We start from the raw sequence: 57,671 nt of genomic DNA, 5'->3' as shown, positions 1-57,671 counted from the left end.
CGACATTGCATTAGCCTCGTTCAGCACCCCACCGTTAACCACGATATCGCAGCCTAAACACGCAATTGGTCAGCTCACTGCGCAAATTTTGGTCGACCGTATTGCACGTCCTGATGCACCAATGCGTCGTGAAATGCTGCGTTCACAATTGATCGTACGACAATCCACTGCTGCACCAGAAAAACTGCGTCTTAGCTAAAAAAAACTACCTTGCTCAGTACTTCGTCCTGCAGGGACGCCATGACACGATTCATTACCTGGAGCAAAATCAACGCTACCATAGGCGAAAAATCCAAGCCGCCAAATGGAGGCAGAATTTTTCGTAAAGGAAGCAAGACTGGCTCATTCAAAGCGCGGATAAATGGTGCAAATGGCGCATGTGGATTCACCCAGCTAAAAATCGCCTCAAGAATCAGCAGCGCCATCAAACCATAGACTATCCATTGAATCACTCGAAATAACGACATGACGGCGATAGCAACAAATGGCAGGCGTGAAAATAGCCAAAAATCCAGCGCCATTGATAAAAAAGCAGCCAGGAACACGGCGATCAAACTCGCCCAATCGTACCCTCGGAACCCAGGCACAATCCGACGTATAGGATGCACAATCCAATCAGTCAATTGAAAAATAGCTTGTGCTAAGGCGACAGGCGGCCTAACCCGCTGTACCTGCATCCAAAACCGCAACAGCAAAAACCCCGCCAGCAGCCCAGTCACCGTATTGATGACAAAAGATAGAATTTCGTGCAACACAAGTTATCCTTAAAAAAAACCCACCGGGTGACGAGTCACGCAGTGGGTATTGTGCCTGAATTAAACCAGGCATCCAAGCATATCAACGATTATGCTGGACGATTGCCAGTTGGGAAAGGCCATGCTGCGTTTGCGCTAACAACTGTTTTTGCGTCAGGAGCTGCTGCTTTTGCGGGCGCTTTTTTCGCTGCTGGTTTTTTAGCGGCTGCTTTTGCTGCTGGCTTAGCTGCTGGCTTAGCTGCTGCTTTTGCTGCTGGCTTAGCTGCTGCTTTTTTTGCTGCTGGCTTTGCTGCTGCTTTTGCTGCTGGCTTGGCGGCGGCTTTTGCTGCTGGTTTTGCTGCTGGTTTTGCTGCTGCTTTTGCTGCTGGTTTAGCTGCTGCTTTTTTTGCCGCTGGCTTCGCTGCTGCTTTTGCTGGCTTCGCTGCTACTTTTGCTGCTTTTACTGGCTTAGCTGCCACTTTTGCTGCCGGCTTGGCCGCTGCTTTTTTTGCTGCTGGCTTCGCTGCTGCTTTTACTGGCTTCGCTGCTGCTTTTACTGGCTTCGCTGCTTTTGCTGGCTTAGCTGCTGCTTTTGCTGCTGGCTTAGCTGCCGGTTTTGCTGCAGCTTTTTTAGCTGCTGGCTTCGCTGCTGCTTTTTTAGCTGCTGGCTTCGCTGCTACTTTTGCTGCTGGCTTCGCTGCTGCTTTTTTAGCTGCTGGCTTAGCTGCTTTTGCGGCTGGCTTAGCTGCTTTTGCGGCTGGCTTCGCTGCTGCTTTTGCTGCTGCTTTTGCTGCTGGCTTAGCTGCTTTTGCTGCTGGCTTAGCGGCTTTTGCTGCTGGCTTAGCTGCTGCTTTTGCTGCTGGCTTAGCTGCTGCTTTTGCTGCTGGCTTAGCGGCTTTTGCTGCTGGCTTAGCTGCTGCTTTTGCGACTGGCTTAGCTGCTTTTGCTGCTGGCTTAGCTGCTGCTTTTGCGGCTGGCTTAGCGGCTGCTTTTGCTGTTGGTTTAGCTGCCTTTTTTGCTACTGCTTTTTTCGCAGGCTTTTTTGCTGCTTCGTCTGGTGACGGTTGTGGTGCTGTTGCCATTTTGTTTCTCCTTCGATCGAGATGGAAAAAATCAGGTGAAAATTAAAATCCGCTCTATCCTTTCAAGCGGATTATTCAAAGGCACAAACAAGTAAGCTGTTTGCGCTAATGAATACGGCACCGGCTGAACTGCTGCATTGCCTCTGTAAATGCAGCACTTCAGCCATATGATTTACTCTTCTATTTATCAGTGGAAGTGGTAAACCAAAAAAAACGCCCGCATTACATGCCGGCGTCGGTATCTTTTTGTAGAACACGCAGAGCACGACCAAAAGCCGCAAGTCCCAGCCTTGCCAGGAATTGCGGCACTAACAGTTCAAAGCAATGTAGTCTTAGACTGTCCATTCAGTTTGGTGAGGCCTCTCGAGTTTTACATCTCGTGCAAACCGTGAGCATTCCATTTCAGGAATCGGGGCGCTTATTTCAGCTATTTATTCCCAATTCAAAGCTCCACCGGTTTGATACTCAATCACGCGCGTTTCAAAAAAGTTGCGTTCTTTTTTCAGGTCTATCATTTCGCTCATCCATGGAAAAGGATTTTCTTCCTGCGGAAACAAAGCATCAAGACCAATTTGCTGTGCACGGCGATTTGCGATAAAGCGTAAATATCCTTTAAACATCGGCGCATTTAATCCGAGCACTCCACGCGGCATTGTATCCTCTGCGTAGCGATATTCCAACTCCACCGCACGCAAAAACAACGATTTAATTTCATCACGAAACGCTGCAGTCCATAAATGTGGATTTTCCATCTTAATCGTATTGATTAAATCGATCCCAAAATTGCAATGCATCGATTCATCGCGCAAGATATATTGATATTGTTCCGCTGCTCCCATCATTTTATTCTGACGACCCAAAGCCAGAATTTGCGTAAAGCCAACATAGAAAAATAAACCTTCCATCAAGCATGCAAAGACGATGAGTGAACGCAGCAAAGTCTGATCTGCTTCCGTCGTGCCAGTCTTAAATTCAGGATTCGTCAACACTTCAATGAATGGAATCAGGAACTGATCTTTATCACGAATTGACTCAACTTCATTATAGGCATTAAAAATTTCAGCTTCATCCAAACCCAGCGATTCAACAATGTACTGATACGCATGTGTATGAATAGCTTCTTCAAACGCCTGACGCAATAGGTACTGACGGCATTCTGGCGCCGTAATATGTCGGTAAGTTCCTAAGACAATGTTATTCGCAGCCAACGAATCAGCAGTCACAAAAAAACCCAGGTTACGCTTAACCAGGCGGCGCTCATCGTCGGTCAGACCGTTTGGATTTTTCCACAATTCAATATCACGTTGCATATTGATCTCTTGGGGCATCCAGTGATTTGCGCAGCCAGCCAGATATTTATCCCACGCCCACTTGTACTTAAATGGTACCAATTGGTTCACATCCGTCTGACCATTGATGATACGTTTATCGGCAGCATTGACGCGGCGCGCAATATCATCATCACTCACTGTTTCCGCTTTTACAGCCTGCACTGGCGCGATCTCTTGTTGTTGCAGAGTAGCTTGTGGCTGCGGCGCAGGTTTGAACACTGGAGCGGCGGGGGCGACTTCATCATCCCAAGATAACATTTATTTATTCCTTACAAAATTTGACTTGGCATCACAAAAGACAAGTGATGCAAACAAGTCCTTGAAAGAGCGAAGGTGGTTCTTACAAATCGTCGGATTCACCTTCGCTCACTCTTTATAGCAATGATCACGTTTTAAGAGTGACTACCTTCTTTATTGGCAGGCTTCGCATTCTTCGAAACCAGGATCACCTGGACGCAAATAGCAAGCGGCACCCTCTGCTTCTGGCGCTGCCGTTGAGGCCGGCGCTGCAACTACTGGCGATGCATTAAAACCAGTATTGCCACCATCAACCGCCACAGCGTTCAATGCACCTGTTTTCGAGGTGGATTTTTCTGTATGCGTTGCACCAATAGTACGCAGGTAATAAGTTGTTTTCAGGCCACGCAACCAAGCTAATTTATAGGTCTCGTCCAGTTTTTTACCGGAAGCACCTGCCATATATATATTCAATGATTGCGCCTGATCAATCCATTTCTGACGGCGGGATGCCGCTTCGACCAACCAGGATGGACTAATTTCAAATGCGGTTGCATACAATTCACGCAAATCTTCTGGGATGCGATCGATACGCGCCAGACTGCCGTCGAAATATTTCAAATCAGCGATCATGACTTCATCCCATAGCCCGCGCAATTTCAGGTCACGAACCAAGTGTTCATTAATTTCCGTAAATTCGCCGGACAAATTCGATTTCACATACAGATTTTGATATGTTGGTTCGATACATGCGGAAACGCCAATAATGTTAGAAATTGTTGCCGTCGGTGCAATCGCCACACAATTGGAGTTACGCATACCATGTTGTTTGACGCGATCACGAACCACAGTCCAATCCATTGTTTCCGAGAAATCAGCTTCCAGATAACCGCCGCGCTCGTCTGCCAACATTTTAAGCGAGTCTTGCGGCAAGATGCCTCGATCCCACAACGAACCTTTGTATGAACTATAGGTGCCACGTTCTTCCGCTAACTCAGTTGATGCCAGGTAAGCGTAATAGCAAACGGCTTCCATCGATGTATCGGCGAACTGTACAGCTTCGTTCGATGCATAAGGAACACGCATCATGTGCAAGCAATCCTGGAATCCCATGATACCCATACCAACCGGACGATGACGCAAGTTCGACTCACGTGCTTTCTGTACTGCATAGTAGTTAATGTCGATAACGTTATCAAGCATACGCATCGCTGTACGGATTGTTTTTTGCAATTTCGCGTGATCAAGTTTGCCGTTTTTCATGTGGGCTGGCATATTGACCGAACCCAAATTACATACAGCGATCTCTGATTCGTTCGTGTTCAGGGTAATTTCTGTACACAGATTGGAAGAGTGAACCACGCCCACATGTTGTTGTGGCGAACGGATATTGCAAGGATCTTTGAACGTAATCCATGGATGCCCTGTTTCAAACAACATAGACAACATTTTGCGCCACAGATCAAGTGCCGGCACTTTTTTAGACAACTCCAATTCACCCGTAGCTGCCTTGGCTTCGTAGCCGAGGTAGGCTTGCTCAAAGGCTTTACCAAATTTATCGTGCAGATCAGGCACATCCGATGGCGAGAATAACGTCCAGTCGCCTTTTTCCATGACGCGCTTCATGAACAGATCAGGAATCCAGTTGGCGGTATTCATGTCATGCGTACGACGACGGTCATCACCGGTATTTTTGCGCAAATCGAGGAACTCTTCGATATCCATGTGCCATGTTTCCAGGTACGCACAAACTGCACCTTTACGTTTACCGCCCTGATTCACCGCGACTGCCGTATCGTTAACAACTTTCAGGAACGGTACTACCCCCTGAGATTTACCGTTTGTTCCCTTAATATGCGCACCAAGTGAACGTACTGGCGTCCAGTCATTACCCAGTCCACCGGCATATTTCGCCAACAAAGCATTTTCTTTGAGGGCGTCATAAATACCAGCCAGATCATCAGCAACGGTGGTCAAATAGCAAGACGACAGTTGTGAACGTAACGTGCCAGAATTAAACAGCGTTGGTGTTGAGCTCATGAAATCAAAGCTGGACAACAAGTTGTAAAATTCGATAGCGCGACCATTGCGATCTTTTTCTTCCAGCGCCAGTCCCATCGCAACGCGCATGTAGAAGGCTTGTGGCATTTCGATACGAGTACCGCGGACGTGCAAGAAATAGCGATCATACAAAGTTTGCAGACCAATATAACTAAATTGCAGATCACGATCCGACACCAAAGCTTTCGCCAGACGCTCAAGATCAAATTCGCCTAATTTAGTATCGAGCAACTCAGCTGCGATACCTTTTTGGATAAACTGTGGGAAGTAAGTCACATACTCGGCGGCGGCATCCTGCTGCGCAACTTCTTTTGCAAAGACTTCTTTACGGATCGTGTGCAACAGCAAGCGTGCCGTCACCAGACTGTATGCTGGTTCTTTTTCCATCAATGCACGTGCTGCCAAAATGGCGGACTTATGCAGTTCTTCCACTGGCACGCCGTCGTATAAGTTTTTCAGCGTTTCAGTCAAGATCGCTTCAGCATCGGCTAATTTATCCAGGCCAACGCAAGCCGCGGTAATCAATGCCCGGACTTTTTCGATTTCCAGAACGACGCGTTCGCCATCAATCATGACATGAATTTTCGGCAATTGCGCCTGCGAAGCCTGTTGCGCTTCGCGTTGCAAGCGACGTTCTTCCTGGTGTTTGGCACGATACAACACATACGCGCGCGCGACATCATGCTCACCTGAACGCATCAACGCCAATTCAACCTGATCCTGAATATCTTCAATATGAAACGTACCACCGGTCGGTTGGCGGCGCAGCAAAGCCGCGACCACGGTCGCGGTCAGTTGTTCAACCAATTCACGGATGCGTGCTGACGCGGCTCCTTGGCCACCATTGACGGCCAAGAATGCCTTGGTCATTGCGATGGCGATTTTGGATGGCTCAAATCCTACGACAGCACCATTACGACGAATGATACGGTATTCGCCATAATTGACGGTCGTCGGCACGGAAGGTGAACCAGTAGCGCTCAGCAGAGAGCCTGTTTCAATAATAGAAGTCGTTGATGTTTCAGTTGAAGAGTGCATTGAGCCTCCAGTGTCAGTTATATCTTGATACACGGCGAATCGGTCAGACAAACCTTCGCCGCGCACGGTTACGATCAGGTGTTGCGCATCACTACAAATAGCTAAACTCCGCTAAAAACCGCTAAAAGTTATGCTATTTCTTATTTTTTAAATCAATTGCAATTGCGAAAAGGGGAAAAAGAAGCAAGAAAGGTAAAACAAGAAAAAACCACTACATATAGTGCACAAATTTTGATTAGCCCTAATTCTAGTACCCAGCCTCGCGAGATGCAACCGCTATTTAGGGTCAAAAATGATTTATTTTTTATGTAAATTTCGGTTTTAGGAATTGACTTTCAAGAAGCCACAGAAATTCGTATCAAAATGGGTAAGTGGGCACTAACGAAAAGTCAGAAAAGGGATGATCAGCTGAGTCTTTACAGCCGAAGATTTCTACTCGGCGCTAAAAACAGGCTATTGGGTGAAGGGGCAGAAGGCGTGCTCAACGCGCACAGAACAACCAGATCCACCGGAGCAACCATGAAATATCAGGACAAGGCTCATCCGGAAATACAACATCCGCCGAACAAGAATCCATAAACAACAACGGAGCAAGGAAGAGTGAATCGCTATTCTTGAATTTTCAATTTCTGAATTTGATAGCGTAGTTGACGGAAGCTGACCCCTAATAATTCGGCAGCCTGTGTCCGGTTATTTCCTGTTTGCTGTAAGGCTCGGCGGATCATTTCGGCTTCGATAGAGTCAAGAAATTCAGGTAATGAACATGGAAATGGAGGACAAAAAAATCCTTCCTCGCCAATTTTTGCCCTTAGATTTATCGATTTACCAGAATCGACCACCGCTTCATTCTGTGGAGGTCTCTCTGGTAATTTCTGACTTCCATGCAACACCAGATCGTCGACTTCGATACAGAAATCGTCGGCAAAAGCGACCGCTCTTTCAAGAATATTTTCCAACTCACGGACATTGCCCGGAAATGAATAGGTGGCTAAAGCGTGCAAGGCATCAGGCGAAATTGCAATATCTTTGCAATTAAGCTTACTTAATATCGCAGTCGATAAGTCTTCAATATCCTCAAGGCGTTCACGCAAAGGCGGCAAACGTAATTCAATGACGTTCAAACGATAATATAAATCTTGTCGAAAACGACCTTCAGCCACACATTGTGACAAGTTTTGATGCGTTGCACTAACAATCCGGACATCAACTAATTCTTCCGTCGTTGCGCCAACTTTTCGAATGCTGCGTTCCTGAATAGCACGTAATAACTTTACTTGCATCGCCAGCGGCAAGTCAGCAACCTCGTCGAGCATCAGAGTGCCGCCATTGGCTGCTTGAAAAAAACCTTCGCGATCATCCACAGCGCCAGTAAAAGCGCCCTTGCGATAACCGAAGAATTCGGCTTCCATCAGGGTTTCGGGAATTGCGCCGCAGTTAACCGCAATAAATGGCTGCTTGGCACGTGCGCTACGAGAATGGATTTCTCGTGCAGCCAATTCTTTGCCGCTACCCGATTCGCCAGTAATAATCACGGGCGCCATACTACGGGCGAGACGCGCAATTTGTGCCCGTACCGCTTGCATACGTTCGGAACGACCAATCAAAAATGATGCGGATGCAGCCTGCGCGGTCTCTTCTGCTACAGGTACACCTTTTATTGCAACCTCATTCATTTCCAGAGCTGATCGCACTAATTTGCGCAATTGATCAAGTGCTACCGGCTTGGAAACATAGTCGAACGCCCCCGCCTTCAGTGCTACCACCGCATTATTTGCGCTACCAAATGCCGTGATCACAGCAATCGGTATACTTTTATAGTTAGAATTGACCTCGGCAACTAAATCCATACCGGAGCCGTCAGGCAGGCGCATGTCCGTCAGCACTAAGGAATACGATTTCTTGGTGAGATAAGAACGTGCCTGAGCAATACTTTCAGCGCTATCGACGTCCAACCCCATTTTAATCAGCGTAATTTCTAATAGCTCGCGCAGATGGGCTTCATCGTCAACGACAAGTATCCTGGGGCAAGGTGTTACAGCGCTCTGGGTCATGAGTTAATTTCAGAAAAATTGATGACAAACCGGCCGCTTGGCTCGGCGTTGTCATGATCTACACGATATTCGTAATCCAGCAAAGAACGATTATTCAAACACAATTCACGTGCCATATACAATCCTAAGCCCGTTCCCATTCTGGATGTTGTATAAAAAGGCTCAAACAAGTGTGCACGAACATCATAGCTGATGGGTGACCCATCATCCTGAATATGGAGTTCCTGACGCCCAGCACTGTTCACTATTGCATACAAGCGAACACTATGAGACTTACCACTCGCGTAGCGAACGGCATTCGACATCAGGTTGGTGATAATTTCAATCAGATGCCCAGGGTCAAAACGAATCTGAAAATCAACCTCATCGCTCACAGATATTAAGTCAGGTGGCAGCTTTTTTGTTTCGACAAAGTCTTGCACACATGTTTTTATGATCCCCATCAAGAAGTAAGGTTCGACATCATTGCGCGCCTTCCGTGACAATTTGAGAATATCCTCAATCAATTGATTGAGGCGAGTCACATTGTCATCAACGATCTTTAACAGGCGCTTGGCTTGAACTTTATTGTCTTCAATGTGCGCAATATCTTCGTTGAGTAACGACGCGGCATATGAAATGGACGATAAGGGATTGCGAACTTCATGTGCAATACTTGCGGTTAAGCGCCCCATCGACGCTAATTTCAGTTGCTGCGCTTGATTTTCAATATCTGATACATCCTGCATGAAAATGATCACATAGTCAGTGGTAGGTTCATCTAACTGCAATTCATTGACATCTTTCACCGCCATGAACCGCAATTTAAGATGGGTCACAAACTGTTGACGTTCGGCACGCCCACCAACATGACCACTTTCGGTGGGCGATTTGGGCATCGTTTTCGTGTCATCCATATAAAAAGGGATAGACACATACGCCGGCGCATCGTACATAACACCGATGGTATTTTGTGCGCTGCGCAACCGCATTTCCGTCAGCGTTTCGGTCAATGGACGAAGAGCAACAATATTAGACAGTTTGATGCCACCCATTTCTTTGGTTAGATTTCCCCCCAGCATACGCTCCGCCGCTGGGTTGATCTCAAACATACGTCCGGAATGATCTAACACCAAAATCCCATCACCCATGTCGGCAATAACCAATCGATTGATTGCCTGTTGCATGGCCAGTTCATTACCGCGTTGGGTCGCCAGTTTTTCCTGGCTAATCAAATTGCTCGCCAGCCGATTGACCATATAGACGACGGCGAAAAAGGCTGCCCCAAATAATCCTGCCTGTGAAATCAAATTGCCATCGTTATGCGCAAATGACTGATAGGCCCCTTCGAGTAATAACAGCAAACTAACAATCGAACAAAAGAAAAATGCCCATAGCAAGGGCGTCAAAATAGCAACACCAGCCAACGGGAATAAAAATAGAATACTCAAGCCACCTTTACCACCACCAGAACCCAGATAGATCAGCGAAATAATGAAAATATCCCAGGCAATTTGCGACAACAATTGCAATGCAAAATGTTTCTTACTCAGGATTTTCAGCAGGGTAAAACAAACGCTGGTCACCAGATAAACAAGACAAATATCCTGCGACAAAACGTGGGTGTAAGTCCAAATATCTCTGAGGCTGCGCAAATTGAGCAAAAACAATAAACAGAGCGCGACAATAATCCGCGACACATTCAAGGTTTGCAAAGACCGCCAAAATGAGGGAGCTGGATTGGAGAAATTAGCAAAGATCAGCGACATATTCATGTCATATCTTCCGTGCTAATGTAAGTCGGCATGCGCAGTCGAACAATAGGATTGACCAGCACGAACCACTGCTTCAGAAGCAGGGAGATAAAGCTGACAGTGAGCGCAACACACCATACTTTCTGTTGCCGGTTCTTGGAACGACCGGGCAGAAGCACCCTCGCCATCGCCCCCTGACGTTGACAGAGGCTTACTTTTTTTGCGAATAGCGAGGATCACTAAAACGATTAAAATCAACCATACGAATAATTTCATGCCAGACTCCGATGTAACAAGACTTCCAGCACAAAGCGGCTACCTACGTATGCCAGCATCAAGGTCAAAAAGCCAGAGAGGGTAAAACTTAACACCGTTTTGCCACGCCATCCGCGCCAATGGCGTCCGACTAGCAGAACAGCAAATAAAATCCAGGAAAGTAACGATAAAATCGTTTTATGATCCCATTTGAAGGCAACTCCAAGCACCTGCTCAGAAAAAACCACCCCAGACAAAACCGTGAGTGATAGTAATACAAAGCCCAGCAAAATTAATCGGAATAGAATTTTTTCCATTTTCATCAGCGGCGGCAGATTATCGATCATCTGATTCAAACGAGGACTCAAAGGCTTCGTGCGTAATCTGTGCAAATGTTTGTCCTGCAGGGTCATAATCACCGCATGAAAAGCAGCGATGGTCAGGGTGCCGTAAGCCAGCAGCGCAACGGCAACATGCCATGGGAACATCGTCGTTTTACCTGCCAATGAAATAAGTGCCCCCGGAAAAATAGCGGGTAACACCGTAGCCAGAGCAACTGGTGGCAGCAGAAAGACCTTTAAGCCATCAAGAGAAAAATTGCTATTTTCTAATAAATAGACTGATACGGTCACCCACAGTGCGGATGACAGCATGACGGCGAATCCGATACGCAGCGCGTCACTGGCGAAAATGCTGCCCCACAACGTGGCGCCATGCAACAGCCAGGCGAGCAAACTCAGTCCCGCACCTGCCGTGCGCAACCGCGAAGGAACAAACAGCACGGCAATATAAAGTGCCGCAGCTAAAAATGGTAAATAGATTTGCATCATTTAAGTTTACACCATGTAGCTATTTTTTTTGAACTTGGATGCTATTCTTGACTTCCATCAATCTAAAAGCGATAGAAAATAAGACAAAGTCATATTCCAATGTCAAAGTCACTGCAAGACACCGGATATAGAACGCATATCTTAAGCAAACTTATTGAAATTACGAGTTTTTTTGAACTTTTTAAACAATTTTGACACTAAAGCAGGCAGTTGCAAAAAGTACATAAAATAAATGCCGACCCGGCATTTTTTGTGCTCTATGCCACATCGATTAATCACGATGCCATTCATTACCAAACCTAGTCAACAACTTCACTCTATATAATAAAGATGAAAAAGACACTTATTTCACTGGCAGTCTTCAGCATTTACCAAATTGCTTACGCCGACGAAGGCATGTGGATGCCACAACAATTGCCACAGGTCGCCAAACAACTTAAAGCAGCCGGCCTCAAACTTGATCCCGCCACACTCACGAAATTAACAGAATTTCCTATGGGTGCCATTGTGAGCCTCGGTGGCTGTTCAGCGTCGTTTGTGTCACCACAAGGTCTGGTCATTACCAACCATCATTGCGTATATGGCAGCGTTGCCTATAATTCAAAGCCCGAGAATAATTTACTGGCAAACGGTTTTTATGCCAAGACATTGGATGAGGAATTGCCAGCGTCGCCTGGCTCCAGAGTTTTTGTGACCAAGGACGTCATCAACGTCAGCAATAAAATTATCGATAAAAATGTTGCCAAACTCACTGGCAAAAGCCGCGTTGATGCCATCGAGAAAAATTCTAAAGCCATAGTCGCTGAATGTGAAAAAGATGCCGGTCATCGTTGCAACGTCTACCCTTATTATGGCGGCCTCGAGTTTTACCTGATTAAGCAAATGGAAATTCGCGACGTGCGTCTGGTTCATGCACCACCAGAAGGCGTCGGCAAATTCGGTGGTGATACCGACAACTGGATGTGGCCTCGTCATACAGGAGATTACGGATTTTATCGTGCGTACGTCAGCAAAGATGGCAAAGCTGCCGATTACAGCAAAGATAACGTTCCTTACGTTCCTAAGTTCCACCTGAAATTAGCGAAAGAAGGCGTCAAAGAAGGCGATTTTGTGATGGCGCTCGGCTATCCTGGACGCACCAACCGTCATCGTTTGCCGTCGGAAGTGTCCCACACGTTTGATTGGAGCTATCCGGCATTTGTTAAATCTTCAGGTGAATCGCTTGCTATCATCGCCAAAGAAACTGCCAACGATCCAGATGCAAAATTGAAATACGCGAGTCAGGTTGCAGGCATCAATAACTACTACAAAAACCGCCAAGGCATGCTCGATAGCTATGCCGGTAGCGATTTCCTCGCACGCAAAACGAAAGAACACGACGCATTAAAATCCTGGGTCAATGCGAATCCTGCACGCGCTAAAGAATATGCGCAAGATATTGCACAAATTGAACAATTGATTGCAAAACGCGATGCGCTGGAGAAAAATGAATTTTATCTGGATCGCTCGTTCCCACGCCTATTAAATTCCGCACGTGTCTTATATCGACTGGCAAATGAGAACCTCAAACCCGATGCAGAACGTAAATCTGGTTATCAGGTTCGAGATCTGCCGCGCATCAAAGCGGGTGTGGAAGCCGTAGAACGCAGCTACGTCGAAAGCGTAGATAAAGCATTGGTTCTCAACAATCTCAAACAATATGTGGCGCAACCTGCTGCGGAGAGAAATCCAAATTTCGACGCTGCGATCGGCATCAAAGATGGCATGTCGGAATCCGATCTGAAGACATTACTCGATCAGATTTATGCAGGGAGCAAACTTAACGACAAGGCAACACGTACTGCATGGTTGACTCGTACACCAACAGAATTCGCATCGAGCAGCGACAGCTTTATCAAAGCTGCGGCAGCGATGTACGAAAGCAGTTTGAAACGCGAAGCGGAAGAAGAAGAACTGTCAGGCAACATCCAACAAGCCTACGCTAATTACATGAAAGCCAAAATCGCCTTCATGCAAAGTAAAGGCCAGGCCGTTTATCCTGATGCTAACAGCACTTTACGCGTCACCTTTGGTAATATCGCTGGCCGCGACCATGGCACTGCTGACGGTCTGGCATGGACTGCTTTCACGACGGTCGATGGCATTCCACCAAAAGCAACAGGCAGCGGTGAATTCAACGCACCTGCAAATGAATTGGCCGCAATTAAAGCCAGAGATTTTGGCGTGTACGCAGATGCAAAACTGAAAACAGTACCAGTCGACTATCTGGCAACACTGGATATCACTGGCGGTAACTCTGGCTCTGCCGCATTGAATTCCAAAGCAGAATTGATCGGTCTGGCCTTTGACGGCACACTGGACTCGATCATTTCAGACTGGGATTTCAACAAGGCCAACACACGTTCAATTCAGGTCGATATTCGCTACATTCTCTGGAATATGAAGCACGTAGAAAAATATGACCGCCTCATCAAAGAAATGAACGCAGAGTAATTCACCATTCATTACGTTTGAGTAAAAGCGCTGGATACCTCAATCCGGCGTTTTTTTTCATTCTTCGACTACCTTGATCTCAGTTGAAGCTTGTAAATTCGAATGTCATCGATGTCGAGCTATGTCGAGAGATACCGCGAAATAACGCTCAATACCGCGCAATACCGATCTACACCGGACAACTCTTCGTCCCGATATAAACAAAAATTGGCACTGAATACACAATCTTTTCATCAAGGCATCTGACATCAATACCAAGATGATTGAACCCTATATCGTTGGTAATCATCTGCCGGCAGCCAAAGACGCTCGACGAAGCGATGTGAACAATGCTTTGATTTAAACCCTTAAACCTATACCCGACCTAAGCTGGCTGGCAGAAATTGCATACGACAGCGCTGTAGCCAGAGTCTGAATTTTCAATTACGTTACTTCCCAATGCATCATACGGCTTCCACCAATGTTGGCGCCAGTGGTCGTCACTCTGGGATTGTGATCGTTTAACAAGCCAACAATCGTTGCTTGCTGAGATATCGCTGTCTGAACATCAATGGAAGAAATGCCATTTAAGGGTAACTTGAGTCGTTGAGCGAAATTACCCTGAAGATTGCGCCAACTTAGATAAAGAAAACGCTCCTTTGGCGATCCATGACAGAATAGTCCGACAAATACTGGCGCATCTGACGTATTGGATTTTACCTCTAGCGAAAATTCAAAAATAAGTGTACTACCGGCGCCAGGGGAACCTTTAGCCAAATTACCTTCCTTGTCTTGCAATCCAAAATCATTGGCGGCACCGTTCCAGATGAGTGGTCCTTTTCCATCATAAATTAATTTAAAATTTACAATTTCCATCGTCAATCCTTTACTACAGATATAACCCGGTACCTTTGATGAACCTTGCTAGAAGCAATACCAGCACTGGTTGCGCCCGTCCTACCGCGATTGCCCTCATACAAAATATCTTCATTGATTTACCGCCGGAAAAATTCGAAACCAAACAAGTAACATGCATGAAGCTGACACCATCCACATGACCACGGCGGCGGTTAAAGTGATACTCAGCGACGTTCGAACACTCAGGAAATACACTGTAGCAAGATACGCAGCGTAGGGAATGAGTGAGCATAAACCGAAAAGGGCCGTGGTTTGCAAATCTGTCACGGAACGGCTCGTCCCGATAACGACATGGGCGATCAATGCAAATGTGGGAAATAACGGCACTAATCCCGCCAACACGAAATACCGTGATTTGCTTGCCAATGTAATCAATAACACCGCAAATGCACCAGTCAGACATTTAAAAAATAAAGACGTCATTAGTCGTATAAGTAGGTCGTATAAGTAAGCCGTATTAGTAGGAATTATAAGTAGGAATTATAAGTAGGAATTATAAATAGGAATTATAAATAAGTCATATCAGTGAATCATACTAAAAAGGCGTCTGACAAAGACCTGCAGCATCTTCATTTTTTCAAGCCTTGTCCAATGTCGACACCAGCAAGCGTAAATAGGACGCTAAAAGTTGTTTTTACGAAAATTATTGGCAAACATGTCGGTATCAGGAGGCGACCTCAGCCATGTTTTTTAAAAAAATGGAAAGTTTGCTCAAATTATGTGGCAAGTGAGATAATAAGCTATTGTTTTTTCACGACAAATTGATGGATAACCTGCCTAAAGATTTACCCGCGGATCTGCCTGAAGATTCCCCCAAAAACACACACCAAAGTCTGGATCCGGAAGACTGGAGTGCATTTCGCCAGCAAAGCCACCGTATGCTCGACGATATGTTGGATTTCGTTGAACATTTACGCGAGCGCCCAGTCTGGCAACCTATTCCGCAAGAAGCACGCGCCAAATTCCAGGTTGCGCTGCCGCAGCAACCACAAACATTAGCAAATGCCCATCAAACCTTTATGAATGATATTCTGCCGTATGGCCCTGGCAATAGTCATCCGGGGTTTATGGGATGGGTGCAAGGTGGTGGTTCGCCAGTTGGCATGTTGGCCGAAATGCTGGCTGCTGGCCTCAACGCCAACACAGGCGGACGTGACCAAATGCCACTTGAAGTAGAACGACAAATTGTACGCTGGATGCGTGAATTATTCGCATTTCCAGACAGCGCCAGCGGTGTTTTTGTCACCGGTACGTCAATGGCCAATTTGATGGCCGTTTTGGTGGCGAGAACAGTTGCTTTAGGAAAGAATGTGCGCCAACATGGCGTCCGCGAAGCGGCACATCAGCTCACTGCGTACACGTCTATCGAAGCACATGGCTGCGTGGCACAAGCAATGGATTTAGCTGGTTTTGGCACAGCAGCTTTGCGACGAATTCCGAGCAATGACTTGTTTCAAATGGATACTGCAGCACTCAGCGCTGCGATCGCAGCTGACCGCGCCGCAGGCTTGCAACCATTTTTCATCGCCGGCACAGCGGGCAGCGTTGATGTCGGTGCAATTGATCCTCTCAATGAGATCGCCGATATTGCGGCTCGTGAAGCGTGCTGGTTTCATATTGATGGCGCATTTGGTGCACTGGGTATGATGTCACCGAAAATTGCGCCACTACTTCACGGCATTCAGCGCGCTGATTCGATTGCATTTGATTTCCATAAATGGGGTCAGGTTCAATACGATGCGGGCTTTTTATTGGTACGTGATAGCACACAACACACGGATGCTTTCGCTGCACCAGTTGCGTACTTACGCCGCGAAGCGCGTGGTCTGGCGGGCGGTTCACCGTGGCCTTGTGATTTTGGACCGGATTTATCGCGCGGCTTTCGCGCCTTGAAAACCTGGTTCACTATACAAGTTTACGGTACTGAAAAATTAGGAAAAGTCATTTCTCAGACCTGTGATTTAGCGCAATATCTGGTGCAACAAATCGCCCTACATTCATGCTTGGAATTGCTCGCCCCTGTCGCGCTGAATGTGGTGTGTTTCCGCTACCGTGATCCAACGATAGCGCCAGCAAACCAACTCAATCTGGATGATTTGAACCGTGATATCGTCACCGATCTGCATGAATCAGGGTTGGCGGTACCATCAACAACAACGATCAGAGGACAGCTGGCAATTCGGGCGGCGATCGTCAATCATCGCACTGATCGATCAGCGATTGATGTCATGCTTAGCGCCGTCCTAAAATTAGGTCAGGAGCGATATTCTGCTGCGATATACTGCAGCAAATAAGTCTGAGGAAACATAAGCGACACAACAACAACCGAGAAGGAAGCGTATGTCCGACCGTCTTCAATATGCCTCGCAAGCCTTTGCCCCGCTAATCGGTGTTGCGCCGCTGATGCGCAGCGCATTCGCTAATGAAAATATCAATCCGATCGGCGAAGCTTTACTTAAGCGCGCTGAAGAAAATATCAACGATGCACATGCATTGATGGATTGTTCGGTCTATTTGCAAATCATGGGACATCACGATTTGGCAATAGCGATGCAAGCGCAAGCGATCAAGACGCAGGCTCTATATTCTTTGCCCGCTGACAAGTCAGAACCGGGATTTAAATTGCTGGTGATCATGGGGCCAGGCGACTTGATGTCAAATACGCCCATCGAGTTTCTCGTTGAAGATTCTGACGTTTCTTTAGATTTTTTGTATCTCACCCTCAATGCCGAATGGCCTGAGCTCGTACCCGATCACGATGTCATGTTAGTCGGTATCGCTGAATCGGAAGCCAATCAGCCGCTCTTAAAAAAAGTGGGTTTGTTGACCGCGAATTGGCCGCGTCCAGTGATCAATTTACCAGAGAAGATTGCGAATACGTCACGCGATGGCGTTTGCGCTACGCTGAGCAATTGTGCCGGCATTGAAATGCCAGTCACAGTCCGCGCTGATCGTACAACGTTGGAACAATTAAGCGCAGGCAAGATTGATCTTGCGACCTTGCTGCCAGGTGATGATTTTCCACTCATCATTCGTCCACTGGGATCACATGCGGGCAAAGATCTGGAAAAAATGGATCATGCAGAAAACTTGAAAGCGTATCTGGAACGGGTTCAAAGTGAACATTTTTATGTGTCGCGTTTTGTGAATTACGCGAGCCCGGATGGTCTCTTTCGTAAATACCGCGTCGCTTTAATTGAAGGCAAAGCGTACATCTGTCATTTTGCGATTTCATCACATTGGATGATTCATTATCTGAACGCAGGAATGAATGAAAGCCCTGAAAAACGTGCCGAAGAAGCCGAATGTATGGCACATTTTGAGGAAGAATTTGCGACCCGTCATGCCAATGCGTTACGTATCATCAATGAGCGCATGGGAATGCAATATCTTGGGATAGACTGTGCCGAAACCCACGAAGGTAATTTGTTAATTTTTGAAATCGACAATGCGATGGTAGTGCATGCGATGGACCCCGTTGACATGTATCCCTATAAAAAACCAGCAATGCAAAAAGTCTTTAATGCATTTCGGCAGTTACTTGAAAATACGCGAACACGCCAATTGCCCGAGGTGGGCACAAATTCATGACGGCATTCCCATCGACAGCAGAATTGTTGGTCTCCGGTGGTGATTCCAGAATCACGCCTGACCCACAGACGGGACGCAACAAGTATGGATGCAGCACGCTCCCCGATGTGGAGCTGATCGCTTTAGGATCGTCGACCGCATCGATTATTTCAGAACGGGGTCTGGCTGCTGCCAATCTCTTGCGCGATCATTGTGCAACACTGATTGAACATGCGAGTCCGGAATCCGTTTATGCGGAACAAATTCAATCCTTGCGCGTTGAGTTATTGTCATTGTGCGGAATTACCAACGACGACAAAGTCAGCACCTTGTTGGCAGCATCCGGCACGGATATCCATTTACTCCTGGCACAATGGTTAGAACCTGATCTGACGTTAATGATAGACCCGGCCGAAACTGGCAGCGGGCTGGTCGCAGCCTTACAAGGAAAGCATTTCAGTAGTGATTCGACTTGCGCAGGTGGAGCGCCGGCAGGTAGTGCTGTCAGTGATTGGCATGGTGAGTTAAAAACATTCGCGGCGCGCGAACCGGACGGTCGTCCACGGCATCCAGACAGCGTTGATCATGAGCTGGCGGCACTGGTCGAGTCTGCTGTCACAGCTAACAAACGTATACTGTTGATACTCACTGATGTTTGCAAAACGGGTTTGATTTTTCCTGATATTTCAATAGTCAAAAAACTCCAGCAACAATGGCCAACACACCTTCAAGTAGTGGTCGACGCATGCCAATTTCGTTTATCGACAGCGAGTTTGCGTGCTTATCTCGCCCATGATTTTTGCATTGCCTTAACGGGCTCAAAATTTCTGGGGGGGCCTACTTTTTCTGGCGCACTACTTATTCCCGATGCGGTCGCCAAGGCGCACCAGGATCAGGTTTTACATGCCGGGGCACGTGCTTACTCTTATGCAGCCGATTGGCCAGTTGGTCTCCATGCAGCTTTAAATCTGGAGGTTGGTGCAAACTTTGGATTACTACTTCGCTGGGAAGCAGCGATGGCAGAACTTCGTCGATTCGCGGCACTCAATGATGCGCAATTGCGGCCATTTTTACGGCGATTCTTTGACGTCGTTGGGACAAGACTGGCGCTAGATCCTCATTTTGAACCGGTACAGAATCCGCCCCTGGACCGAAGTGCGATCGGCAGCACCGGAAGCTGGGATAATGAACAGACAATATTTCCGTTCATCATTTACCAAACTCTCAGCGATGATCAACGTCGGCCACTGACCCGTAGCGAAACTGCTGCGGTGTATCAACAATTACAAAGTCCAACTACGGCGCCGTTACAAAAATTAAGATTTCAACTAGGTCAGCCAGTCTTGTGTGGCGAGAGAATGGGAACAGCCGTCAGCGCATTACGTCTTTGCATCAGTGCACCGATGTTGATCGCTGCGCAGAAAGAAGACCAAGCAGATAAAATAATTACCGACGCCTTACTGGCCTTGGATCGTATCGTTGAACTTGTGGCACTTCTTTAGCAGGAAAGCTGGGCCACCCGCAGCTTGAGTTTGATCGTGTATGGATGGTGAACAATGGTGAACGATGGCGAACAATGACGATACTTCGCCGCTACATTGCAAGCTACGCCGATTCGCGGATTAAGCTACCTGCGCCACCGTTGCCGATGGTTTCAGAAAGAATCAATGCTACTTTTGAGGGGATTTGCAGCAAGACTTGTTTTGTTTCCTGATCAACAACTTTAAGCACCATTTTATCGGATTGCTGATCAACGCTGAACTCGATGCTACCAAACTGAGGCTGCGCATTATGATTCAATGATGCCGCGGATTTTTGTAAGGAAGTCGATTCAGATGCAGTGGATTGGCTAGTCCCTGACGTAACAGAACTTGCCAGAGCGACAGGTAGTGATCCAGTTGATGGTGAGGTAGCAGGTGCGCTGACGAAACCACTGACCGCAGTCGACCCGCTCGCCGTATTTTGAATAGGCGAAAATGGTGCAGCTATGGTTGTTTGCCCTGAAAGAGCAATCGCGCCAACGTACATCACAAACTCCTCAAGCTTTCTTACACCTTCATCATAGCTACTAAGTCACCAATATGCGAATTTTATTAGCATATTTTATTCGTTTAGCCTGCTACGAATACTGGCTCCAGACAAGCATAGAACCTGGAATTAAAAATGTCGAACGCAGGTCAAACCTATTTTTAATATCAAGGCTAATCCTAAAACTTTCTATTATGAATCTTACTTACTTCAAACATGTAATAAAGTTGTAACGCAACCTATCAAAAAACGCATAAAAAATATACTCCCCATAAAAAAACGCAAATTATAGTATTTATCATTATGAATTATGGGGGTAATTTTTATACTGGCGTGAGTATGCAATATTAATACCTGAAAAACCTCAAGGAACTTGATACTTTTACGACAATGCCAGCTCGTCAGACAAGTTTTAGCACCAGAACTAAGTGCTAAAAATGCATCAATCAATCCGTCATTCAATACTTCATTCAATCAATCAATGGCCGCCAATTTCAATTCGTCATCATGATGCCGCTGTTGCTCTTCCATCACCAACTGCCCTAATTCTCGTTTCAGCGCATTAAAAGCAGCCGACGAGGGGTCACGCAAACGTGGCAAGTCAAGCACGATGTCTTTCTTCACGGTGCCAGGACGATAGGTCATGACAATGATGCGATCGGCCAGATAAATCGCTTCTTCGATACTATGTGTGACGAAGATGATCGTTTTTTTCAAGTCTGCCCAGATCCGCAATAACTCATCCTGCAAATTACGTCGCGTCAAGGCATCCAAGGCACCGAAAGGTTCGTCCATCAGCATAATCGGTGAGTCCAATGCCAATACGCGTGCGATCGCCACCCGTTGCCGCATACCGCCCGACAGGTCTTTGGGGTAACGTTGTCTGAACTCTGACAAACCAAGCATTTGCAATAAGTTACTAACACGTTGCGCAATCTCTGCCTGTTTCAAGCCTTTGATTTCCAAACCAAAGGCAATATTTTTCTCGACAGTCATCCACGGAAATAAAGCGTATTCCTGAAACACCATACCGCGATCCGGACCTGGATCAGACACCGTTTTGCCGTTGGCGATAATCGTGCCAGACGTTGGCAATGAAAAACCCGCAATCGCGTTAAGCAAAGTCGATTTTCCACAGCCTGACGGGCCGAGTAAGCAAACAAACTGTCCTTCTGGAATTTCTAAATTGATATCGCGCAAAGCGATAACTTCCTTGTCGGCCGTGCTGAAAATTTTATTCACGGCATTCACGTTGATATGCGATGTCACGCTTGTCGTCATCTCAGTTTTCCAATCCACGGTGCCACCGCAATAAATGTTTATTTAATTGGTTCATCGCAACATCAATCGCCAGACCCAGCATGCCGATGCTGATCATGCCAGCGATAATTTTGTCGGACCAAAAATATTCTCGTGCTTCTAAAATCCTGAAACCCAAGCCATTGTTCACGGCAATCATTTCAGAAACGATGACGACAATAAAAGCAGTGCCAATACCGATTCGTACCCCCGACAATATATAGGGCACGGCCGCAGGCAAGATCACTCGCAAAAACATCGTTGTCTGGCTTGCACCCAGATTACGCGCGGCACGGATGTAGATATTATCGACGTGATGAACACCGGCGATCGTATTCATCAATACCGGAAAAAAAGCGCCAATCGATATCAAAAAAATAGCAGGAGGATTGCCCAAACCAAACCACAAAATCGACAACGGAATATAGGCAATCGGGGGAATCGGCCGCAGTACCTGCAGCAATGGGTTGAACCATGCGTAGACGCGCGCACTCGCGCCCATCATCAGTCCCAGCGGTAATGCCAACCCAGCCCCAACAACAAATCCGACCAGCACGCGATACATGGTACCCATCGTATCGCGCAGTAATTCGCCCGACAGTACCCATGCAAGCCAACTGCCACTCGCCGGATCATAGGGCATCAATGGTGAAGCATATTCCAGCCACTTTTTCAGCACCGCCCAAGGGGATGGCAGCACCTGAGAATTCACCCATTCCATGCTGGTAACCAACTGCCAAATGGCAATCAAACCAATAGGTACTACGAGTCCAGATCCAATTTCACGCCACTTTAGTTTCATCGTCATTTCCTGTGGTCACACAAGGGGACAACTCGATTGGCGCCCCCTCGTTTTATATCGTTACGCGCTCATTGCAACAATGAATCCTTGCATCATGGAATATTCAGACTCTTCTTCGCTTGATCTAACAAGTCTGTTTTTACCCAGTCCTTCGCAACTGGCGGCTTCACCATGCGACCGACGCCATATTTCTGCATCAGATCAGTAGTGATCTGGATATGTTCGGCAGTGATGTCGTAGGTGTACGGAGAATTTTCGATCGCATTGATAAAATCTTCATGACTCACCTGTCCCTTGAACATGTTTTCGCGTACATATTTTTCTGCCAGCGCTTTGTTATCGATAAATGCTTTAGTCGCTTCTACAAAGCAATGCATAAATTTCTCTGCAACCGAGCGATGGTCTTTATAGAATTTTTCGGTCATAACCATCGTGCGTACAGGCTCACCTATTGCTGTGTCATAGGGTTTAATAATTTCTTTGCCAAACCCTTTGCTGATCGCCTGTGAAGAATACGGTTCCGATTGCATCATGGCATCAATATTTTTACCCATGAGCGCCTGATTCATGTCGGGAAAACCAAGGTAGATAATTTGTACATCTTTACCTGGCTGATCGGAATAAGTCAGTCCATTTTGCGACAATTCAGCCGCGAGCAAAATATCCTGAATCCCACCGCGGGTCACACCCACTTTTTTACCTTTCAAATCCTTGACCGTTTTTAAAGGCAAATCGCTGCGTCCCACTAAGCGAACACCACCTTTGGCAAAACCAGCCACCAGATAAATGGGCGTCCCACTGGCCCGCGCAGAAATAACCGCTTCTGAAGAGACGGCAGCGACATCCAATTCACCTGCAATGACGGCCTGCATGGCATCAAGACCTTTAGGAAACACCTTTTCGTCCACTTTTATTCCGCATTTGGGAGCGATTTCTTTGATATACGACACGGCACCATAATGGGCAAATTTAAGATTTCCTAAACGTATAGTTTCTTGAGCTTGTGCAGTAACGCAAGAAAAACCGCCAAGTACGATGGCACTTACCAAAAGCTTTTTAAACATCTGTGTCTCCTTTATTTATTATTCCGAACCATGCAGCGATGCTGACTGAGTATCATAGCTGAAGTCACCGCAAAGTTGACAGTTCTGCCAAAATGTCATCGCCATCGAACACTACCGTCGTAAAAACCTCGTCGTAAAAATCATTTGTAACAGCGATTTGCGACGGCAAGCGACGATGATCAGGTAAAATGCCAGATTAATTTGCAGTTGCGGGGGCGCGCCATGCACTTTATCGTTTGCCCAAACATCGACAAAGGCTGGATCTGCACCCAGCCCATCATTGCTACCATTGCAACCATTGCAACCATTGCAATCATTGCTATTTTTCAAAGAAAACCTATTCTTCGCTATGCTTGATAATCTTACCCAGCGCCTCGCCAAAGTCGTCAAGACCATGCGCGGTGAAGCCCGCCTGACCGAATCCAATACCGCTGACATGCTGCGCGAAGTGCGCATGGCCTTGCTGGAAGCCGACGTTGCCTTGCCTGCAGTCCGTGAATTAATTGCCCGTGTTAAAGAAAAAGCGATGGGCGAAGAGGTCATTTCCTCACTGACGCCAGGCCAGGCATTGGTCGGCGTTGTACAAAAAGAACTCGCCGCCCTTATGGGTGCAGATCTTGGTGAAGAAGCGTCGCAGCTCAGTTTTGCCTGCCAGCCTCCTGCCATTATCTTAATGGCAGGTCTGCAAGGTGCAGGTAAAACCACCACCGTTGGTAAATTAGCTAAATATTTACGCGAACAAAAAAAGAAAAAAGTCTTAACCGTTTCCGCCGACGTTTATCGCCCTGCCGCGATTGCGCAGTTGCAAACCGTGACCGAGCAGGTCGGAGCGGACTTTTTCCCCTCGACGCCAGACCAAAAACCGGTCGATATCGCCCTTGCTGCCTTAGATTTTGCTAAAAAGCACTACCACGAGGTCTTGATTATCGATACTGCTGGCCGCCTCGGTATCGACGAAGCCATGATGCAAGAAATTGCCGCCGTTCATGCAGCCGTTAAACCGATAGAAACCTTGTTCGTGGTCGATGCGATGTTAGGTCAAGATGCGGTTAACACCGCTAAAGCCTTTAATGATGCGCTGCCATTAACCGGTGTTGTACTGACGAAGCTTGACGGTGATTCACGTGGTGGTGCCGCCTTATCAGTTCGCTACGTTACTGGTAAGCCAATCAAATTTGTCGGCGTCGCCGAAAAACTCGACGGTTTGGAAGCCTTTGATGCTACCCGCATGGCGAATCGCGTGTTGGGCATGGGTGATATTCTGGCTTTGGTCGAATCCGCGCAAAAAGGCATGGATGTTGCTGCAGCGCAGAATCTGGCACACAAACTCAAAGACGGTGGCAAGTTTGACCTCAACGATTTCAAAATGCAGATGTCGCAAATGAAAAATATGGGCGGTTTATCTGGTTTGATGGATAAATTACCAGCGCAAATGCAACAAGCAGCCGCTGGCGCGAATATGGATCAAGCCGAAAAGCAAGTCCGCCGCATGGAGGGCATGATCAATTCCATGACACCTTTGGAACGCGCCAAACCAGAATTGATCAAGGCCTCACGCAAGCGCCGTATCGCCGCCGGTGCAGGTGTTCAGATCCAGGAAGTCAATCGGATGCTGGCACAATTTGAACAAATGCAAAGCATGATGAAAAAATTACGCGGTGGCGGCATGATGAAAATGTTGCGCAGCATGAAGGGCATGATGCCCGGAAAACGCTGATTTTTCACCGAAGTTTTCGTATCTGAAATTGTCGATAAAAAAAGCCGTATCAGAGGGAAAATTGCTCCGATACGGCTTTTTTTTGCACATAAATCCAACGAAGCTGAATTTCTCGCCTATTTTCGCTAAAAAGCGACAAAAAACACTTGCATCAGTGTAAAAACCCCACCACTATTAGCAATGCGTAAAGTGACGCAATGCAGGAGCTTTTCAACAATGATCAAAGCTCCGTCCACGAAATTTGTGAAGGAGGCTATTTATGGCAACAGCACCAAAAAAACCAGCAGCTAAACCAGCAGCAAAACCTGCCGCAGCGGCCAAAAAGCCAGTAGCAGCAAAAGCAGCCGCAGCGCCTAAAAAAGCAGCAGCAGCGAAGCCAGCAGCAGCGCCTAAAAAAGCAGCTGCAGCTAAGCCAGCAGCAGAACGCAAGCCAAACGCAGCGTTCATGAAACCAATGACAATCTCCCCAACTTTGGCAGCAGTCATCGGTGCAGCAGCAATTCCACGTACTGAAGTCACTAAAAAAGTATGGGAATACATCAAGAAGCATAACCTGCAAGACGCAGAAAACAAACGTAACATCAACGCGGATGACAAACTGAAAGCTGTTTTCGGCGGCAAGAAGCAAGTATCCATGTTTGAAATGACTAAACTCATTTCTGGTCACCTGTCCTGATTTTTCAGTACCAGTGAACCAAAGTTGCTTTGGGAGACTTAATGGGACGTAGTTATCCCATCCCAAACAAAAATGCCCGCATCGCGCGGGCATTTTTGTATATAGCTAAAATTCTTTTGCGCTTTTAAAATGTAAAAAGCAAATTTTAAATCTGCGCCGCACCTTTTCTCAAAAAGGTAATCCAAACCAATAAATGTACAAGGACATCCCGGCGACGCCCGTCAACATGCCGAGCGACATTATCACGACGTATTTCACGCCATCAGAATAATCATCCATATCACAGACTCCGTAAATTATTAATATTTATATAATATAATATAATAAATAGGAGAGGCAGATTTATTCTTCATTAATAATTCCCAAGCTAACGGCAGAAATTGCGTCAGTTCTTTCACAATCTAGCGGTATTCTAATCTCGCTTCCCTTGCAAATTTGAGTAATACCTCCTCCTGCGGATTTTACAATGGGATCAACAGCAGAGAATAAAAATATCCCTCCACGTGCTGAGATCGTGTTGTTCATTGCATCTGAAAATTGGACAGGAATTTCTTTTTTTGTTCGATACTCAATCCAAGAAAAAAAAGCTCTTTTCAGATTTTCGATGGTGCGTTGATTGTCAGCAGAATATGGCGCGTGGAAAAAAAGTATAGGTGCATTTGATTGATGGGAAAATTTTCTTTTATCTCCACCTAAAAAGGCCAGGGTGCATGCTGAGGCACACACTCCTTCTACAATTGTAGTTATGTTTTTACTGGATATAAAATTTCCAATACGCATCCCAGCACGCCATTCTCCCCCAGGGCTATTTTTAAAGACAATTGTATGAATAACGTGTTCGTTAATTAACGCAACAACGTTGTCAGCATCGGCATTAAGTAATTTACCTTCGATTAAAAGTTTGTCGTCATCTCTCACGACGCTGGCATTTAGTGCTGATGAATAAGCAATCGATAAGCCAACCAAAATGGTTCGAAGTCTCATAAATGTCATTGAGGTATTACTATCTGCAAGAAAATTTACGGATAGTAATGTGGCGAAGTATTAATTCAATGATAAATGTACTGCATATCATTAGATAGTCGCCCAAGCAGTCTCATGGATCACCTATGTATACTCCCCAGCTATTTTATCCGGTCTGACGCGTTACACCTGCATCACCACAACGCACATTTTATTCAGTAAAATTTAATCCTTGCAGGCTTTTCGGGAATAAAAATTAACAAAATGAAAAACAATCAAGCCGCCGCATTACATTCAGAAATTGTAGCATCTTGCCCTTCAGCCAAACTCTTCTTCCATATTCGCCAACCGATTGAGACACTCAATGTGAGTTGAATCAGCATTACCATCGTCATCGCAAAATTTTGTTCCCGCATATTAATTGACTCGTCAAAAATCCCAAAAAGTTGCTCCCAATTTGTCATACTTCGAAAGTGTGGCGCGACACCCAAAAAATAAAAGGACGCAGAATCGTACCCCGCGTGATATCCAATACTCGCAAGCAGTCCTAATCGTGATTGCGCCAATACGGTACACAACAGAGCAAAAGACATTAAAGAAAAAAATCGCAAGAATGGTGCATCCACTGTCCACGGATGATGTACCAGTGCGAAAAGGACGATTTGAATAAAGCCTCCCCAATACTTACCAATCAACTTTGAACAAAATTTTTGAACACAGTATCGAAAAAAAACTTCTTCATAGAGCCCCACACCTAAAGCAATAATCAACAACTGTAAAAGTAATTGAGGATTAAAAAGAGTGTTGTGAAGATCTTTTGTAAAAAAGAAATAAGAAAATGAAACTGCGCAAACTATGCAACCAGAACCAATTCCGTAGAACAATGTTGGGATTTCAATGTTCCTTATATGGCTCGCAGACGACTGAATAAAATTTGTCAGCAAAATAAGGCCGCAAGCTAAGAGACAGCTAAATAAAAAAAATGCGGGTACACTATTTTTAAAGTACTTGATTCTAAAAAAATTAAAAATAAAGCAGGAAAAAAAAGTGCCGACGAGCCGCATAACGTTCTGAAAAAAAGTACACTTAGATTAAGTTTGCGCATATTTTTTGATGAGAATTTTTTTCGAGTATCTCGTAAAAAATTTTTAATATTGCAAAATTGTAGGGAGTTGAACCATTATAGTCCTGGCAAAAAGGAGGAATACAAAAATGAAATTCTAATGTTAATGAACTCCATTATTATGAAATTATTGCGAATTCTAGCAAATGCCCCATTACTTTTTATATTCCCAATTCTTCCAGTTAGCGAGCACCGCATTCGGATATTCAGGTTTGCCACGACTGCCGTTATAGCGGCCAAGAGCAAGGTATAAATCACCTTTTTCCATATCGATGTACATACGCAAAATCGAGCATCCGTAACGCAAATTGGTTTGCATTTTAAATAGCATCTTGGCATTGCCATCGCCGATCACGCGTGACCAGAATGGCATAACTTGCATATAACCGCGCGCGCCGACGACGGACGTCGCATATTTTCGAAATGCGGATTCGACTTGCATCAGCCCCATCACCATCGCAGGGTCAAGGCCGGCGCGTTTTGATTCGTACCAGACAGTTTCCAGTAACTCTATGCGGGTCTGATAATCGGGAATACGACGTTTTAAACGCATCGACATTTCACCCAACCAGCTCAGGTATTTGATACGTTCGTCGATATTGGTAAAACTTGGTTTGGGTGGGCTATTGTCTGAAACGGCTTTTGACAGCGCAAGGCGCACCGAATCGGCCATTGCCTCTTCTTTTTGGTTGCCTGCCAAGGCTTGGGGCGAGAAGCCAGTGCAAAGGAATGCAGTGCATGTCAGGAGACAAAAAAAACGTGCGGAGATCAACTTCACTTTTGATTATTTCCCAAAGGAAGGGAGCAATATTTTGCAATCTTCTGAATTTAATTTAAGCCTGAAACAACAAGAAATTCCAGCCTGAGCCTGAAGAACAATCTCGTTGAACAGGTGAAACTCGCGCCACTACTTAAACTCAGTCGATGAAAAATCCCCCTGTAGCTCATCCTATCTTCATGAACTACAAAAGGGACTTTTACATATTTCAACCCAGAATTAAAGCAGCGATAAATTTATCGCAAAAACAGGCTCAAGCTGCCAGTTTCGCTTTAACAAATGCCAGCATTTCTTCGACTGGAACAATCGTCGCCTCAGCATCGCGGCGGCCTACATATTCCAGCTTGCCATCTTTCAGACCACGATCACCAATGACGATACGATGTGGTACGCCGATCAACTCCCAATCAGCAAACATCGCACCAGGACGCTCACCACGGTCATCCAGAATCACATCTACGCCTGCGGCCAGCAAACCTTGATATAACTTCTCTGTCTCGGTTTTAACGGCTTCGCTGCGATCCATACCCATCGGGCAGAGTACGACTTCAAATGGCGCAATCGAGGTAGGCCAGATAATCCCTTTGTCGTCAAAATTCTGTTCGATCGCCGCACCTAAAATACGTGTCACGCCGATACCGTAGCAGCCCATTTGTAATAATTGTGGCTTCCCGTTTTCATCCAGGAAGGTGGCCTTCATGTCTTGTGAATAGCGGGTACCTAACTGGAACACGTGACCAACTTCGATACCGCGTTGAATCGCTAATACGCCTTTGCCATCTGGTGAAGGATCGCCATCGACGACGTTGCGCAAATCTGCCACGAGGGCTTCAGGAATATCGCGTCCCCAGTTTGCGCCCGTGAAGTGGAAATCTGCTTCATTTGCACCGACGACAAAGTCAGCCATATTCGCTACGGTACGATCAGCAACGATGTGGACTGCTTTCTTAGTGTTGATAGGGCCCAGATAGCCTGGTTTAGTACCAAACCATTCAACGATCTCTGCTTCGGTCGCCATGCGGTGATTCGCCAGCCCCGGAACCTTTGCAGTCTTCACTTCATTCAATTCATGGTCGCCGCGCAACAACAACAGCCAGACTTGTTTACCAGCGTCGCCCTTTTCTTCGTCTTCTACCGTCAAAACGATAGATTTCACGGTGTTTTGCAGAGGAATGCTCAACAATTCAGCCACATCTTCGCACTTGGCTTTGCCTGGGGTTGCTGTTTTGGTCAAGGCTGCACTTGCTGCTGGGCGAGCTGCATTCAGCGCTAACGCTTCTGCCGCTTCCATATTGGCCGCGTAGTCGGAAGTCGGGCAATACACTAAAGCATCTTCGCCAGTCTCAGCAATGACGTGAAATTCATGCGACCCGGAGCCACCGATTGCACCGTTATCCGCAGCTACAGCACGGAATTGCAAACCAAAACGTTGGAAAATACGGGTGTAAGCATCAAACATGATTTGATACGATTGTTTCAAGCCTTCAACATTACGATCGAAAGAATACGCATCTTTCATGGTGAACTCGCGACCACGCATCAAGCCAAAACGTGGACGGCGTTCATCACGGAATTTAGTCTGAATATGATAAAAGTTCACTGGCAACTGGCGATATGAACGAATATCGGAACGGACAACATCCGTAATTGCTTCTTCGGAAGTCGGTTGAATAATAAAATCGCGACCATGGCGGTCTTTCACGCGCATCAGTTCAGGACCCATTTTGTCCCAACGACCAGTTTCTTGCCATAGTTCTGCTGGCTGCACGACAGGCATCAACATTTCAATGGCACCGGCGCGATTCATTTCTTCGCGGATAATATTTTCCACTTTACGAATCACCCGCAAGCCCATCGGCATGTAGTTATAGATGCCAGAACCGAGGCGTTTAATCATGCCGGCACGCATCATCAGTTTATGGCTGACGACTTCGGCATCGGCAGGGGCTTCTTTAAGTGTAGAAATAAAAAATCGAGTAGCTCGCATGACAGTGATTCTTTTTAAATGGAAGGTTATAATCAACTCAATTTTAAAGGATTAGCTGGCTAATGCGCCCACTCTTTGCACATTTGATGAAGGAAACCGCGATTTGTTCGCCAAACTGGCCCCTGCCCGCTGAAAATTGGGCTCCCGTTTTGACGTAACGACGCTATTTAGCACGTTCAATTGCAAAAATAAGCCATTTAGCCACAGAAAGTTTTGAGGTTAGATATGCTAGATCGTGAAGGCTTCCGCCCTAACGTTGGCATAATTTTGCTTAACGCCAACAATCAAGTCTGGTGGGGAAAGCGGGTGCGCGAGCATTCCTGGCAATTTCCACAAGGCGGGATTAAGTATGGTGAATCTCCTGAGCAGGCGATGTTTCGAGAATTGGAAGAAGAAACAGGCTTGTTGCCGGAGCATGTCAAAATTATCGGCCGCACCCGTGACTGGCTCCGTTATGAGGTCCCAGATCACTTTATCAAACGTGAAATTCGTGGGCATTACCGTGGGCAAAAGCAAATTTGGTTTTTGTTACGCATGGTGGGTCGCGACTGTGATGTGAATTTACGCGCCAGCAACCATCCTGAATTCGATGCCTGGCGTTGGCATGAGTATTGGGTGCCATTGGACGTCGTCATTGAATTCAAGCGTGGCGTCTATCAGATGGCCTTGCAAGAATTATCACGTTACATTCATAGAAATGACAACCCAGGTAGCGTTCGCCATCGATCTCCGCGTCCAAATGCAAAAAATGCAGACAAAAGCGTGGAACCACCAAAAACTGAACAGGAAGAACATAAATAATTCTTATGCGACATTCCACATGTATTTCTTTAAAGCGAACGATCAGTCGCGCTGTCGTGGCGAGTTTGATTCTATTGGCCTATACGCCAGTGATTCAGGCTGGCCAGGCAATTCAGACCACCCCGCCCGCAGACGAACCGGACAAAGCGTGGGCTGAGGTCGAACTTCAATTACCTGCGGCGCCAAAACAAGAAAATCTTTTAAATTTTTATAAAAGTGATAGCCAGTCCTTTGCAATTGACAAACTTTCATTGAGCGTTGGCAGCGATGGTACTGTTCGTTATACTTTGATCGCCACCAGCAATGCCGGTGCTAAAAATATTAGCTATGAAGCAATCCGCTGCGAAACTTACGAACACAAGCTGTACGCTTTTGGTCGTAGTGATGGCACATGGTCACGTTCGCGCCGCGACGATTGGTTCCGTATTTCAAACACTGCGGCAAATAAACAACACCATATATTGTTTACCGAGTTTTTCTGCGAAGGAACTTCCGTCGCCGGCAAAGTGCCGTTTTTAACTAACCGTCTGGAAGGAAGAAGTTTGCCGTACAGTGGTACTCGCTAGTGGAACGACTGTTGAGTCAAATATTGGGTCCACTATTGTTATTTGGTATTTCATTTTCCTTATTTTCAAATTCAATCAGCTCAATGGGCAAAGAGGTTTCAGGTAATAAAAAGGGCATCGCAGTGCCCTTTTTTAATGCCTACTTTATATGCGACATTCAGCGATTCAGATATTCAGATATTCAGCATTTACACAATCACCAGATTATCCCGATGTATCAACTCAGGCTCTTCCACGAAACCGAGTATGGCGGCGATCTCTGCTGAAGGTTTGCGTTTAATTTTACGCGCATCAGCACTACCGTAATTAGACAAGCCTCGCGCAATGGTTCGACCCGCTTCATCGATGCAAGTAACTAATTCACCACGTCCAAATTCACCCAAAACTTCCAGCACACCAATCGGCAATAAGGACTTTCCCTCCATCGTCAGCTTTTGCACCGCACCGGCATCGAGCTTAATTTGTCCAGCCGTCTGTAAATGATCTGCCATCCACTGTTTGCGCGCGGCTAATGGTGCCATTTCAGAAACCAGTTGCGTACCAATGGCTTCGCCATTGGCGAGGCGCACCAGCACATCATCTTCACGCCCCCAGGCAATCACCGTATGTGCACCAGACTTTGCGCCGCGCTTCGCAGCCAGAATCTTTGTCAACATACCTCCACTGCCTAAATTCGACCCCGCACCGCCAGCCATGGCCTCCAACGCCAAATCGCCAGCTTTTGCCTCATGTACAAACTGCGCATCAGGATTTTTACGTGGATCAGCGGTGTAGAGTCCACGTTGATCAGTCAAAATAATTAAGGCGTCGGCTTCGATCAAATTCGCGACCAAGGCCCCAAGCGTATCATTGTCGCCAAATTTAATTTCATCGGTAACGACGGTATCATTCTCATTGATAATCGGCACAATCCCAAAGCGTAACAAGGTAAACAGGGTCGACCGCGCATTCAGATAACGCTCGCGGTCTGCCAGATCAGCATGCGTCAACAGAATCTGTGCAGTGCCAATGTTGTGCGCCCGAAAACTGCTTTCATAAATTTGCGCCAAGCCCATTTGACCGACTGCTGCACAAGCCTGTAACTCGTGAATCCCTGTCGGGCGCTTATCGAAGCCGAGCCGTTGGCGACCTTCTGCAATTGCGCCTGAGCTCACTAACACCACTTCTTTGCCCATCGCACGTAACGCCGCGATTTGCGCTGCCCATTTCTGTATGGCGAGACTGTCCAAGCCCTTGCCATCATTGGTGACTAAAGATGAACCTACTTTGATAATCAGGCGCTTTGCTTGTTGAATCACAGAATGCATGGCGAAAATAAGACCTTGTATGGACAAGAAAGCTTAAAATTATACTTTATGTTGATACTTGATGAATATTCTAAATTAAATTTAGGTATATTAAATTTTCATTACCAAATATCTCGAAAAATTATCAATAGTCTATTTTTCCATCGATCCGTTTTAGCTTAGGGTCGACCAATAAAAAAAGCCTGATCGCTTTACGAATCAGGCTTTTTCGAAAACATTCACCGCGCAGGTTTAGTCTTCCCATACTTTGAAACGAGGATCATCTGGATCGATCGACAAGATGCCTTGCGCTTCTTCTTTCATTTGGGTTTCTTGTGAACGCTGTTCCTGCGTGCGTTTTTCTTCAATATCTTTATAGATTGCCATGACCAAGTCTTCGCAACCTTCGCGATTCAAAGCGGAAATCTCAAATACAGGGCCTTTCCAGCCAAAACGCTTCACAAAGTCTTTGACCTTCTTCTTGCGCTCATCTTCACTCAAGACATCAAGTTTGTTCAACACCAACCAACGTGGTTTGTCGTACAAGCTTTCATCGTATTTACGCAATTCTTTGATGAGAGCTTTGGCATCCTTGACCGGATCAACATTATCATCAAATGGTGCCAGATCAACGATATGCAAAAGCAAACCGGTACGTTGCAAATGTTTCAAGAATTGTACGCCCAAGCCGACACCATCAGCAGCCCCTTCGATCAAACCCGGAATATCGGCAATCACAAAACTCTTTTCGTGACTGACGCGAACCATACCCAGATTCGGATGCAAAGTTGTAAATGGGTAATCAGCGATCTTTGGACGAGCATTGGACACAGCGGTAATAAATGTGGATTTACCCGCATTTGGTAACCCGAGCAAACCAACGTCTGCCAACACTTTCAATTCCAGACGCAATTCCCGACGTTCGCCTTCTTTACCCTCGGTCCGTTGACGTGGTGCGCGGTTGGTAGAAGTCTTGAAGTGAATATTGCCCCAACCACCCTCACCGCCTTTAACGAGCTCAACCTGTTGACCGTGTTCGGTCAAATCAGCAATCACTTCGTCGGTGTTGCGGTCAGCAATCAAGGTTCCCACAGGCATCCTCAGGAAAATATCGTCCGCACCTTTGCCGTAGCAATCAGCGCCACGGCCATTTTCGCCATCTTTAGCTTTGTGCAATTTAGAATAGCGATAATCAACCAAGGTATTGATATTTCGGTCAGCGACCGCCCAAATACTACCGCCACGGCCACCATCGCCGCCGTCAGGACCGCCGAACGGGCGGAATTTTTCTCGACAGAAAGAGGCAACACCATTACCACCGTCACCGGCGATGACTTCAATTCTGGCTTCGTCAATAAATTTCATTTTTAAGCACCTAAAAAAGCTTGTATAAATCCTTGCGTCCCGGATGGGATCCATTATCGAATCAAAACTATGAATGTTTTATTTTTTGCCATATCTGGGACGATCACTTCAGCAAAAATGGCAGCAATAAGGACTGGATACCCTATTTTAGTCAGGCAAGAGCAAATTCAAAGTTTTAATTATATGTACACGCTGTGTACGGCAATGGGAGAGCAACCGATTTATACAGGATCTCTCGAAACTAAAAAGGCTCTACCAATGGCAGAGCCTTTTTGTCGTATTGGCTTGCGCCTTGCTTTGAATTACTTCAAAACTTAGGCTGCAACAACAATCGCGTATTGGTGCTTGTTAGCACCTTTAATTGCGAATTGTACTTTACCGTCAATCAGAGCGAATAAAGTGTGATCTTTGCCCATACCAACATTTTCACCAGCGTGTACACGTGTACCGCGTTGACGAATGATGATACCGCCAGCATTGATTGCCTGGCCGCCGTAAACTTTAACGCCTAAGCGTTTTGACTCTGAGTCACGGCCGTTGCGCGTGGTGCCGCCGCCTTTTTTGTGTGCCATTTAATAGCTCCTTGGATACTGGTAATTAACAGATAATCAGAGATTAACCGTTGATAGATACGATTTGCAGTTCAGTAAAGTTTTGGCGGTGGCCTTGACGCTTCTGGTAATGCTTACGACGACGCATTTTGAAAATGCGCACTTTGTCGTGACGACCGTGATCTATTACCTTAACCAGCACCGTAGCACCTGCAACCAACGGAGTACCAAATTTAATGGTTTCTCCAGCACCCATAGCGAGTACTTGATCAATGGTGAATTCGGAGCCAATGTCTGCAGGTATCTGTTCTACTTTAAGTTTTTCACCAGCGACAACTTTGTATTGTTTGCCTCCGGTTTTTATGACCGCGTACATGTGAAACCTCATCGAATAAATAAAAGGATTTTCTTCCCCGCCCCAAAATTTACTTAGGAATTCGGGAAAACCCCAAATTATACATAGACTTATAGTCAGCGTCAAAGACAATTTGCATAATTTTTCAGCACAGAAAGACCTTACGTATCGATCAACAAATCAGCATATTGATCGTATTTTGATAAAAAGCATGAAAAGTTCTGCTTTTTAACATTACTGGGAAGAGCAAATTTGATCACAACATCGTATAATCTGCGTCTTGGATTAATTAGCAGGATTACCCCTTGTCTGCCACCGTACAACAGAACCCTATTACCGACGTAATTGCCTTGGATATGTCGGCGGTTAATCAAGTTATCCGCCAACAGCTGCACTCCGACGTCGCTTTGGTCAATCAGATCGCTGAGTATATTATCAGTGCTGGTGGAAAGCGTATCCGTCCGGTTTTAGTATTGTTGGTTGCTAACGCTTATGGCTACCAAGGCAAACACCATCACGAATTGGCAGCTATTGTCGAGTTTATTCATACTGCGACGTTGTTGCACGATGATGTCGTCGACGAATCGTCTCTGCGCCGTGGCCGCCAGACGGCAAACGCCTTATTTGGTAATGCGGCTTCCGTGCTGGTCGGTGACTTTTTGTATTCGCGTGCATTTCAAATGATGGTATCCATTAACAGCATGCGAGTGATGCAAATTCTGGCGGATGCTACCAATGTAATTGCCGAAGGTGAAGTTTTGCAATTGCTGAATATGCACGATCCAGATGTCACTGAAGAACGCTATTTGCAAGTAATCCGCTCCAAAACAGCCAAACTGTTTGAAGCGGCAGCTGAAATTGGCGCTTTGATTGCTGGTGCAAACGAAGAACAAATCAACGCTGCTGCGGAATACGGACGCTGCATAGGCACGGCGTTCCAACTAATTGATGATGTATTAGATTATTCTGGCAATGCCGAAGATATCGGCAAAAACGTCGGAGATGATCTGCGTGAAGGCAAACCAACTTTGCCTCTCATCTATTTGATGAAACACGGCAGCGATACTGAGAGAGAATTAGTTCGCTTATGTATTGAGCAAGGTGACGAATCACAATTTAATGCGATTTTAACTGCCATTACGCAATCAGGCGCGCTAGGCTACACAACGCAGCAAGCGGTACTCGCCGCCGAACGTGCGTCTGCTGCAATACAATCATTGCCAGAATCAGTCTATAAATCGGCGCTGCTGGCATTAAGCAATTTTGCCGTACACCGCAATCACTAAATAAATCAGTGCGCTCAGGTTACAAACTGCGAATGCAGCTTGTAGCCAAGGTCTGAATTATCTAAAGTCACCCGGTTTGCAAACGGCAGGCAAAAGAGCATTGAGTTATGCTACCTTTTACGCTGCCCGATACCATGTTTGTGTCATACAAGGTAATCACAATCTGGCTTCGACAACAGTAATACGCACTCAAACCGACTCAAACGCAAGATTCCGCAGCGGGTTTTGGCATGTCCCAAAACTGAATACTTGCGCAGTAAAGGCAACATTTTTTACTGTGTGCGTACCCTCCAGATGTAAAAAAAAGTAGGATGTCTTTACAAAACTCAGCATCAGTTGCATTATCGCGAAGCAACGCTTGTTTTGGAAACCTACAATTAGAGTCACTATGTCCGCAGCCCCACCACCCTCTGCAACACCCGTTTTGACCTCAGGCCTGGCACGCGCCCTGATGCAAGGAAATTTGCTCAGCAATGTACAGGTCGACACCGTTTCAAAGAAAGCCCAAGCCGATAAACTGTCGTTTATCGATAGCCTGCTTCAAAGTCAATTTATTACGCCTCGCGATCTGGCGAATTTTTGTTCGGAAACTTTCGGCTATCCACTTTTGGATCTGGTTGCGATCGATGAAAGCGCACTTCCAGAAAAATTAGTTGACCAAAAATTGATGCAGCTGCAGCGCTTGGTGCCGATTGCAAAAAAAGGGAACAAACTTACCCTCGCCGTATCTGATCCAACCAATAATTCAGCAATCGATCAAGTTAAATTCCAGACAAATTTAGCCATTGAACTGGTGATGGTTCAGCATGATGCGCTGACGAAATTACTGGAAAAGATCGGCAAAACCTCCGAACAGAGTCTCAGCGATCTGGCTGGCGATGACTTTGAATTTGAATTCAAAGAAGACGATAGCGGGCAAGCGGCCATTGACGCGCAAGCAAATGAAGTCGACGATGCCCCTATCGTCAAATTTTTGCAAAAAATGCTGATCGATGCGATCAATATGGGCGCTTCCGATTTACACTTTGAACCGTTCGAAAAATTTTACCGGATACGCTTCCGTATCGACGGCGAACTGCGCGAAATCGCGCAACCTCCACTGGCCATCAAAGACAAGCTATCCTCACGGATTAAGGTCATCTCAAAATTAGATATTTCCGAAAAGCGTATTCCGCAAGATGGACGGATGAAGCTACATTTGAACGCCAAAAAGTCGATTGATTTCCGCGTAAGTACCCTGCCGACCCTGTTTGGCGAAAAAATCGTTATGCGTATTCTCGACGGATCGCAGGCACAAATGGGGATTGATGCCTTAGGTTACGATCCAGATCAAAAAGAAATTCTGATGAATGCCATTCAGCGTCCGTATGGCATGGTACTTGTAACCGGGCCAACAGGTTCCGGTAAAACAGTCTCACTTTATACCTGCCTGAACGTTATTAATAAACCGGGCATCAATATCTCAACTGCTGAAGATCCGGCAGAGATTAACTTGCCAGGCGTCAATCAGGTCAACGTCAATGATAAAGCCGGATTAACCTTCGCGGCTGCCTTGAAGTCTTTTTTGCGTCAAGATCCTGACGTCATCATGGTCGGTGAGATTCGCGACTTAGAGACCGCAGATATCGCAATTAAAGCTGCGCAAACCGGCCATATGGTATTTTCGACCCTGCATACCAATGACGCGCCGTCGACACTGACTCGCCTCATGAATATGGGCGTGTTGCCGTTTAATATCGCCTCTTCCGTCATATTGATTACCGCACAGCGGCTGGCACGTCGTTTATGCACTTGCAAACGACCAACAGAAATCCTCGATGAAGTCCTGATTCAAGCTGGTTTTAAAAAAGAAGAATTGGATGGTTCCTGGAAGCCTTACGAACCAGTTGGCTGCGAACGCTGCGGCGGAAACGGTTATAAAGGCAGGGTTGGTATTTATCAGTTAATGCCGATCTCCAATGCCATCGAACGTATTATTCTGGCCAGTGGAAGTGCGATGGAAATTGAAGAACAAGCACAACGCGACGGCGTCAGAAATCTGCGCCAGTCTGGACTGATGAAAGTTAAACAAGGGCTCACTAGCTTGGAAGAGGTTCTTGGATGTACCAACGAATAACCGGAGAGCAGTCACATGGCAACTAATCCCGCCAAAACCATCAAACCAGCAAAAGAAGTTATTTATGCCTGGGAAGGTAAAGACAAGTATGGCAAATCGGTGCAAGGGGAACTGCGAGCCGGCGGTGAAGCTATTGTTAACGCGACTTTGCGCCGCCAAGGCATCTTAGTAACGAAACTCAAAAAGAAATCCTACAGCTCTGGGAAAAAAATCACCGATGCTGACATCACGCTATTTACACGCCAGTTAGCAACCATGATGAAAGCGGGTGTTCCGCTGTTGCAGTCTTTTGATATTGTGGCGAAAGGCAATGCGAATCCTTCTGTATCGAAACTATTGCAAGACATACGCGGCGATGTGGAGACGGGAACGAGCCTGAATCAGGCTTTCCGTAAATTTCCGCTCTATTTTGATCCGCTATTTTGCAACCTTGTTGGTGCGGGTGAACAAGCTGGTATCCTGGAAGATTTATTGACCCGACTTGCCATTTATAAAGAAAAAACCTTAGCGATTAAAAAGAAAATTAAATCGGCATTAACTTACCCGATTGCAATTCTTTCGGTGGCTTTTGTCGTTACCGCCGTCATTATGATTTTCGTGGTGCCTGCGTTTAAACAAGTTTTTTCTAGCTTTGGCGCAGATTTGCCTGCCCCAACCTTGATCGTGATGGCGATTTCCGATTTTGTGGTCACTTATTGGTACTTGATTTTCGGTTCCATTTTTGGGTCACTGTATTTCTTCTTCCAAACCTGGCGTCGCTCTTTAGAAATGCAAAGAGCAATGGATAGAATTTTGCTGCAAGCACCTATTTTTGGTGCCATTATCAGAAAAGCCACCATCGCCAGATGGACCAGAACGCTTTCAACCATGTTTGCTGCCGGTGTACCGTTGGTCGAATCGCTCGATTCAGTCGGCGGCGCTTCAGGTAATGCGGTTTATCTTGACGGCACAATCAAAATCCAAACTGAAGTGAGTACAGGTACCAGCCTTACAGTAGCAATGCAAAATACCAATTTATTCCCTAATATGGTGACGCAAATGGTTGCTATTGGTGAAGAATCTGGTGCCCTTGACAGCATGCTCGGTAAAGTAGCAGACTTTTACGAAGAAGAAGTTGACGAGGCAGTCGCTTCCCTCTCAAGTTTAATGGAACCGCTCATTATGGTCATTCTCGGTGTGGTTATTGGCGGTTTGGTGGTTGCCATGTATCTGCCAATTTTCAAATTGGGATCTGTGGTCTGATGTTACAGGAAATTTTTTTTAAACTCCCCGGAAATACCTTCAGTAGTATTGTTTTAGGAATTTTCGGGTTGCTGATTGGTAGTTTTTTAAACGTCGTCATTTACCGTCTACCGAAGATGATGCAGCGTGAGGCAGAGAATTTTGTTGCCCATGAGACAGGTAAAGAATTACCGCACACCTCACCTTTTAACCTGGTCGTTCCTCGGTCGGCATGTCCACACTGTGGGCATCAGATCACCGCCATGGAGAACATACCCGTCTTCAGTTACATCGCCATTGGGGGGAAATGTCGCGGCTGTAAAGCCACGATTTCGATTCGTTATCCGATCGTCGAACTCGTTACGGGATTATTATCTGCAGGGATTATCTGGCATTTCGGTAGTGGTTTGGCAGGCATATCTGCCATGTTTTTTGGGTTCCTGCTCATTGCTATGACAATGATTGATGCCGATACCCAACTATTGCCGGATGATTTGACACTTTCCTTGTTATGGCTGGGTTTATTGGTCAATCTGAACGGGACATTTTGCTCTTTATCATCCGCCGTCATCGGCGCAGTGGCAGGCTATCTGTCATTATGGTCCATTTTTTGGATCTTCAAATTTATTACTGGTAAAGAGGGAATGGGCTACGGCGACTTCAAATTATTAGCAGCCTTAGGTGCATGGATGGGCTGGACGATGTTGCCAATCATTATCTTACTTTCCTCTGTCGTCGGCGCAGTAGTTGGTATCGCCATGATCGTCTTATCAAAACGAGGTCGGGATACGCCGCTGCCATTTGGTCCTTACCTTGCCGGTGCCGGTTTAATAGCGTTAATTTGGGGCAATGAATTAACCCACCTTTATCTGGGTTATATCTGATGGCAGAGCACCTATCTGCGCATTATGCCATCGGCCTGACGGGCGGCATCGGTAGCGGTAAATCGACGGTTGCTGACCTATTTGAAGCACAAGGTATTGTAGTAATTGATACCGATGCGATCGCCCATCAGTTGACAGCGCCGGATGGCTTAGCAATCGCTGCAATAGGGCAACAATTCGGTGCATCAGCCATTGCGGCCAATGGTGCAATGGATCGCCAATGGATGCGTGAACTGGTTTTTTCTGATGGCACTGCTAAAAGGAAACTGGAACAAATACTCCATCCGTTGATACGCCAGCAATGTGAGCATCTGGCGGCCATGGCAACTACCCCTTACGTCATTTTCGCAGTGCCGTTGTTAGTAGAATCAGGCAACTGGCGCGGACGGGTAGATCGTATTCTGGTAGTCGACTGCAAGGAAGAAACACAGATTAACAGAGTAATGAAAAGAAATAATTTAAATCAGGAGCAAGTTCAGGCTATCATGCGGGCACAGGCGAGCAGAGAACAAAGACTGGCTGCTGCCGATGATATTATTGTGAACGAAACTGACCTAAACTCGGTAAAAATGCAGGTTCAAACTTTACATCTGCAGTACTTAACACTTGCAAGCGCAGCAAACAATAAAAGTGACGCCTAGAAGTTCGAATCGGCAACTGCCTTGCATGTAAGCAGATAAAACATCAGAGACAAAAAAAAACTTTACATGATGTTTGTAATTTTCAACCGTATGGTTCAGAATCATGTGAAGCATAGATTGGCATAAATTTAAACAGGGACACTATTTTGATTGTTTACGAATACCCTTTCAACGAGCGTATTCGCACGCTACTAAGGTTGGAAGACCTGTACGAAAAATTTACATTTTTCCTGCATCAATCCGACCCACTGCAACATCATGTTGCACTCGCAACCATTTTCGAAATGTTGGAAGTGGCTGGTCGTGCTGACCTGAAATCTGATCTACTGCAAGAGCTTGAACGGCAGAAACATACCCTTATTGGTTTCAAATCCAATCCTAATGTCCAGGCAGAAATGTTGGATAAAGTTCTGGAAGATGTAGATCGCGCAAGCACGGCATTAATCTCCAGCACGGGTAAAACCGGGCAAAATATTCGTGACAATGAATGGTTGATGAGTATTCGTGGACGCACGATCATTCCTGGTGGCGCTTGTGAATTTGACCTGCCCAGTTATCATGCATGGCAAAAAAATCCTGCAGAAAAGCGTTTTGCAGACATTTCTGCCTGGTTTGCACCAATTGCCCCTTTATTTGATGCAATTAACGTTGTTCTGCGTTTGTTGCGCGAATCTGGCTCAACCACCAAAGTCATTGCGCAAGCTGGAAGCTACCAACAAATGCTGCAAGGCAAGGTCTATCAATTGCTACGGGTCAGTGTTGAGCGTGAATTAGGCGCGATCCCGGAGATATCTGCCAACAAATATATGCTATGGATACGTTATATGTCGCAAGACGGCGACATGAAACCCAAAGCATTCGAAAATGATATTCCGTTTGATCTGACGCTTTGTAACTTCTGATCACCGAAATTGATCGCATTATCTGATCATTGAATCCACCGACTGAATTTGACCGCTGAAGCACCTGAAAATGGCTACCTTTGTAAACTGTCCGACCTGCAATAGTAAAGTAGAGTGGATCACTGAAAACCGCTTTCGTCCATTTTGCTCTGAACGCTGCAAACAAATAGACTTGGGTGCCTGGGCGGAAGAAAAATACACCATTCCTGCTGTCAATTTGCCAGAAGATCCTGAAAGTGAAGACTTACATTAAGTCTGATTCAGACCCACTCCGATCAGTTTATTCCTACATATATGACTATATAGAGCGTTCAGATCTTGGACTGAACTCGCTTTTAGCGTTTTCCCGGAATCCCATACTTGCGTAACTTTGTTGCAATCATCGAATGCGATGTTTGCAAGCGTGCCGCTAGTTTACGACTTGAAGGATACTGCGGATAAAGCCGTTCCAGCAGGGATTGCTCAAACGCATTGACTGATAGCTCCCAATTCTCAGTCGTATCCAGATTTACCTCGTCAGCACTGATACTACCCTCAGCCCAATCGAGATCTGCTGCATCTAATACTCGTTGATCGGACATCGTAATTGCCCGAAATATGACATTCTGCAATTGACGGACATTTCCTGGCCAGCGATTCGACACCAGTACAGCACACGCCGACGAGTTCAATCGACAAACTGTTTTTTGCAATTGGGTACACGCGCGCTCGATAAAATGACGCGCTAAAGGCAAAATATCATCAGGGCGATCCCGTAAAGCTGGCACTTCCAGATGCAACACATTTAATCGATAGAACAAGTCCTCGCGAAATAAGCCTTCTTGTACCATTTTACGTAAATTGCGATGGGTCGCGCTGATGATACGCACGTTGACCTGTACTTCTTTGTCACCACCAATACGCCGAAATTTACCATCATTCAAAAAGCGCAAGAGTTTGGCCTGCAAATACAGAGACATTTCACCAATTTCATCGAGAAATACTGTGCCACCATCCGCCATCTCAAACAAACCTGGTTTACCACCGCGCTGGGCTCCCGTAAAGGCACCAGACATATAGCCGAATAATTCACTCTCGGCGAGGCTCTCAGGCAAAGCTGCGCAATTGAGCTCCAAAAATGGCGCATTGGCTCTTGGGCTCATGCCGTGGCATGCCTGCGCGAGCAATTCTTTTCCAGTCCCAGTTTCACCGGTAATCAAAAGTGGGGTATCAACCACTGAAACTCGTGCTGCCTTCACTTTCAATGCACGGATTTGCTCAGATTCACCGACAATCGGATCAAATCCATTACCCACAGAATTTTGTAACGCATGTAAGCGCCCACCAATTCGGGCTGGCGTATGGAAACTGAGTACAGCGCCGACCGAGCGCTCAGACGAGGCGAATTCAAGGATCAGCGGTTCCGACAATGGCGTGACTTCCATGAAAAATGGTTCGCCATTGAGAGTGACTTCACGACTTGGAAGTCGAAAACCTGCACCAATAAGTTCGTTTTGAATATCGGCATCGTCCAGAATTTGGCTCAAGGTCAGGCTGCATATGCCTGCTTCATCAGTACCCGCCACCGCGGCGGCGGCGGCATTCGCCACCATGACGCGGCCATCACGGTCAATGGCAATGACGGGGTCTTCCATTGCGGCCATCACGGTATCAAGGTGCAAGCGCCGCCGGATACCAGGCAGCACATCAAGAATCTGAATCTCGCCAACGCCCTTGACCAATAAACAATCTGCCTGCAAAGCTGGCAGCATATATTCCAGTAATTCGGGGCTATCAATGTAGATATGCGGTGGATCTACTTCCACCGCAACGACGTTCAAACCGCGCTTCGCTAACACAGCTAAAATTTCGTGAGCGATTCCAACCCGATCCTTAAACTGGATATTAATGCGCATTGAGTAGCTTTATCGTTACAGGAATGATTCAGTAAGGCTCTGGTATATAGCCTCTGGGGCGTGCGTATTGACTGCGAAAAGCAGCCGTTGTTGCCAGACCGCGCAAGCGGCTCAGGTCAAATTGCTGTAATTGCTGGACGACCGCACGATTGACCGTCATTTTAACTTGCATCATCAGCAAATCAACGCTGTGTTGGCTTGAACTACGCGATGGATTTACGTCTGTTTCCACTTCATTCACATCGCCGGCATGGTTGCTTGCCGCTACTTTAGCAGCCTTGGCCATTGCCCGCTCTTCAGCATCAGCGAAGCAGCGATAAACATCTGCCAAAGTGATAATGCCATTGCAATCGCGACAATGCCAGGCATCTTTATCTTTGGCATCACGCCCGACCAAGCCGTCTTTGCTTAAAGTCGTCAAAATCGCACGTATTACCCGCGGCGTTTTACCGGTTGCCACGGCCAGATTGTCGACCGTGGTCGCCCGCGGCATCACCATCATGGTTTGCGCCAAAATCTCAATAGCGGTATAAAAACGGGTATTCAGATTGGCATCTGCAAATACCTGGGTTGAGGATAGCAATTGTTCAAACTGGCTCATGCCAACTCCTTGGGGACAATGATTGGACGATTCATGCTGCCGTATCGGTCCATATATAAACCTTCAGTAGAAATTGCCGGACGCTTGCCTGAAACAAGATCGGCAATGAATTGCCCTGAACCGCAAGCCATGGTCCACCCTAAGGTGCCATGTCCTGTGTTCAGGAATAAATTACGATAAGGAGTAGGGCCAACCACTGGAGTACCGTCTGGCGTCATAGGACGCAAGCCAGTCCAGAATTCAGCCTTACTCACGTCACCACCACCCGGGAACAAGTCAGTGACTGAGAATTCCAAAGTATCGCGGCGATCTTTGCGCAAATCCAGGTTGTAACCTGTGATTTCGGCGGTGCCACCGACGCGAATGCGGTCACCAAGCCGTGTGATAGCCACTTTGTAAGTTTCATCCATCACCGTTGATTCCGGTGCGCGTTGTGCATCGGTAATCGGTACAGTAATTGAGTAGCCTTTGATCGGATAAACCGGGATCTTGATACCCAGTTCACGCAGGATGATCGGTGAATAGCTACCGAGCGCCAACACATAACTATCCGCGGTCAATTCACCTTCAGAAGTAATGACTGACGTAATTTTGTCGCCTTCATGTACCAGCCGTTCAATACTGACGCCATATTTAAATTGCACCCCCAAGCCTTCGGCCAATTTGGCTAAATTTTGGGTGAATTTGAAGCAGTCACCGGTTTCGTCGCCAGGCAAGCGTAAAGCGCCGACAAATTTATCCTGAACATTTTTTAATGCAGGTTCAACTTTCAAGCAACCGGCTTTATCCAAGGTTTCGTAGGGCACGTCGTAACGATTCAGAATCTCAATATCTGCCTGCGCACCATCCAATTGCGCCTGATTACGGAATAATTGCAGCGTGCCTTGTGTGCGTTCATCGTAGGCAATACCGGTATCTGCGCGTAATTGTTGCAGTACGTCACGACTGTATTCCGCCATGCGGAGCATCCGACCTTTATTGGTCTCGTAGCGAGCGCTTGTGCAGTTTAATAACATTTGCGTCACCCAACGCCAAGTGTTCAGATCAAAGGTAGGGCGAATTGCGAGTGGGCTATGTTTCATCATCAACCATTTAACCGCCTTCATTGGCACACCAGGTCCCGCCCAAGGCGCTGAGTAGCCAGGTGAGACTTCACCTGCATTAGCGTAGCTCGTTTCTAAGGCTGCGCCTGGTTGACGTTCGATGACTGTGACTTCATGACCGGCTTTTGCTAAGAAATAGGCTGATGCTGTTCCGATAACGCCTGCGCCAAGGATGATAACTTTCATTTTGATTCTCCTGATTTGCTTGTTCTGTGAATGCTGATAATTGAGGTTGGGTATTTTTTTAATGCAAGACTATTCGGTCGATATCTGGTCTGAATATTCGCGGTGATAACGCGCACCCAAACTGGTCAAAATTTCGTAACCAATCGTGTTCGCTTTATTTGCGACGTCATCCACCGTATTCGTTGCCGACATCAAATCAACTAATGTCCCCGGTTGCAATAATGTTGGCGCGATCTTTGTCACATCCAACGTAATTGTGTCCATCGACACATTCCCCACCATCGGCGCTGCATAACCTCCAATATGCGCCACCCCTCGGTTACTTAAACTGCGTAACCAACCATCAGCATAGCCAACAGCAATCGTCGCAATGCGACTTGTTTCCTGACTGCGCCATGTCGAACCATAACCAACACCCGTTCCAGCCGGAATTTCGCGCGTCTGGATAATACGTCCCTGTAAATACGCTACAGCACGTAAAGGATTTTTCTGACCGGCTACCGGTGCAACGCCATACAACGCAGCACCCGGGCGTGCAAGATCAAAATGGAACTCTTCCCCCAATAAAATACCTGAAGAATTAGCCAGACTTGCTTTACTCAATGGAAACAAAGCACGTAAAGTCTGAAACTTCTCCAACTGCTGACGATTCATCGGATTCGCCTGATCTTCGGCACAAGCGAGATGGCTCATCACGTATTGCACATCAATTCCACGGCAAACTTCTGGGTCATTCTGTAAAACCTGGACTTCTTGCGGCGACAGCCCCATCCGTGCCATACCAGTATCAAATTGGACTATCGCGGGCAACGCCTTTTCATGTCGCCGCGCCAGCGCAGACCAATCTTGAATTTGCGCTAAGCTATTGAGCACAGGCATACAACCATGTTCAATAAATTCCGCTTCGCATCCAACTGGAGAGCCATGCATCACAATCAAATGTGCATCGATAGGCAATCCAGGACGTAAGGCAATCGCCTCTTCGAGATGTGCGACGAAGAAATGACGACAGCCTTCTTCGTATAACACTCTGGCGACTTCTCCTGCCCCCAAGCCATAGGCATCTGCCTTTACCGCCGCACCACACAGAGCTGAGCTCAAACGATCGCGCAGTAATCGGTAGTTAAATCGAACTGCCTGCAAGTCGATCCGCAGCACAGCTCCAGTTCTTTCTGCTATTTGTTGCATAGTTTTTAGCACTCCATCGCTATAGAGAAAAGTTTCTTCTCTCCTAGCAATGCTCGTGCCACTAATATTTATTTAACAAATTCAATGACTTAGAAAAAATTCACTCTGAAGTCGGCGCCAAACTGTACGAAATTCAATACAGCGGTTTTCATTGTACGACCATTAATTTCCGAGTTTCCACTCTAGACCGTATTAAAAAAAACACGGTGTGCGGAAAATAATACACTGTATCACTTTGAATACATATCAGAATTAAAATGAATAAGGATAGTCGCAGCCTGAAAAGTTTCAAGCAATAAGTAAAACTACGGAGGGAGTTGCATTAATAAGACACAATGAGGATGGCATAGAAGTGCCAAATTCGGCGATGGACAGCTTTAAACGGGGCGGCTGCAGTCCACCAAGTTTGGGCAAAATCTGTACATTATTGGTACTTTAATCTGTACTTTATACAAAAAGCGCTACGTCGCAATCACCGATTTTCGCCGATTGTCGCCGATTGTCGCCGATTTTCGCCCCAAAACGTTAAGCAAGCACGGTACCGACGTCGCGTTGCAACAAACCCAGCCACTCCAATAAAGGAATCGTCGCTGGTAACAAGGGCGAGACTCCCACCTCACCTTGCCACGCAAATGCTTGCCCTTCCAGGCTTTGTGGTTCACCCTGCCATTCACGACTAATGTAGAAGTGCAAGCGCACATGCGCGTGTGGATAGACATGCTCAACGCCGCACCATGGTTCCGCGCTCAGAATTCGGATGCCGAGTTCTTCAACAAATTCTCGTTTCAAAGCGTCCAAAATTGCTTCGCCAGATTCAACTTTACCGCCAGGAAATTCCCAATAACCTTCATAAGGTTTGCCTGAAGGGCGCTGACCAAGTAAAACATCGCCATTGGGCTTCATCAAAATACCAACCGCGACGTCTACTGGCTTGATCTCTTTTGCTGCAATTTCATGCATGGGTTTGATCCATCAATTTACCGGCATAGTCTCGCGCAAACTGCCATGCTACACGTCCTGAACGTGAGCCCCTTTGTAGTGCCCAACGCAAGGCATCTCCACGTGCAGCAGAAATTTGTTCTTCAGTGCAAGAAAAACTACGCAGCCAGTGCGCCACGATATCCAGATAGTCATCTTGCTTGAATGGATAGAACGAAACCCACAAACCAAAACGTTCAGACAGAGAAATTTTTTCTTCCACTGTTTCGCCGGGATGTAAATCTCCATCATCCGCGTGATGATAACTGGCATTGTCTGACATTTTTTCAGGCATTAAATGTCGGCGATTGGAAGTGGCGTAGATCAGCACATTTTCTGATTGTGCAGCAATACTGCCATCGAGCGCGACTTTTAAAGCCTTGTAGCCAGCTTCACCTTCTTCAAAGGACAGATCATCACAAAAAATAATGAAGCGTTCGGGTCGCTCGGCGATTAAATCAACGATATCTGGCAGGTCTGCCAGATCCGCCTTATCGACTTCGATTAAACGTAAGCCCTGCCCTGAAAATTGATTCAGGCAGGCTTTTATCAATGACGATTTACCGGTACCGCGGGCGCCGGTCAGCAAAACATTATTAGCTGGTTTTCCATGGACAAATTGCAGCGTATTTTGTTCTATTTGCTTTTTTTGTTGACTAATATTGTGTAAGTCGTCAAGTCCAATTACAGCAGCATGACGGACCGCCTGCAAATAACCTTGACCACCGCGCTTGCGCCAACGAAATGCATGACCCAAATGCCAATCAGGCGCTGAAATAGAACCTGGCAACAATGCTTCCAAGCGATTTAACACGTGCTCGGCACGTTCTAAAAAATGATCAAGCTGGGTCATAGCAATGGTTATGGCAATGGTTATGGTAATGGTGATTACGAGCGGTAATCAGCATTAATCGACACATAATCATGCGATAAATCGCACGTCCAGACTGTTGTCTCAGCATCGCCGCGACCCAACTTAACGCGGATCGTGATTTCACTTTGCTTCATCACACGCTGTCCGTCTTCTTCTCGATAATCAGGATTACGGCCACCGTTTTTAGCGACCAACACGTCATCCAGATACAAGTCTAATTTGCTGACATCAAGATCACCAACCCCTGCGTAACCAATTGCCGCCAGAATACGACCTAAGTTTGGATCAGAAGCAAAAAATGCTGTTTTAACTAATGGCGAATGAGCGATGGAATACGCAATTTTGCGACACTCTTCCAGATCCCGCCCTTGTTCTACTGCGATAGAGATAAACTTGGTGGCACCTTCGCCATCACGAATAATCATGTGCGCCAATTTCTGCGACAAATCGATCACTGCTTTGGACAGAATTGCATATTCGGGGGTATCAATATCGTTCACTTCAAGGCTTCCGGCGCCGGTAGCGATCAGGATAAACGAATCATTGGTCGAGGTGTCACCATCAATCGTGATGCAGTTAAACGATTTATCTGCCGCTTGCTTAATCAGGTGATCTAAAACTGGTTGCGCCACTTTGGCATCCAAAGCGAGATAACCTAACATCGTCGCCATGTTTGGCTTAATCATGCCAGCACCTTTACTGATGCCAGTCATGGTGACAGTATGTTCTCCAACTTGCACGGTTGCAGATGCAGCCTTTGGTTGGGTATCTGTCGTCATGATGGATTCAGCCGCCAGGAACCAATTGTCCTCTTTCAGATTGGCAATTGCTTGTGGCAGACCAGCGATCAAACGATCTACCGGCAAAGGTTCCAAAATGACGCCTGTAGAAAATGGCAATATCTGCGCCGCTTCGCAACCAAGTAAATCCGCTAAGGCAGCACACGTTGCATTTGCTGCCGCCAGACCTGCATCACCCGTCCCAGCATTAGCATTACCCGTATTAACAACCACGGCACGAATCGGACCCGATGTGATATGCAGGCCTTCCAGATGGGCTTTACACACCTGTACTGGTGCGGCACAAAAGCGGTTAGTGGTAAATACGCCAGCCACTGTCGCCGTAGGCGCTAACTCCATGACCAAAACATCTTTACGATTCGCTTTACGAATACCTGCCTCGGCGTGTCCGAGACGAATACCCGCCACTGGTTTTAAGTCAGCAGCGACAGGGAGTGGGGAATTGACGGCCATAGTAACTTCCTTGCGTTGAAATCAAGCCGCCATTGTAGGACATTTTTGTTGCGGCACGACTAAGCAATCCATGAATTTTCTTAATGCAATGACGTCTTGATCTTTAAAAAATAAACAATTTTTATCGGATTAGCGCTTAATAAAAAACACCAAATCCGATCAGATCAGATTAGATCAGACATCATTGCACCAGAATTTTCTCGAATCGAAATGACCTGGCTGGTTTAGCCAACTAAGGACGGTGTGTTTTTACCGTATTTTAAGGTTGTTTCTACTGGCAACCAATTGCCTGTTGACTCTTGGCGACCTTGCAACGCAAAGCGTGGATGCGCTTCTTTGATGCTGTCTGCTGCCAATTTCGACAGTTCACCGATCTTGCCTTTTTTCAGACGATTTACAATCAGACCAAGTTCTGTGTCTTGGAAATCCCGCAACATGTCGTAATCGCCATCGCTATCACCAGCAACGAACACAGGACCGTAGCCTTTGCTAGCAACCAACTCACGCTTGATAACGGCAGACTTACCTGGACCCCAATTTAATGGCCAATCTTTGCGATAAGCATTTTTCAATACGTCGCCGTCTTGTTCCAAACGCAAACCAAGGACATTTTCACGTGGTACATGGTAACCGTACTTAGGATTGGACGCGAATACGCCGACGACGTGCTCTAAGGATGCGGTACTGACATAGACATCAAAGCCATTTTGACGGAAAGTATCCATCAAAGTTGCCACTTCTGTGCACAAACGGATGCCATGAAAATGGGCAGTCGTCACCACACCAGCTTTACCCGGCAATGAGGCTGGGCTGGTATATTTAACTTTCGACAGCCCCATACCCAAATTAATATCATTTGACGCTTCGGCCAGTTGAGCCACTTCGCCGACGGTCATGTTGGCAAAGAAGTAGATCACCCATGGATAACCAACATTAACGCCATGCGTATCATTGACTGCTTCATACATGAAATACAATTTAGAACGGAAATCCTGGAATTGCGGTGTTTCAGTAATTTGCGCCAGACTCATGCTACCGGCTAAACCTTTGTAATTCGCATGCAAGAAAGCGTAATCGCTATCCAGATCGGCACACAAGCTATTCAGATCAACGATCGTGCCTGCGGCGTTTTTGTAGTCTGCTGAGAAGTTACCAGCAGGAACATTTTGACGAATAATCGCAGCGAATTCAGCGGGTGTCAGTTTGAATGCCAGATTATTGATTTGATACATCAATAAAGCTTCTTCGCAGTCATTCATGATGCTGGTGTTATCCCAGTCAAACACCGCATATGGCTTACGTTTAGCGGAATATGTTTTGCTGGCGATACCGTGTTTAGCGATCAATGCGGCAACCAGATCGTGGTTACGTGGAGACCATTTCGCATTATCCAACGTGACTGTCTTAACATCAGTTGGCTTGGCCATCGCTGATGATGTCAACGTTACACCGGCAGCAGTAGCGATCATGCTTTGAATAAAACCACGACGTGGAGTTTTTGCTTGTTGCATGTCCTTAATCCTCAAAAATGAAATGGAATGAAAACGTCAGATCCAGACGACTTATCCGAGCCATTGAATAATGCTTTATTCGACATTTGATTATTTAATTCGTCTGGCGCTCCGTCAGCTCAAAAATTGGAGGCTGACAGCGGGTCGAAAAATTATAAAGAAGGATTAAGACATCTTGACTACAAGAATTTCATTTTTGACATCAATGGGCAAATTCATGCAAATTCATGCAAATTCATGTCAATTTATGCCAATAAGTCAGCCACTCTGTGCCAAAACCCATCAGGGACCCGGAGCAAAAGATAAGTCATGGTGATATAGCGTAAAAATTTACCAATCGCCATGTACGCAACACTGGGCCAAAACGGCAGCCGTAGCCAACCCGCCAACGTACAAATAGGGTCGCCAATGATCGGTAGCCAGCCTAACAACATGGTTTTGGCGCCAAAATGCTTTAGCCAGGAAAACCAAAAACTCTCGCGCTCCCGATTAAACGCCTGCTTTGCGGCGTAGCCCATCGCATAGTCAACGACGCCGCCGAGCGTATTGCCTATCGTCGCGACAATCAGCACTGACCAGAATAAACCGGGATTAGCTTTTATGACCGCAAAAACGGCAGGTTCTGAGCCAAGAGGGATAAGTGTTGCCGATATAAAACTAATTAGAAAAACGGATATTAAACCGACTTCTGGCACCGCTAAAACGGTGAATAACCAATGGATTGCAGCTTCTATCATGTATTACTAATCTATGCGTAAAGGGCATCCATTATAATAGGCTGCCGATGTTCCACGAAATTAGTGATGAACTTACTAATAAACAATGGTCGTTAATGAATGTAAAGTTAATCTATCAATTAACTGAAGGAGCATGAGTACAAGCCAAAGTGATGGCAAAATCATTACTTTGGTCGACGAGATCGTGTTATCACGCTGTGATTGTTTGCTGTAAAACTGTAAAAAAATCTCAACTATTAAATCTCAACTATTATTTCATCTCACTTATAAAGCTTATGAGCACCGATTATCTGAAAAAGATCCTGACCGCGCGCGTCTATGACGTAGCAACTGAAACTCCGCTGGAATTTGCCGCCAGCCTGTCAGCCCGCATGGATAATCGAATTATGTACAAGCGTGAAGACATGCAAAGTGTGTTCAGCTTTAAAATACGTGGTGCCTACAATAAAATCGCTCATCTGACACCAGCGCAATTAAAGCGCGGCGTCATTTGTGCGTCGGCGGGCAATCACGCGCAAGGCGTGGCATTAAGTGCAAAAAAGGTGGGTTGCAAAGCCGTGATCGTGATGCCTACCACGACGCCACCTGTCAAAATTGACGCGGTTCGTGCGCACGGTGGCGACCGCGTTGAAGTCGTTTTGTTTGGCGACTCCTACACGGATGCTTACAATCACGCTCTGGATTTAGAAAAAAAACGCAAACTCACCTTCGTCCATCCGTTTGACGATCCTGATGTGATCGCTGGCCAAGGTACCGTCGGCATGGAAATTTTGCGTCAACATGCTGAGCCTATCCATGCGATTTTTGTCGCTATCGGTGGCGGTGGCTTGATCGCTGGCGTCTCTGCTTATGTCAAAGCAATACGACCAGATATTAAAATCATTGGTGTGCAAACGACTGACTCCGATGCGATGGCGCGCAGTCTTAAAGCCGGTAAAAGAGTAACCCTCAACGACGTCGGTTTGTTTTCTGACGGCACTGCGGTCAAACTCGTCGGCGAAGAAACCTTCCGCCTGGCAAAATTATATGTTGACGACATCATTACCGTTGATACGGATGCGGTATGTGCTGCCATTAAAGATGTGTTTCAGGATACCCGTAGTATCTTAGAACCAGCGGGAGCATTGGCTGTCGCTGGTTGCAAAGCCTATATTGAGCAAGCCAAAGCGAACAAAAAGCCGCTCAAAAACGAAACCATGGTGACCATCGCTTGTGGTGCAAATATGAACTTTGATCGCTTGCGTTTTGTCGCTGAACGCGCCGAAGTGGGTGAAGCACGTGAGGCCGTTTTTGCCGTGACAATACCTGAAGAACGCGGCAGTTTCCGCCGCTTCTGCGAATTGGTCGGCGCGCGCAATGTCACTGAATTTAACTACCGTATCAGCGACGAAAAAGCGGCGCACATTTTTGTTGGTATCCAAGTCAACGACAAATTGGAATCAAGCAAAATCGCCAAAAACTTCGAGAAACACGGCTTTCCGACACTCGATTTGACCCACGATGAATTAGCCAAGTTGCATATCCGTCACCTGGTCGGTGGCAAGAGCAGGTTAGCTGAAAACGAATTGCTGTATCGTTTTGAATTTCCTGAGCGTCCAGGCGCATTGATGCGCTTCCTTAATAGCATGGCACCGAACTGGAATATCAGTTTGTTCCACTACCGCAATCATGGCGCAGATTATGGTCGCACGCTGGTTGGCCTACAGGTTCCAAAAAAGGAAATGAAAGCGTTCCGCGATTTCTTATCCACGCTCGGCTATCGTTACTGGGACGAAAGTAAGAATCCCGTTTACCAATTATTTTTAGGCTAAATTTAAAAGCCACTACTAAAGAATTTCAATGACAGACACTATTTCTACCAATTCACCTGAACAATCTTTACTCGGTAAAGTGGCCACATATAAAGCTGAATATGACGCCACTTTGCTGTTCCCGATTCCCCGTGCGGATAAACGTGCGGAAATCGGCGTAGGTGCGAGCTTGCCATTTTTTGGTGTTGATATTTGGAATGCCTATGAAGTATCGTGGTTAAATCTGCGCGGCAAGCCGCAGATCGCCATTGCGACGATCACAGTGCCCGCTGAATCGGCCAATATTATCGAATCAAAATCATTCAAACTCTATTTGAATAGTTTCAATCAAACTCGCTTAGCCAGCCCGGAAGCGTTGACTGAATTGCTCAAAAAAGATTTGTCCGCAGCTGTAGGCGCCTCGGTGCATGTGAGCCTGTGTTTGGCGGAAAATTTTGGTAATTTGAAGATGCGTGAATTAGAAGGTCGTTTGCTCGATCGGCTTGATATTGACGTCGATTCTTATACGCCCAATCCAGCATTATTACGGGCGAATCACGATGAAGCGCCGGTGGAAGAAACCTTGCTGTCGCATTTATTAAAGTCAAATTGTCTGGTGACAGGACAACCAGATTGGGGAAGTGTACAAATTCGCTACGTTGGGTCACAAATTGATCAAGAAAGTTTGTTACGCTATCTGATCGGTTTTCGAAATCACAACGAATTCCACGAACAATGTGTAGAACGGATTTTCGTTGATATCATGCAATACTGCAAACCGCAAAAACTCGCTGTATATGCACGTTATACCCGCCGCGGCGGGCTTGACATCAATCCGTGGCGCAGTAATTTTTCTACCGGTCAAGGCGCTGACAACAGCAGAAATGCACGTCAGTAACTTGTAACCTCTGGGCCTTTTCACTTTTATTTTTTGTCCACTATTTATTTCAATTACTATCATGAACGTTCGAACGCCATCTTTAGGCAGATTTTTTAATATTTCCGTCTTACTTTTAAGCATTCTCAGTACCAATGCTGTGATTGCACAAACAGCACCAAGCGTCGTTGTCGATAGTACTGCGGCATCAGCAAGTGCAAAAACCGCTGAGGCACAAGTAACAGGAGCGCCATTGGCACAAGCTGGCAGCGAGCAACCTGGTTGGTATGAACGCGCAAAACGCAAAATGACAAAAATCCTGGATGAGGGCGATATGTCGCTTAATTTATCCGGTTTAGCACATCATGGACGCAATACCTATACAGCTGAACGGATCGCCGAGCTCAATGAAAATGCCTGGGGTCTGGGCTTTACTAAAGCAATTCGCGATGAAAAAGATAACGAAGAACTCGCTTACGCCATGGTAATTTCAGATTCCCATTACAAACCGCAACCGATGGCAGGTTATGCCTATCAATGGATGAAACCCATCGCTGGCAATATTGAAGTTGGCGGCGGTTACACTTATTCGCTCATTAGCCGTACTGATTATTTCAAAGGTTTCCCCTTCCCTATCGTCCTGCCCGTCGCTTCAATAGGAACCAAAAATACGAAGTTAATGGCATCGTATGTTCCACGCTTATCAAAAAACAAAGGTAACGGTGACGTCCTTTTGTTATTTGTTCGCATCGATTTGAATTAAATTTTGACGAAACAAACTTCTATCGCATTTGCCTACCTTACAATCAGTTAATGTCAATTGATATCAATTTAACATGAATGTAAATTAAGTGTTGACGAACATGTGCGTTTTTTGCCATGATTGCCGTCCGGAAAAATAATTTCTGGACGGCAAAAAGATCGTAGATAAATAACATTTATTTTTTAGATTGTTTTCGTGATATCACCCATTACTTTACTGAGTAGCAGTGTCCGTGAACCAGCAATAAACGATGGCTGGCACGCAAGCTTACTAGATCATCTTCCAGACGCGCTTTACGTTTTAATCGACAATTGTATTGCGTATGCCAATCCGGCCGGCTTACATCTAATGAAAGCCACCAGCTTGCGTCAGTTGCTTGGACTGAAACCGGACGCTTTTCTCGTTGCACGTCATCACGAAGTCGTCAAACAACTTCTAGAAAATTCTGACCCAAACAAACCATCGAATCAATTGCAATTTCAATGCATCCGTCTTGATGGTTTATCGATTGATATCGAAGTTCACAGCAAAGCATTTAAGCATCACACAGAGTCCGCCATATTATTGAGTGTGCGTGAAGCGCCTGCACCATCTCATCGCTCGGCGCAAATCATTCAAATGCCAGAACTTGATGCCACAAAAATTAAGGCAAATCGCATCAACGAGGCATTGCATCACGAGAAAGAAATTCTCGAAATGATTGCCCTAGACAAGCCCTTGTCACATATTCTGGAAGATGTCTGTGATCGCATGGAACATTTGCTTGCCAATGGTTCTATGTGTGCAATCAGTTTGTTTGACCAAAGTTCCCACGTTTTAAATTTCGGTGCCGGTCCTTCTTTGCCAACTGAATTTACATCTCAATTGCGGAACATTCCTGTCGGCATCAACACTTGTACAGGGGCAGCGGCTATTCATTACAACCGCCTCACCATTGTACAAAACATTGAGTTGAGCCCCTTATGGGAAAAGTTTAAAGACAGCGCGCTAGAACATGGCTTACGTTCATGCTGGTCAGTGCCAATTACCACCGCTTTTAATAGCGTGTTAGGTACGATCGATGTCTACGCCAAAGAGACGCATAGTCCGACCGAAGAAGAGCATGCAATGATTGTCGACGCGTGTGAACTTATTGGTTTGGCGATCGATAAGAAAAACATGGAACAAAGTCTGGAGGAAAGCGAAGAACGCT

Annotated in this window: 52 protein-coding genes and 1 pseudogene (2 of these 53 running past the window's edge); 22 read left to right on the top strand and 31 right to left on the bottom strand. The window is 46.2% G+C overall.

Features of this window, described 5'->3' with window-relative positions; genetic code table 11:
- Positions 1 to 199, top strand: partial view of a LacI family DNA-binding transcriptional regulator gene (locus ACO0K1_RS02420; RefSeq protein ID WP_423022314.1) — the end only. The gene continues 818 nt to the left of window position 1, outside the view; the window shows 199 of its 1,017 coding nt (coding positions 819-1,017); its start codon lies off the left edge, out of view; it ends in the stop codon at positions 197 to 199.
- Here the strand turns inward: ACO0K1_RS02420 and ACO0K1_RS02415 are convergent.
- The 8 genes and pseudogenes from ACO0K1_RS02415 to ACO0K1_RS02380 form a co-directional block, all read right to left on the bottom strand.
- On the bottom strand, positions 192 to 755 hold the full coding sequence (locus ACO0K1_RS02415; protein WP_423022312.1) for a YggT family protein: 564 nt from the start codon (positions 753 to 755) through the stop codon (positions 192 to 194). The two genes, ACO0K1_RS02420 and ACO0K1_RS02415, sit on opposite strands and share 8 nt — an antisense overlap.
- 89 nt (positions 756 to 844) lie before the next feature.
- Positions 845 to 1,579 (bottom strand): annotated as a pseudogene (locus ACO0K1_RS02410) (hypothetical protein); the annotation flags it as partial.
- Between the two features lie 668 nt (positions 1,580 to 2,247).
- Positions 2,248 to 3,405 carry a ribonucleotide-diphosphate reductase subunit beta gene (locus tag ACO0K1_RS02405; RefSeq protein WP_423022310.1) on the bottom strand — a complete coding sequence of 386 codons (1,158 nt, stop codon included), beginning with the start codon at positions 3,403 to 3,405 and terminating at the stop codon, positions 2,248 to 2,250.
- Positions 3,406 to 3,558: 153 nt separating this feature from the next.
- The gene (locus ACO0K1_RS02400) at positions 3,559 to 6,483 is read right to left on the bottom strand and encodes a ribonucleoside-diphosphate reductase subunit alpha (protein WP_423022308.1); all 2,925 of its coding nucleotides are present in this window, start codon (positions 6,481 to 6,483) and stop codon (positions 3,559 to 3,561) included.
- 608 nt (positions 6,484 to 7,091) lie between these two features.
- Entirely contained in the window at positions 7,092 to 8,534 is a 1,443-nt protein-coding gene (locus ACO0K1_RS02395) for a sigma-54-dependent transcriptional regulator (RefSeq protein ID WP_423022306.1), read from the bottom strand.
- A complete protein-coding gene (locus ACO0K1_RS02390) occupies positions 8,531 to 10,288 on the bottom strand; it encodes a sensor histidine kinase (protein ID WP_423022304.1) in 1,758 nt (585 codons plus the stop codon). The genes ACO0K1_RS02395 and ACO0K1_RS02390 overlap by 4 nt, the downstream gene beginning before the upstream one ends.
- A 15-nt stretch (positions 10,289 to 10,303) precedes the next feature.
- Positions 10,304 to 10,543: a PP0621 family protein gene (locus ACO0K1_RS02385; protein WP_423022302.1), complete on the bottom strand. Its 240-nt coding sequence runs from the start codon at positions 10,541 to 10,543 to the stop codon at positions 10,304 to 10,306.
- Entirely contained in the window at positions 10,540 to 11,349 is an 810-nt protein-coding gene (locus tag ACO0K1_RS02380; RefSeq protein ID WP_423022385.1) for a cytochrome C assembly family protein, read from the bottom strand. Before ACO0K1_RS02380 ends, ACO0K1_RS02385 begins: the two co-directional genes overlap by 4 nt.
- A 333-nt stretch (positions 11,350 to 11,682) precedes the next feature.
- Here ACO0K1_RS02380 and ACO0K1_RS02375 point away from each other — a divergent pair, with 333 nt between their 5' ends.
- Positions 11,683 to 13,845, top strand: a complete 2,163-nt coding sequence (locus tag ACO0K1_RS02375; RefSeq protein ID WP_423022300.1) for a S46 family peptidase — start codon at positions 11,683 to 11,685, stop codon at positions 13,843 to 13,845.
- 423 nt (positions 13,846 to 14,268) lie between these two features.
- On the opposite strand, the gene ACO0K1_RS02370 is transcribed toward ACO0K1_RS02375, so the two are convergent.
- Complete coding sequence (locus tag ACO0K1_RS02370; protein WP_423022298.1) at positions 14,269 to 14,700, bottom strand: DUF5990 family protein; 432 nt, start codon at positions 14,698 to 14,700, stop codon at positions 14,269 to 14,271.
- Positions 14,701 to 14,811: 111 nt separating this feature from the next.
- Positions 14,812 to 15,165 (bottom strand): GlpM family protein, encoded by a 354-nt coding sequence (locus tag ACO0K1_RS02365; RefSeq protein ID WP_423022296.1) that lies wholly within the window; start codon positions 15,163 to 15,165, stop codon positions 14,812 to 14,814.
- A gap of 341 nt (positions 15,166 to 15,506) precedes the next feature.
- Here ACO0K1_RS02365 and ACO0K1_RS02360 point away from each other — a divergent pair, with 341 nt between their 5' ends.
- From ACO0K1_RS02360 to ACO0K1_RS02350, 3 genes are read left to right on the top strand one after another with little or no spacing between them, the layout of a single operon-like run.
- Positions 15,507 to 17,036: a pyridoxal phosphate-dependent decarboxylase family protein gene (locus ACO0K1_RS02360; RefSeq protein ID WP_423022294.1), complete on the top strand. Its 1,530-nt coding sequence runs from the start codon at positions 15,507 to 15,509 to the stop codon at positions 17,034 to 17,036.
- 46 nt (positions 17,037 to 17,082) lie between these two features.
- Positions 17,083 to 18,333, top strand: coding sequence for an ATP-grasp domain-containing protein (locus ACO0K1_RS02355; protein ID WP_423022292.1), 1,251 nt, complete (start codon positions 17,083 to 17,085; stop codon positions 18,331 to 18,333).
- Positions 18,330 to 19,814, top strand: a complete 1,485-nt coding sequence (locus tag ACO0K1_RS02350; protein WP_423022290.1) for a hypothetical protein — start codon at positions 18,330 to 18,332, stop codon at positions 19,812 to 19,814. The genes ACO0K1_RS02355 and ACO0K1_RS02350 overlap by 4 nt, the downstream gene beginning before the upstream one ends.
- Positions 19,815 to 19,917: 103 nt before the next feature.
- On the opposite strand, the gene ACO0K1_RS02345 is transcribed toward ACO0K1_RS02350, so the two are convergent.
- The 4 genes from ACO0K1_RS02345 to ACO0K1_RS02330 all read right to left on the bottom strand — a co-directional run bounded on the left by ACO0K1_RS02345 (position 19,918) and on the right by ACO0K1_RS02330 (position 23,505).
- A complete protein-coding gene (locus tag ACO0K1_RS02345; protein ID WP_423022288.1) occupies positions 19,918 to 20,340 on the bottom strand; it encodes a flagellar protein FlaG in 423 nt (140 codons plus the stop codon).
- A 474-nt stretch (positions 20,341 to 20,814) separates the two neighbouring features.
- Complete coding sequence (locus ACO0K1_RS02340) at positions 20,815 to 21,621, bottom strand: ABC transporter ATP-binding protein (protein WP_423022286.1); 807 nt, start codon at positions 21,619 to 21,621, stop codon at positions 20,815 to 20,817.
- Between the two features lies 1 nt (position 21,622).
- Positions 21,623 to 22,441, bottom strand: a complete 819-nt coding sequence (locus ACO0K1_RS02335) for an ABC transporter permease (RefSeq protein WP_423022284.1) — start codon at positions 22,439 to 22,441, stop codon at positions 21,623 to 21,625.
- 92 nt (positions 22,442 to 22,533) lie between these two features.
- Entirely contained in the window at positions 22,534 to 23,505 is a 972-nt protein-coding gene (locus ACO0K1_RS02330; RefSeq protein ID WP_423022282.1) for an ABC transporter substrate-binding protein, read from the bottom strand.
- Between the two features lie 222 nt (positions 23,506 to 23,727).
- Between ACO0K1_RS02330 and ACO0K1_RS02325 the strand changes: the two genes are divergently transcribed.
- From ACO0K1_RS02325 to ACO0K1_RS02315, 3 genes are all read left to right on the top strand, one after another.
- A complete protein-coding gene (locus tag ACO0K1_RS02325; protein ID WP_423022280.1) occupies positions 23,728 to 23,862 on the top strand; it encodes a hypothetical protein in 135 nt (44 codons plus the stop codon).
- Positions 23,855 to 25,222, top strand: a complete 1,368-nt coding sequence (gene ffh, locus ACO0K1_RS02320; RefSeq protein ID WP_423022278.1) for a signal recognition particle protein — start codon at positions 23,855 to 23,857, stop codon at positions 25,220 to 25,222. Before ACO0K1_RS02325 ends, ffh begins: the two co-directional genes overlap by 8 nt.
- A gap of 259 nt (positions 25,223 to 25,481) precedes the next feature.
- Positions 25,482 to 25,898 (top strand): SWIB/MDM2 domain-containing protein, encoded by a 417-nt coding sequence (locus tag ACO0K1_RS02315; RefSeq protein ID WP_423022276.1) that lies wholly within the window; start codon positions 25,482 to 25,484, stop codon positions 25,896 to 25,898.
- Between the two features lie 342 nt (positions 25,899 to 26,240).
- Here ACO0K1_RS02315 and ACO0K1_RS02310 read toward each other — a convergent pair whose 3' ends face one another.
- The 4 genes from ACO0K1_RS02310 to ACO0K1_RS02295 all read right to left on the bottom strand — a co-directional run bounded on the left by ACO0K1_RS02310 (position 26,241) and on the right by ACO0K1_RS02295 (position 30,749).
- A complete protein-coding gene (locus ACO0K1_RS02310) occupies positions 26,241 to 26,882 on the bottom strand; it encodes an ATP-dependent Clp protease proteolytic subunit (protein ID WP_423022274.1) in 642 nt (213 codons plus the stop codon).
- Between the two features lie 254 nt (positions 26,883 to 27,136).
- On the bottom strand, positions 27,137 to 27,805 hold the full coding sequence (locus ACO0K1_RS02305) for a CPBP family intramembrane glutamic endopeptidase (RefSeq protein ID WP_423022272.1): 669 nt from the start codon (positions 27,803 to 27,805) through the stop codon (positions 27,137 to 27,139).
- A gap of 333 nt (positions 27,806 to 28,138) precedes the next feature.
- Complete coding sequence (locus ACO0K1_RS02300; protein WP_423022270.1) at positions 28,139 to 28,657, bottom strand: lytic transglycosylase domain-containing protein; 519 nt, start codon at positions 28,655 to 28,657, stop codon at positions 28,139 to 28,141.
- A 358-nt stretch (positions 28,658 to 29,015) separates the two neighbouring features.
- Complete coding sequence (locus ACO0K1_RS02295) at positions 29,016 to 30,749, bottom strand: proline--tRNA ligase (RefSeq protein ID WP_423022268.1); 1,734 nt, start codon at positions 30,747 to 30,749, stop codon at positions 29,016 to 29,018.
- Between the two features lie 225 nt (positions 30,750 to 30,974).
- Here ACO0K1_RS02295 and ACO0K1_RS02290 point away from each other — a divergent pair, with 225 nt between their 5' ends.
- A complete protein-coding gene (locus tag ACO0K1_RS02290; protein WP_423022266.1) occupies positions 30,975 to 31,550 on the top strand; it encodes an RNA pyrophosphohydrolase in 576 nt (191 codons plus the stop codon).
- A 5-nt stretch (positions 31,551 to 31,555) separates the two neighbouring features.
- Entirely contained in the window at positions 31,556 to 32,116 is a 561-nt protein-coding gene (locus tag ACO0K1_RS02285) for a CNP1-like family protein (RefSeq protein WP_423022264.1), read from the top strand.
- A gap of 188 nt (positions 32,117 to 32,304) precedes the next feature.
- Here ACO0K1_RS02285 and proB read toward each other — a convergent pair whose 3' ends face one another.
- Positions 32,305 to 33,423, bottom strand: coding sequence for a glutamate 5-kinase (gene proB, locus ACO0K1_RS02280; RefSeq protein WP_423022262.1), 1,119 nt, complete (start codon positions 33,421 to 33,423; stop codon positions 32,305 to 32,307).
- A 231-nt stretch (positions 33,424 to 33,654) separates the two neighbouring features.
- Positions 33,655 to 34,767: a GTPase ObgE gene (gene obgE, locus ACO0K1_RS02275; RefSeq protein ID WP_422991098.1), complete on the bottom strand. Its 1,113-nt coding sequence runs from the start codon at positions 34,765 to 34,767 to the stop codon at positions 33,655 to 33,657.
- Positions 34,768 to 34,836: 69 nt separating this feature from the next.
- Here obgE and ACO0K1_RS02270 point away from each other — a divergent pair, with 69 nt between their 5' ends.
- Positions 34,837 to 35,085: a hypothetical protein gene (locus ACO0K1_RS02270; RefSeq protein WP_423022260.1), complete on the top strand. Its 249-nt coding sequence runs from the start codon at positions 34,837 to 34,839 to the stop codon at positions 35,083 to 35,085.
- Here ACO0K1_RS02270 and rpmA read toward each other — a convergent pair.
- The gene (rpmA, locus tag ACO0K1_RS02265) at positions 35,082 to 35,339 is read right to left on the bottom strand and encodes a 50S ribosomal protein L27 (protein ID WP_186911319.1); all 258 of its coding nucleotides are present in this window, start codon (positions 35,337 to 35,339) and stop codon (positions 35,082 to 35,084) included. The two genes, ACO0K1_RS02270 and rpmA, sit on opposite strands and share 4 nt — an antisense overlap.
- Before the next feature lie 43 nt (positions 35,340 to 35,382).
- The gene (gene rplU / locus ACO0K1_RS02260; protein WP_186911318.1) at positions 35,383 to 35,694 is read right to left on the bottom strand and encodes a 50S ribosomal protein L21; all 312 of its coding nucleotides are present in this window, start codon (positions 35,692 to 35,694) and stop codon (positions 35,383 to 35,385) included.
- Positions 35,695 to 35,978: 284 nt separating this feature from the next.
- Between rplU and ispB the strand changes: the two genes are divergently transcribed.
- From ispB to ACO0K1_RS02225, 7 genes are all read left to right on the top strand, one after another.
- Entirely contained in the window at positions 35,979 to 36,959 is a 981-nt protein-coding gene (gene ispB, locus ACO0K1_RS02255; RefSeq protein ID WP_423022258.1) for an octaprenyl diphosphate synthase, read from the top strand.
- 388 nt (positions 36,960 to 37,347) lie between these two features.
- Complete coding sequence (gene pilB / locus ACO0K1_RS02250) at positions 37,348 to 39,075, top strand: type IV-A pilus assembly ATPase PilB (RefSeq protein WP_423022256.1); 1,728 nt, start codon at positions 37,348 to 37,350, stop codon at positions 39,073 to 39,075.
- Positions 39,076 to 39,090: 15 nt separating this feature from the next.
- On the top strand, positions 39,091 to 40,317 hold the full coding sequence (locus tag ACO0K1_RS02245) for a type II secretion system F family protein (protein ID WP_423022254.1): 1,227 nt from the start codon (positions 39,091 to 39,093) through the stop codon (positions 40,315 to 40,317).
- The gene (locus ACO0K1_RS02240) at positions 40,317 to 41,180 is read left to right on the top strand and encodes a prepilin peptidase (protein WP_423022252.1); all 864 of its coding nucleotides are present in this window, start codon (positions 40,317 to 40,319) and stop codon (positions 41,178 to 41,180) included. The genes ACO0K1_RS02245 and ACO0K1_RS02240 overlap by 1 nt, the downstream gene beginning before the upstream one ends.
- Positions 41,180 to 41,821: a dephospho-CoA kinase gene (coaE, locus tag ACO0K1_RS02235; RefSeq protein WP_423022250.1), complete on the top strand. Its 642-nt coding sequence runs from the start codon at positions 41,180 to 41,182 to the stop codon at positions 41,819 to 41,821. Before ACO0K1_RS02240 ends, coaE begins: the two co-directional genes overlap by 1 nt.
- 146 nt (positions 41,822 to 41,967) lie before the next feature.
- Complete coding sequence (gene zapD / locus ACO0K1_RS02230) at positions 41,968 to 42,723, top strand: cell division protein ZapD (protein ID WP_423022248.1); 756 nt, start codon at positions 41,968 to 41,970, stop codon at positions 42,721 to 42,723.
- 70 nt (positions 42,724 to 42,793) lie between these two features.
- Positions 42,794 to 42,976 carry a DNA gyrase inhibitor YacG gene (locus ACO0K1_RS02225; protein WP_423022246.1) on the top strand — a complete coding sequence of 61 codons (183 nt, stop codon included), beginning with the start codon at positions 42,794 to 42,796 and terminating at the stop codon, positions 42,974 to 42,976.
- 82 nt (positions 42,977 to 43,058) lie between these two features.
- Here ACO0K1_RS02225 and ACO0K1_RS02220 read toward each other — a convergent pair whose 3' ends face one another.
- From ACO0K1_RS02220 to ACO0K1_RS02180, 9 genes are all read right to left on the bottom strand, one after another.
- Positions 43,059 to 44,618, bottom strand: a complete 1,560-nt coding sequence (locus ACO0K1_RS02220; RefSeq protein ID WP_423022244.1) for a sigma-54-dependent transcriptional regulator — start codon at positions 44,616 to 44,618, stop codon at positions 43,059 to 43,061.
- Between the two features lie 28 nt (positions 44,619 to 44,646).
- Positions 44,647 to 45,219 (bottom strand): hypothetical protein, encoded by a 573-nt coding sequence (locus ACO0K1_RS02215; protein ID WP_423022243.1) that lies wholly within the window; start codon positions 45,217 to 45,219, stop codon positions 44,647 to 44,649.
- Positions 45,216 to 46,508, bottom strand: coding sequence for a D-amino acid dehydrogenase (locus tag ACO0K1_RS02210; protein WP_423022241.1), 1,293 nt, complete (start codon positions 46,506 to 46,508; stop codon positions 45,216 to 45,218). Before ACO0K1_RS02210 ends, ACO0K1_RS02215 begins: the two co-directional genes overlap by 4 nt.
- Positions 46,509 to 46,577: 69 nt before the next feature.
- The gene (alr, locus tag ACO0K1_RS02205) at positions 46,578 to 47,696 is read right to left on the bottom strand and encodes an alanine racemase (RefSeq protein ID WP_423022239.1); all 1,119 of its coding nucleotides are present in this window, start codon (positions 47,694 to 47,696) and stop codon (positions 46,578 to 46,580) included.
- Between the two features lie 525 nt (positions 47,697 to 48,221).
- Complete coding sequence (locus tag ACO0K1_RS02200) at positions 48,222 to 48,656, bottom strand: NUDIX domain-containing protein (protein ID WP_423022237.1); 435 nt, start codon at positions 48,654 to 48,656, stop codon at positions 48,222 to 48,224.
- Entirely contained in the window at positions 48,649 to 49,527 is an 879-nt protein-coding gene (locus tag ACO0K1_RS02195; protein WP_423022235.1) for an ATP-binding protein, read from the bottom strand. Before ACO0K1_RS02195 ends, ACO0K1_RS02200 begins: the two co-directional genes overlap by 8 nt.
- A gap of 35 nt (positions 49,528 to 49,562) precedes the next feature.
- Complete coding sequence (gene argJ / locus ACO0K1_RS02190) at positions 49,563 to 50,801, bottom strand: bifunctional glutamate N-acetyltransferase/amino-acid acetyltransferase ArgJ (RefSeq protein ID WP_423022233.1); 1,239 nt, start codon at positions 50,799 to 50,801, stop codon at positions 49,563 to 49,565.
- A gap of 224 nt (positions 50,802 to 51,025) precedes the next feature.
- The gene (locus tag ACO0K1_RS02185; RefSeq protein ID WP_423022231.1) at positions 51,026 to 52,312 is read right to left on the bottom strand and encodes an HAD family hydrolase; all 1,287 of its coding nucleotides are present in this window, start codon (positions 52,310 to 52,312) and stop codon (positions 51,026 to 51,028) included.
- A gap of 245 nt (positions 52,313 to 52,557) precedes the next feature.
- On the bottom strand, positions 52,558 to 53,049 hold the full coding sequence (locus ACO0K1_RS02180) for a YqaA family protein (protein ID WP_423022229.1): 492 nt from the start codon (positions 53,047 to 53,049) through the stop codon (positions 52,558 to 52,560).
- Between the two features lie 275 nt (positions 53,050 to 53,324).
- Here ACO0K1_RS02180 and ilvA point away from each other — a divergent pair, with 275 nt between their 5' ends.
- The 4 genes from ilvA to ACO0K1_RS02160 all read left to right on the top strand — a co-directional run.
- On the top strand, positions 53,325 to 54,860 hold the full coding sequence (gene ilvA, locus ACO0K1_RS02175) for a threonine ammonia-lyase, biosynthetic (protein ID WP_423022227.1): 1,536 nt from the start codon (positions 53,325 to 53,327) through the stop codon (positions 54,858 to 54,860).
- A 28-nt stretch (positions 54,861 to 54,888) separates the two neighbouring features.
- The gene (gene queF, locus ACO0K1_RS02170; RefSeq protein ID WP_423022225.1) at positions 54,889 to 55,737 is read left to right on the top strand and encodes an NADPH-dependent 7-cyano-7-deazaguanine reductase QueF; all 849 of its coding nucleotides are present in this window, start codon (positions 54,889 to 54,891) and stop codon (positions 55,735 to 55,737) included.
- 61 nt (positions 55,738 to 55,798) lie between these two features.
- A complete protein-coding gene (locus ACO0K1_RS02165) occupies positions 55,799 to 56,479 on the top strand; it encodes a hypothetical protein (protein ID WP_423022223.1) in 681 nt (226 codons plus the stop codon).
- A 195-nt stretch (positions 56,480 to 56,674) separates the two neighbouring features.
- A protein-coding gene (locus ACO0K1_RS02160; protein ID WP_423022221.1) for an EAL domain-containing protein crosses the window boundary here: on the top strand, positions 56,675 to 57,671 show its beginning. 1,679 nt of this gene lie beyond the right edge of the window; the window shows 997 of its 2,676 coding nt (coding positions 1-997); the start codon lies at positions 56,675 to 56,677; its stop codon lies off the right edge, out of view.

Origin of the sequence: Undibacterium sp. SXout20W (assembly GCF_049340285.1) — a bacterium.
In the GTDB taxonomy this organism is placed as follows: Bacteria; Pseudomonadota; Gammaproteobacteria; order Burkholderiales; family Burkholderiaceae_D; genus Undibacterium.
This window is presented reverse-complemented; position numbering and strand designations above follow the sequence as displayed.

What these genes read in the sequence shown, in the direction of transcription:
- rpmA (WP_186911319.1), bottom strand. Translation starts at nt 35,339, where the DNA reads ATGGCACACAAAAAAGGCGGCGGCACCACGCGCAACGGCCGTGACTCA.
- ACO0K1_RS02270 (WP_423022260.1), top strand. Translation starts at nt 34,837, where the DNA reads ATGAATGTTTTATTTTTTGCCATATCTGGGACGATCACTTCAGCAAAA.
- ACO0K1_RS02200 (WP_423022237.1), bottom strand. Translation starts at nt 48,656, where the DNA reads ATGCATGAAATTGCAGCAAAAGAGATCAAGCCAGTAGACGTCGCGGTT.
- ACO0K1_RS02240 (WP_423022252.1), top strand. Translation starts at nt 40,317, where the DNA reads ATGTTACAGGAAATTTTTTTTAAACTCCCCGGAAATACCTTCAGTAGT.
- ACO0K1_RS02215 (WP_423022243.1), bottom strand. Translation starts at nt 45,219, where the DNA reads ATGAGCCAGTTTGAACAATTGCTATCCTCAACCCAGGTATTTGCAGAT.
- proB (WP_423022262.1), bottom strand. Translation starts at nt 33,423, where the DNA reads ATGCATTCTGTGATTCAACAAGCAAAGCGCCTGATTATCAAAGTAGGT.
- ACO0K1_RS02400 (WP_423022308.1), bottom strand. Translation starts at nt 6,483, where the DNA reads ATGCACTCTTCAACTGAAACATCAACGACTTCTATTATTGAAACAGGC.
- ACO0K1_RS02355 (WP_423022292.1), top strand. Translation starts at nt 17,083, where the DNA reads ATGTCCGACCGTCTTCAATATGCCTCGCAAGCCTTTGCCCCGCTAATC.
- obgE (WP_422991098.1), bottom strand. Translation starts at nt 34,767, where the DNA reads ATGAAATTTATTGACGAAGCCAGAATTGAAGTCATCGCCGGTGACGGT.
- ACO0K1_RS02370 (WP_423022298.1), bottom strand. Translation starts at nt 14,700, where the DNA reads ATGGAAATTGTAAATTTTAAATTAATTTATGATGGAAAAGGACCACTC.
- ACO0K1_RS02330 (WP_423022282.1), bottom strand. Translation starts at nt 23,505, where the DNA reads ATGTTTAAAAAGCTTTTGGTAAGTGCCATCGTACTTGGCGGTTTTTCT.
- ACO0K1_RS02385 (WP_423022302.1), bottom strand. Translation starts at nt 10,543, where the DNA reads ATGAAATTATTCGTATGGTTGATTTTAATCGTTTTAGTGATCCTCGCT.
- ACO0K1_RS02295 (WP_423022268.1), bottom strand. Translation starts at nt 30,749, where the DNA reads ATGCGAGCTACTCGATTTTTTATTTCTACACTTAAAGAAGCCCCTGCC.
- ACO0K1_RS02210 (WP_423022241.1), bottom strand. Translation starts at nt 46,508, where the DNA reads ATGAAAGTTATCATCCTTGGCGCAGGCGTTATCGGAACAGCATCAGCC.
- ACO0K1_RS02245 (WP_423022254.1), top strand. Translation starts at nt 39,091, where the DNA reads ATGGCAACTAATCCCGCCAAAACCATCAAACCAGCAAAAGAAGTTATT.
- ACO0K1_RS02380 (WP_423022385.1), bottom strand. Translation starts at nt 11,349, where the DNA reads ATGCAAATCTATTTACCATTTTTAGCTGCGGCACTTTATATTGCCGTG.
- pilB (WP_423022256.1), top strand. Translation starts at nt 37,348, where the DNA reads ATGTCCGCAGCCCCACCACCCTCTGCAACACCCGTTTTGACCTCAGGC.
- rplU (WP_186911318.1), bottom strand. Translation starts at nt 35,694, where the DNA reads ATGTACGCGGTCATAAAAACCGGAGGCAAACAATACAAAGTTGTCGCT.
- ACO0K1_RS02345 (WP_423022288.1), bottom strand. Translation starts at nt 20,340, where the DNA reads ATGTACGTTGGCGCGATTGCTCTTTCAGGGCAAACAACCATAGCTGCA.
- ACO0K1_RS02225 (WP_423022246.1), top strand. Translation starts at nt 42,794, where the DNA reads ATGGCTACCTTTGTAAACTGTCCGACCTGCAATAGTAAAGTAGAGTGG.
- ACO0K1_RS02390 (WP_423022304.1), bottom strand. Translation starts at nt 10,288, where the DNA reads ATGAATATGTCGCTGATCTTTGCTAATTTCTCCAATCCAGCTCCCTCA.
- argJ (WP_423022233.1), bottom strand. Translation starts at nt 50,801, where the DNA reads ATGGCCGTCAATTCCCCACTCCCTGTCGCTGCTGACTTAAAACCAGTG.
- ACO0K1_RS02180 (WP_423022229.1), bottom strand. Translation starts at nt 53,049, where the DNA reads ATGATAGAAGCTGCAATCCATTGGTTATTCACCGTTTTAGCGGTGCCA.
- queF (WP_423022225.1), top strand. Translation starts at nt 54,889, where the DNA reads ATGACAGACACTATTTCTACCAATTCACCTGAACAATCTTTACTCGGT.
- ACO0K1_RS02300 (WP_423022270.1), bottom strand. Translation starts at nt 28,657, where the DNA reads ATGGCCGATTCGGTGCGCCTTGCGCTGTCAAAAGCCGTTTCAGACAAT.
- ACO0K1_RS02365 (WP_423022296.1), bottom strand. Translation starts at nt 15,165, where the DNA reads ATGACGTCTTTATTTTTTAAATGTCTGACTGGTGCATTTGCGGTGTTA.
- ACO0K1_RS02310 (WP_423022274.1), bottom strand. Translation starts at nt 26,882, where the DNA reads ATGAGACTTCGAACCATTTTGGTTGGCTTATCGATTGCTTATTCATCA.
- ACO0K1_RS02290 (WP_423022266.1), top strand. Translation starts at nt 30,975, where the DNA reads ATGCTAGATCGTGAAGGCTTCCGCCCTAACGTTGGCATAATTTTGCTT.
- ACO0K1_RS02165 (WP_423022223.1), top strand. Translation starts at nt 55,799, where the DNA reads ATGAACGTTCGAACGCCATCTTTAGGCAGATTTTTTAATATTTCCGTC.
- ACO0K1_RS02375 (WP_423022300.1), top strand. Translation starts at nt 11,683, where the DNA reads ATGAAAAAGACACTTATTTCACTGGCAGTCTTCAGCATTTACCAAATT.
- ACO0K1_RS02285 (WP_423022264.1), top strand. Translation starts at nt 31,556, where the DNA reads ATGCGACATTCCACATGTATTTCTTTAAAGCGAACGATCAGTCGCGCT.
- ilvA (WP_423022227.1), top strand. Translation starts at nt 53,325, where the DNA reads ATGAGCACCGATTATCTGAAAAAGATCCTGACCGCGCGCGTCTATGAC.
- ACO0K1_RS02185 (WP_423022231.1), bottom strand. Translation starts at nt 52,312, where the DNA reads ATGCAACAAGCAAAAACTCCACGTCGTGGTTTTATTCAAAGCATGATC.
- alr (WP_423022239.1), bottom strand. Translation starts at nt 47,696, where the DNA reads ATGCAACAAATAGCAGAAAGAACTGGAGCTGTGCTGCGGATCGACTTG.
- ACO0K1_RS02405 (WP_423022310.1), bottom strand. Translation starts at nt 3,405, where the DNA reads ATGTTATCTTGGGATGATGAAGTCGCCCCCGCCGCTCCAGTGTTCAAA.
- ACO0K1_RS02325 (WP_423022280.1), top strand. Translation starts at nt 23,728, where the DNA reads ATGCACTTTATCGTTTGCCCAAACATCGACAAAGGCTGGATCTGCACC.
- ACO0K1_RS02220 (WP_423022244.1), bottom strand. Translation starts at nt 44,618, where the DNA reads ATGCGCATTAATATCCAGTTTAAGGATCGGGTTGGAATCGCTCACGAA.
- ffh (WP_423022278.1), top strand. Translation starts at nt 23,855, where the DNA reads ATGCTTGATAATCTTACCCAGCGCCTCGCCAAAGTCGTCAAGACCATG.
- coaE (WP_423022250.1), top strand. Translation starts at nt 41,180, where the DNA reads ATGGCAGAGCACCTATCTGCGCATTATGCCATCGGCCTGACGGGCGGC.
- ACO0K1_RS02195 (WP_423022235.1), bottom strand. Translation starts at nt 49,527, where the DNA reads ATGACCCAGCTTGATCATTTTTTAGAACGTGCCGAGCACGTGTTAAAT.
- ACO0K1_RS02360 (WP_423022294.1), top strand. Translation starts at nt 15,507, where the DNA reads ATGGATAACCTGCCTAAAGATTTACCCGCGGATCTGCCTGAAGATTCC.
- ACO0K1_RS02340 (WP_423022286.1), bottom strand. Translation starts at nt 21,621, where the DNA reads ATGACGACAAGCGTGACATCGCATATCAACGTGAATGCCGTGAATAAA.
- ACO0K1_RS02315 (WP_423022276.1), top strand. Translation starts at nt 25,482, where the DNA reads ATGGCAACAGCACCAAAAAAACCAGCAGCTAAACCAGCAGCAAAACCT.
- ACO0K1_RS02395 (WP_423022306.1), bottom strand. Translation starts at nt 8,534, where the DNA reads ATGACCCAGAGCGCTGTAACACCTTGCCCCAGGATACTTGTCGTTGAC.
- ACO0K1_RS02335 (WP_423022284.1), bottom strand. Translation starts at nt 22,441, where the DNA reads ATGAAACTAAAGTGGCGTGAAATTGGATCTGGACTCGTAGTACCTATT.
- ACO0K1_RS02350 (WP_423022290.1), top strand. Translation starts at nt 18,330, where the DNA reads ATGACGGCATTCCCATCGACAGCAGAATTGTTGGTCTCCGGTGGTGAT.